The organism is Methylomonas sp. BW4-1 (genome assembly GCF_052474385.1).
Window position 1 is genome coordinate 5,339,900 of record NZ_CP184125.1, and the last position, 56,906, is coordinate 5,396,805.

Sequence of the window (56,906 nt, forward strand, 5' to 3'; positions counted from 1 at the left end):
GAGCCAAAATGCCCGCTGATTAACTGCGGATCGTCGCTGCCGATGGCAATTCGGATCGAGCTGGCGGATGCAATTGTCTGGCAGGGATCGGCTATCGGCGCGGGCTCCTCGCTGTTTTGCAGAATGCGCAACGATTCACGGATACTATCGGCGTTGGCCACAATGCCGAAATTGTTCAAGGCTTGCTGGAACTGGGCTTTGCCGAGTTCGGCCAGGTTTTTGTCGTTTAATGCTGTGCCTATACAGGCACGCAGCACGGAGATAAACAGTTTGGGAGGGGTATCGGGCAGGGCGCAGAGCCGCCAGCCCGATGCGCAGTGCCAGTTCCCGGGTTAAGGTAGACTGGCTCATGGCGTCAAGCCACTAAAGGCAGAATGCAGTTGTCGATTGGGCAAACCTTGACGCATTGCGGTTCGTCGTAATCGCCATTGCATTCCGTGCAAGTTTTTTTGTTGATTTCAAAAACAATTGCCCCTTCCTTGATGGAGTCGGTAGGGCACACCGGCAGGCAATCGCCGCAGGAGATGCATTCTTCGGCAACAATATACAGAGACATGGCTTTATTCCTCCGATAATCGTTTAGCTTGCAAAGTTGTTGGGATTTTAGGCGGAGGTGACAGCGGATCAAAGTAATATTTGGATCCGTCACCCAAAACCACTTCACCGCCCCATTTATCGGCGCTGTCAAATTCTAAGGATTCGATGGTTTCTTCAAGGTCTTTTTTAGCGATGTAGAACAGCAATTTGCCGTCTTCGCGTTTCCTGAGCATGACGCTAGGCATTGGGATTCTCCAGACAAGTGTAGGTCGGGTTACGCCTGTGCTGTAACCCGACACGATATGATTGACTGGTGGGCGCCTGAATCGGTGCCCACCCTACGCTTAACGAATCAAGTCGTAGTTGTAGTCAGTGGTTCCCATACCTTTGGTTTCTTTGTCCAACTGCTCCAACAAGGCGTTAACGATGGTGGTCAACATGTACATGCCGCCTTCGTAGCCCAATGTGGTCATACGGTGCAAGTGGTGACGATCGAAGATGGGGAAGCCGATACGGATCAACGGTACTTCGAACTCTTCGCCTTTGTAGAAGGTGTCACGTTGGATAAATTTGCCGTAGGAGTTACCGATCATGAAGTCCGGTTTGTTGGTGAACATCAATGAACGGAAGTGCCACAAATCCTTGCCGATATGTACCGTCGCTTCCTGGCCGTAAGGCGAGGCTTTCAACACTTCTTCAACCGCTTTTTTGTAGCGTTTGTTGGCGTGGTTGACTAACACGTCTGTTACCTCGGCGCCCATTTCCAACAGGAATTTGGTCATACCCAGAGCAAAGTCGGCGTCGCCGTACAAGGCAAATTTTTTGCCGTGTAACCAAGCGTGCGAGTCGGTCATCATGTCCACATAACGGCCTCGTTCCACTTCCAGCGATTTTGGAATCGGTTTGCCGGTCAGTTCGGAGATTTTCATCAGGAACTGGTCGGTCCATTCCAAGCCCATCGGGATGTTCAATTTCGGCGCGTCGTGTTTCCAGCTAGTTTCAACGAATTTTTTGGTTTTTTCCAACTGCCAAGGTTGCAGCAACACGGTAGTGATCGCGTTAGGCGCATCTTTGACTTCGTCGATCGTGGTGCCGCCGGCATACATGTTGAAGTGGCCGTCAGCTGGGGTATCCAACACTTCGGTAGGATCGCTCAACAAAGTGTGGTCGACGCCCATCTCGTTCAACATCCGGTGAATGACGCGGAAGTTGCCCAAATAGGTTTCAAAGCCGGGGACTAAGTTGATTTTGTTGTTACTGCCAACTTCGTATTTACCTTCAGGCAACATACCTTTTTCAAGGGTGAAGTAGCGGGCAATGCCTTCGAACATGTTGTCCCAACCGGTGGTGTGGCTACCGACGAAGCTAGGCGTATGCGCAAATGGTACAGGGTAGTCTTGATCGACGTGGCCTTCTTTTTTAGCGTTGTTGATGAATGCGTTCAAGTCGTCGCCGATAACTTCCGCCATACAGGTGGTTGATACTGCAATCATGGTCGGTTTGTACAAGGCTTTGGCGTTTTCCAAACCAGCAAACATGTTTTTCTGACCGCCGAATACCGCCGCGTCTTCAGTCATCGAGTCGGACACGCAAGAGATAGGCTCTTTGAAATGACGGTTGAAGTAAGTCCGGAAGTAAGCCACGCAGCCTTGCGAACCGTGCACATAAGGCATGGTTTTTTCGAAGCCCAGTGCGCAAAGTACCGCGCCAAGAGGTTGGCAAGCTTTGGCAGGGTTAACCGTGATCGCTTCACGTTGGAAGTTCAGTTCTTGGTATTCCTTGGTAGTCGTCCATTGGAACACTTCATCAATGGTGTCTTGTGGATGACGTTCTTCGTACTGTTCGCGTTTGTTGGCCAAGCTTTCCTTGTACTCGTCATTTCTGAATAAAGGATAACTGGGTTCTATTTTATCGACATTTTGGCTCATGATAATCTCCTAACGCGCCACTAATCTGTGGTCCGGCGTTGATTGGATTTTGCCGGGAATGAAATCCCGACCGACATTTTGGCACCTGGTAGGGTGGGCAGTTTGCCCACCTTTCCGGGAGTTAAGATGGGCAATGCCCACCCTACGGATTACGCAACCGCTTTAACGGGTTCGCTCTCTGTAGCCTCGGTTTTCCAAGGCGCTTTGAAGCTTTTCCAGCAAGGGTTGTTGATGGTCATGTCCATATCGCGGGCGAAGATGGCGAAACCGTCGTAGCCGTGATAAGGGCCTGAGTAATCCCAGGAGTGCATTTGGCGGAAAGGCACGCCCATTTTTTGGAAAATGTATTTTTCCTTGATACCGGAGCCGACCAAGTCAGGTTGAACTTTTTTCACGAACTCTTCGAATTCGTAGCCGGTGACGTCGTCATACAACAAGGTCGCGTTGCCCATTTCTTTAATGGTGCGGTCGTAGTCGTCGTTGTGACCGAACTCGTAACCGGTACCGACCACTTCCATGCCCAAATCTTCATAGGCACCGATCACGTGGCGAGGACGCAGACCGCCGATGTACAACATTACCCGTTTGCCTTCCAGGCGAGGTTTGTATTTAGCGATAACGGCATCGTATTCGGCTTTGTAGCGTTCGATGACGCGCTCAGCACCTTCTTTGATAGTGTCATCGAAGTGAGCGGCGATTCTGCGCAAAGACTCGGCGATTTTGGTCGGGCCAAAGAAGTTGTACTCGATCCAAGGGATGTTGTACTTTTCTTCCATGTGGCGCGCGATGTAGTTCATCGAACGGTAGCAGTGAATCAGGTTCAGTTTCACTTTTGGGGTTTTTTCGATCTCGGCAATGGTACCGTCGCCAGACCATTGAGCGACCACGCGCAGACCCATTTCTTCCAACAAGGTACGTGAAGCCCAAGCATCACCACCAATGTTGTAGTCGCCGATCACGGCTACGTCGTAAGGGGTGGTTGGGAAGCTTTCATCGCCGTCGCGGTTTTCCAATACCCAGTCGCGAATCGCGTCGTTAGCGATATGGTGACCCAAAGATTGAGAGACACCACGGAAACCTTCGCAACGTACTGGCACGATGGTTTTGTTGTACTCTTTGTTTTTAACTTTAGAAACCGCTTCGATGTCGTCGCCGATCAAACCGATTGGGCACTCTGATTGAATGGAGATGCCTTTATTGAGCGGGAACAAGGTTTCGATTTCGTCGATACATTTGGCCAGTTTTTTATCACCGCCGAATACGATGTCTTTCTCGGTAAAATCCGAAGTAAAGTTCATGGTACCGAAGGTGTTGACGCCTGTAGTACCTACATAGTAGTTACGGCGACCGGCACGGGAATATTGACCACAGCCAACCGGGCCGTGTGAAATATGGATCATGTCCTTAATAGGACCCCAAACCACCCCTTTGGAACCCGCGTAGGCGCAACCACGAATGGTCATTACGCCGGGCAGGGATTTACGGTTGGAAGTGATACATTTGTTTGATTTTTCCAAGCTTTGATCGTTGATGGCCAAATGTTTGGCGCGATCAGCTTTAGCTTTTTCGGGATAGACTTCCAGCACTTCTTGAATAAGCGCTTCGGTCTCTTCTCTTGTCATGGCTGCCATGATGAAATCCTCCTGGTAGTCCTGGGTAATCCCCCACAGACTTGTTAGGAACTATGCGAAAGCAGGTTGGACAGGCTAACAGCCGGCCCAACCTACATACTGATTAAGCTTCGGCTGCTGCGGTTACACCGACAACGCTTTCGTCAACTTCTTCCATGACGCCGAATTCCATCAACAAGTCTTCCAACTCGTCCATAGTGATTGGAGTTGGGATCACCAAGTTGGTGTTGTTGATGATTTTTTGCGCCAAGTCGCGATACTCTTGTGCTTGTTTCGCGGTTGGTTCGTACTCGATTACTGTCATACGACGGATTTCGGCACGTTGGACAACGTTGTCACGTGGTACGAAGTGAATCATGTGTGTGCCCATTCTGGCAGCCAATTGCATGATCAGTTCGTCTTCGCGAGCGGTGTTACGGCTGTTGCAGATCAAACCGGCCAAACGCACGCCGCCTGAGTTAGCATATTTCACGATACCTTTAGCGATGTTGTTGGCAGCATACATAGCCATCATTTCGCCTGAGCATACGATGTAAATTTCTTGGGCTTTGTTTTCACGAATTGGCATCGCGAAACCACCGCACACCACGTCACCCAATACGTCGTAGAATACGAAGTCGAGGTCGTCGGTATAAGCACCTTCTTCTTCCAAGAAGTTGATCGCGGTGATAACACCACGGCCGGCGCAACCTACACCTGGCTCTGGACCGCCTGATTCAACGCATTTAACGTCGCGGTAACCCACTTTCAATACGTCTTCCAGTTCCAAATCTTCTACGCTACCGGCATCAGCTGCCATTTGCATGATAGAGTTTTGCGCTTTCGCATGCAGGATCAAACGAGTAGAATCGGCTTTAGGGTCGCAACCGACGATCATTACTTTTTTGCCAAGCTCTGCCAAGCCAGCAACCAGGTTTTGCGTGGTGGTAGATTTACCGATACCACCTTTACCGTAAATAGCACATTGACGTAATTTCGCCATGATCTTCTCCTCTTGAGTAGGTGTTGTTAATAACAACCTGATAATTGCAATGGCCGTGCCAAAGTTTTGATGCGTTTTAACTCATTGAAAATAAAGGATTAAAAATAATATTTCTAGCTTTTTCGATGGTCGGATTAGCAACATTCTTTGTAAGGCCTGTTATCTAACCAACATAAATCGCGGGGTTTTTATTTGGAGGCGGCGGCTAGGTGCGTATTCGCCGCGGATTTTGGCCCCGGTCCTTTAGCGATCACGCTGTGTCTTGATTTGGCTTGCCGATAACGGGAGTTTGCTGCTTTGCCCGGACGACTTCGGTGAATAATCGCCTACACTCTCTATAATTGATGCCAATCTTGGGCGCCGGGCATAAGTAGGCGTATATCCGGTTTTATCACGGGACCTGTAGGTGGCGGTTTGCAGCCAAATTTTTAGTTACTCATGCGGTATTTCTCGAATTTAATAATGATATTGTCTTTGTATGTTCTTTAAGAATTGGTGGCCTTTCCGCCGCAAGCTGAAAAATCAGGCGAAGAAGGATGATTCCTTCGATGTCAATCAGCGCATCTACACGCCGGTTAGCCAGTTGACCGTCGGCATGTATGTCATCGAACTGGACCGGCCTTGGTTGGAGAGCCCGTTCTTATTTCAAGGATTTGAACTGGAAACGGAAGCCGATATTCGCGCGGTAAAAGACGTTTGCCAATACGTCTATATCGACGCCACCCGCAAAAGAAAACGCCCGGTCCAAGCTAAAACCACTCAAGACAGTTTGCTCAGCGAGAGCAATATCGATTTTGGTGCGCCGCCACCGCCAAAGCTAAGTGTTTTCGAGAAAGAGTTTGCACGTGCCGAACATGTTCATAAAGAAGTGGGTCAGTTGGTATCCAACTTTATGGAGCGCATCGCCAATGGTGAAGGGATAGACACTCAAGCCGCCAAAGAAGCGGTCGCGCAATGCGTGAACAGTATTTTGCATTCACCGGATGCTTTTTTGTGGCTGAACCAGCTCAAGAACAAAGACAAATACACCGCACAACACAGCTTGAACGTTTGCGCCTTAGCCATTGTGTTGGGCCGCTACCTGAATTTTTCCGTAGCCAACCTCAACAATGTCGGCTTGTGCGGGATGATGCACGACATGGGCAAAATGTTGGTGCCTTTGGATATTCTGAATAAGCCCGGCAAGTTGGAACCTGAGGAGCTGGCGATTATGCGCTCGCATGCCGCTCTGGGTTACGAACTGCTCAAATCCAGCGATCAAATGTATCCAGGGGCGATAGACACGGCCTATTCTCACCACGAAACCTTGGACGGCAAAGGTTATCCCCGGCGTATCGGCGAAAGAGGGATTTCGCTCTTCACCAGAATCGTCACCATCGTGGATATGTACGATGCCATCACCAGCGACCGGGTGTATCAGAAAGGCCGGACGCATCTGGAAGCGACCAATATCCTGGCCAATATGGCCGGCTCTCAGCTGGATGAGCGTTTGGTGATCAAATTTATAGAATGTCTGGGGGTTTATCCGCCCGGCAGCATCGTCATGATGACCAACGGTTACATCGCCATTGTGGTGGAGGTGAATGAATTGCAGAAGCTGCGGCCGAAAGTCATCCTGTTGCTCGATGCCAAGAAACAGCGGATTCAGGAAAGAATCGTCAATCTAGCGGACATGCTGTTGGATGAACACGGCAAGGTGTTGACTATCAAAGGCATTGTCAAAGCCCAGGATTACAACATAGACATCAAAAAATATTACCAACAAGGCGTTTTGCAAAAGGGCTTTGCGAACGAAAAACGCTAGGGTACCCTACGAAACCGGACGTTTAGAGCAACTCTGCTAGAATAAGCAACCTGGCGATGGTCACGAAAGGGTTTGTGCGTGGGATTATCGTCCGTATGCTTTTGCTCAGCTTTGCCAAGCCAGGGCTGCAAATTTCTCGAGGCGTTTTGGAATCAAATGTACAGAAAAAACAGGGGAGGGCAAGGCTTTACGCTGATGGAGATGCTGTTGGCGGTCGCTATTATGGCGGTGTTGACGGCCATTGCGATACCTGCCTACAACGGTTATATCGATAAAAGTAAGAACGATCTGGCTATTAGCTATCTGCTAGCCATACAGACGGAAATCGAACGGTATTACACCCGCGAATTTCATTACCCGAATGCGCTTAGCGACATTACCTCGGCTCTGCCCAACAACGGCAAGGACCCCTGGGGTAGAGACTATGTCTATCTCAATATCATAGAGGGGGGGCCAGGGACCATGGGCTCAGTCCGAAAAGATCATGCGCTTAACCCCATCAACACCAAATACGATTTGTACAGCCTGGGTAAGAATGGCGTCACTAAAAAGCAGATCAGCCAGAAGGACAGTCTGGACGATATTATCCTGGCCCGAGATGGCGGTTTCGTCGGTTTGGCGGCGGATTTCTGAGAGAACCCCTTAGCAATGGAGCGCAAGCTGTCTTTTAGCCATAGCAAGGTTGCCCGCCGCATTCTGTTTTCTTTCGTGTTGGCCGCGTTGATCCCAATCGCTATATTGGGCGTCCTGTCATTCCAGCAAGTGAAGCAGCAGTTGCAAGCACAGACTGCCAAGGCATTGCAGAGAGGCTGTAAGGATTACGCCTACGGACTGGTCAGCCGTTTGTTGTTTGCCGAAAATTCTCTGCGGCTGGCGGCCTTGAAAATTCATAAATCCAACAAGGACGATAAACCTGTGGCGCTGGCCGGCGAACAATGGCTGCAAGGCCAGTTCACCGGGTTGGCGGTGCTACGTGCCGATGGTCAACCCGCCACGTTATCCCAAAACAACAAGGCAATACCGACACTGACGCCGGAAGAGCAAGCGCAGATTGAGATCGGGAAAACGTTGATTAAACCGGTGAGTGGTCAGCGGCTTGAAGACAATCGCTTGTGGATGGCTATCAATCTGGTCGAAAACTCACCGAAAGCCGGCATCCTGATGGCTGAATTGAAACCCGACTTGTTATGGAACTCCGAAACTATCGATCCCAACAATCTGTTGTGGGTGATGGCTGCCGACTCGCTACAGATATTGTTCGCGCTGGAGCAAGATTTCGATCCGTCTCCGGAACTTAGGGCGCAAGTCGCGCAAGCCAATAGCGGCCGCTTCTCGTGGCAAAGGGACGGCGAAGCCTATCTCGGAGCGTATTGGAAGCTGCCGGTCGCCACGCTATTTTTCGGTCCGGACCTGATTGTCGTGCAAAGCCTGCCTGAATCGTTGGCGTTTGCGGCAATTCGGCAATTTAGCGCGATTTACCCACCGGTGATTCTGCTGGCCGCGCTGATTGTCGTGTATTTAAGCAGTAGGTTGATTGCTAAATATCTGACTCCGCTCGAACGTTTAAAAATAGGCACTCAACGGGTTGCCGACGGCAATCTGGAATGTCGAGTAGATATTGATAGCCATGACGAATTTGAAGAGTTGGCGGATTCGTTCAACGAAATGACGCGCCGCCTGCGCAGCCAGTTCGATATTCTCGCCACCATGGCGGAAATCGACCGTCATATTCTCTCCGCCTTAAATGCCGAAGACATTATCGACACGGCGTTGAATCGCTTGCCCAGCATATTGTTTTGCGATTTGATTTCCATCGCCGCCGTCAATCCCGATACCGGTATCGCCGACGAGATTAGGGTTCGGCGCAGCGGGCACGATGCCGAAAAATTAGCCGAGCCGGTGATTCTGAACCAACAGGATGTGGCGGATTTGCTCGATATGCAAAACACCGCCATCGAGATTGACATCGCTGACCAGCGGATGTCCGAGTATTTGCAAGTGCTCGGCGTTTCCGGGGCGTGGCGCTATTTGATCGTACCCGTTCATGTGAATGGCGCATTAGCGTCGATTATTTGCTTGGGCTATCAGGCACCGAAACCGATTCCACCGGAATCGCGCAACGCCGCCATCAACTTCGGCGACCGCATCGCGGTCGCGCTGTCCAATGCCGCCTGGGAAGAGAAGCTATACCAGCACGCCCATTACGATTCCCTGACCGGCTTGCCCAATCGCTTGGTACTGCATGACAGGCTGGGGCAGGAAATTGCGCGGGCCCGGCGCGATGACGCGCAGCTGGCCGTGTTTTTTATGGACTTGGATCGCTTCAAAAACGTCAACGACTCCCTGGGACACGCGGCCGGCGACGAATTGCTGCGGCAAGCGGCGCGGATTTTTCTGAATTGCGTTAGAGCGACCGATCTGGTTGTCAGACTGGGCGGTGACGAGTTCGTCATCGTGATCGGTGAATTGCATACTCAGCATAACCCGGCGGCCTTCGTCAGCGCGGTTGCCGAGAAAGTTCTGGCTGCGCTGAAGCAACCCGTGACGGTGGCCGGATTGCCCATGACCGTGACGACCAGTATCGGGATTGCATTGTTTCCCGACGATGCCGACAACGTGCCGGATTTACTGAAGAACGCCGATGCCGCCATGTACCACGCCAAGAGCGAGGGGCGCGCCAATTTCCGGTTTTACTCGCCGGAGCTGAATGCGGCGGCATTGGAAAATATCAAGCTGGAGCAAGAACTGCGCGGTGCTATCGGCAGAAACGAACTGCTGGTGTTCTACCAACCCAAGGTGGATTGGGACGGGCACATCGTCGGCGCCGAAGCCTTGATTCGCTGGCGACACACCGAGCTGGGCATGATTTCGCCGGCTAAATTCATTCCCTTGGCCGAACAGACCAGTTTAATCGTGGAGATCAGCGATTGGGTGTTGGAGCAAACCTGTTTATGGGTAAACGCTTGCCATGCCCAAGGCCTGGGGCCCTTGCGGATTTCTGTCAATCTTTCAGCGGTTGATTTTAAACATCCGGATTTAGTCGAGAAAATCGCGGCGGTGTTGAGCAAAACCGGCACCGATCCCAAATTTATCGAATTGGAACTCACCGAATCGGTGGCTATCGGCAACATCAAGACCTGCATCGAACGCATGCACCATTTGAAAGCGCTGGGATTGACCCTGTCCATGGACGACTTCGGGACCGGTTTTTCCTCGCTGTCCTACCTAAAAGAATTGCCGTTGGATGTGCTGAAAATCGATCAATCGTTTGTCCGGCAGTTGGAAAACGACGACAGTAGCGCGGCTATCGTCCGCGCCATTCTGGCACTTGCCGACGGCTTGGGTATGGAAACCATCGCCGAGGGCGTCGAAACCGCAGCGCAACTAGAACTATTGAAACAACATCACTGCGGCCTATTTCAAGGCTATTTATTCAGCCGGCCGGTGCCTAGCGACGAATTTTTAAGCTTGTTGCAGGCCGATGCTGCCAAGCGTGGCGCAGAACTGCCGGCGATTAGTTCCAGTTAAACCAGCGGCGACCCCAGGCACTGACACCATCCAGATACAGATACACCACCGGCGTGGTGTACAAGGTCAGCAATTGACTGAAAATCAAACCGCCCACGATGGAAATCCCCAAGGGCTGGCGTAGTTCCGCGCCATAACCAGATCCCAAAGCTAATGGCAATGCGCCCAGCATCGCCGCCAGCGTGGTCATCATGATCGGCCGAAAGCGCAATAAACAGGCTTGGAAGATGGCGTCCTCGGCGCTCAGCCCTTTGTGGCGTTCGGCGTCCAAGGCAAAGTCGATCATCATGATCGCGTTCTTCTTCACTATGCCGATCAATAAAATTACTCCAATCAAGGCGATGATGCTGAACTCGGTATCGCAAGCCAGCAAGGCCAGCAAGGCGCCGACCCCGGCCGAGGGCAGGGTGGACAGTATCGTCAGCGGGTGAATATAGCTTTCGTAGAGCATGCCCAGCACGATGTAAATACTCAGCAGGGCCGCCGCGATTAACCAGGGTTGGTTGCGCAGCGACTCCTGAAAAGCCTTGGCCGAGCCCTGGAAACTGCCGCGTACAGCGGCCGGCGTGCCGAGGTCTCGCAGGGTTTGTTCAATGAATTGGGTGGCGGTGGACAGCGAGGTGCCGGGCAGCAAGTTAAAGGATATGGTGGCGGCGGCAAACTGGCCTTGATGGTTGACGGTCAGCGGCGCGTTGCTGGTCTGGAAGCTGGCCAGCGTGGCCAGCGGAATTTGGGTGCCGCTGCTGGCGCTGACGTAAAGCTGTTGCAAGGTGCGCGGGTTTTGCCAGTATTCCGGCGCCAGTTCCAGCACCACCCGGTATTGGTTCAGCGGTTTGTAAATCACCGACACCTGGCGTTGCCCAAAGGCATTGTTCAAGGCGGTATCGATGGCCGCCTGACTGACGCCCAAGCTGGCGGCTTTGTCTCTATCGACCATCAGCGATATTTGCCGGCCCTTGTCTTGTTGATTGGTGTTGACATCGGTCAGTTCCGGCCGCTTACGCAATGCCGCGACGATTTTGGGCGTCCATTCGCGCAGCAGGCTCAAGTCTTCGGATTGCAAGGCAAACTCGTACAGCGCCGCCGAGCCGCGGCCACCGATGCGCAAATCCTGCACCGGCTGCAAAAACAGGTTGGCGCCGGGTTCGTCGGCCAGTTTTTCCCGCATGCGCCGGCTGATTTCAGCCATCGGCGCGTCACGCTGTTCGGGCGGTTTGAGCACCGCAAACATCAGGCCAGAGTTGGTGTTTTGCATGCCGCCGGCAAAGCCCACCACATTGGTGACTGCCGGATCTTGCCGCAAAATATCGACAAAATCATGCAGCTTGCTTTGCATGGCCTGGAAGGAAATGCTTTGATCGGCTTGGATCGTGCCGCTGAGCCGGCCGTTGTCTTGCACCGGGAAAAACCCTTTCGGGACGATGATGTACAGGTACACGTTCAAACCGATGCAAGCCAAAAGCACTGTCAGCATCAATTTGGGATGGTGCAGGGCCCAGCTTAAACTGCGGCGATAGCCGTTTTGCAAGCGCTGGAACTGCGCTTCCAGCCAAGCCGACCCCTTGCCGGGGGTATGATTTTCCGCCGGTTCCAGCCAGCGGGCGCAGAGCATCGGCGTGACGGTTAACGATACCACCAGCGACACCAAAACCGCCGCCGACAAGGTCACCGCAAATTCCCGAAACAGCCTGCCAACGATGCCGCCCATCAAGAGTATTGGCGTGAAGACGGCGATTAGCGACAAACTCATCGCCAACACCGTAAAGCCCACCTCGCTGGCACCGCGCAGAGCCGCCTGGAACGGCGGCACGCCGTTTTCGATGTGCCGGCTGGTGTTTTCCAACACCACGATGGCGTCATCAACCACAAAGCCGGTGGCGATGGTCAATGCCATCAAGGATAAATTGTCCAAACTGTAATCGCACAAATACATCACCGCGCAGGCACCGATCAGCGATACCGGCACCGCGACGACCGGGATCAGCGTCGAGCGCAGCTGGCGCAGAAACAGCAATACCACCAGGATTACCAGCACCACCGCGATCAATAAGCTGCGTTCCACTTCATCGGCCGAGGCGCGGATGGTTTGCGAGCGGTCCGAGACTATCGATAATTCCATGGCCGCCGGCGTCAGCGCGCGCAATTGCGGCAGCATGGCTTTGACGTGTTCGACCGTGTCGATGATATTGGCGCCGGGTTGTTTATTGATGATCAATAACACCGCTGGCTGGCCGTTCTTCAGGCCGGTACTGCGCAAATCTTCCACCGAATCCACCGCCGTCCCCAGATCGGCGATGCGCACCGGCGCACCGTTGCGGTAAGCGACGATCAACGGCAGGTAATCGGCGGCGTGCTCGGCTTGGTCGTTGGCGTGAATTTGCCAATGCCGCTCGCCAGTTTCCAGCGCGCCTTTGGGGCGATTGGCGTTACTGGCGTTGATGGCTTGGGCGACCTGGTCCAGGCCGATGCCGTATTGCGCTAACGCGCCGGGATTCAGTTCCACCCGGACAGCCGGCAGGGAACTGCCGCCGACATTGACCTGGCCGATGCCTGGCAACTGGCTGATTTTCTGCGCTAATATCGTTGACGCGGCGTCGTACATTTGGCCGCGGCTGAGGCTGGTGGAGGTGAGCGCCAGAATCAGAATAGGCGAATCAGCCGGATTGACTTTGCGGTAGTTGGGCCGATTGGGCAGATTACTGGGCAGCAAACTGCTGGCGGCGTTGATCGCGGCTTGCACGTCGCGGGCCGCGCCGTCGATGTCGCGATTTAAATCAAACTGCAAGGTGATCCGAGTCGAACCCAGCGAACTGGCCGAAGTCATTTCGCTGATGCCGGCGATGCGGCCCAGCGCTCGTTCCAGCGGGGTGGCGACGGTGGCCGCCATGGTTTCCGGACTGGCGCCGGGCAGGTTGGCGGACACCGAAATGGTCGGGAAATCCACTTGCGGCAAGGGTGCGACCGGCAGTTGTAGAAAGGCGATGATGCCGGCCAATGCCACGCCCAGCGTCAGCAGCGTGGTAGCGACCGGGCGATGGATGAACAGCGCCGATATGTTCACGGCTGGCGGTCGCCGCTGTTGGCTGAAGGCGATTCGGTGGTGCCGCGCAACCGGCGAGCCAGTCGGTCCAGGCTCAAGTAAATCACCGGTGTGGTGTACAAGGTCAGTAATTGGCTGAGCAATAAACCGCCGACCATGCTGATGCCCAAGGGATGACGTAATTCCGAACCAACGCCGCTACCCAGCATCAAGGGCAGGGCGCCCAACAAAGCGGCCAGCGTGGTCATCAGAATCGGCCTAAAGCGCAGCAGGCAGGCCTGGAAAATCGCTTCGCGCGGCGGCAGGCCTTGCTTGCGCTCGGCTTCCAGTGCAAAGTCTATCATCATGATCGCGTTCTTTTTGACGATGCCGATCAGCAGCACGATGCCGATCACCGCGATGATGCCCAAATCGTTGCCGGACAACTGCAAGGCCAGCAGCGCGCCGACCCCGGCCGACGGTAGGGTGGACAGAATGGTGATGGGATGAATATAGCTCTCGTACAGCACGCCCAGCACGATATACACCGTGACGATGGCAGCCAGGATCAGCCACAGCGTGCCGCCGAGCGAGGCGTTAAACGCCAGCGCCGCGCCCTGATAATCGCTTTGCACCGCTAACGGCAAACCAATGTCCTGCTTGGCCTGTTCGATGGCTTGCATGGCGTCGCCCAAGGCGGCGCCCGCCGGCAGATTGAAGGAGATGGTGGCGGAGGGAAACTGATCCAGATGGTTGATAGCCAGCGCGGTTTGCCGTTCGGAAATACTAGCCAGGGCCGACAGCGGCACTTGGCTGCCATTGCTGGAAGGAATCCGCAGTTCTTGCAAGCCTTCCGGGCCGCTCTGCTGCTTGGGGTCTACTTCCAACACTACCCGGTACTGATTGGACTGGGTGAAAATGGTCGAGACCAGGCGCTGGCCGTAGGCATTGTATAAAGCGTTATCGATGTCGGCGGTGCTGATGCCCAGCCGGCTGGCGCTGGCGCGGTCGATTTCGATATAGGCTTGCAGGCCTCGGTCCTGAACGTCGCTGGCGGCATCGGCGATGCTGGGAATGCCGCGCATGCGCTCGACCAGGCGCTGGGTCCATCGATTCAGTTCAGCCAGATCGACGGTCTGCAAGGTAAATTGAAATTGAGTACGGCTGACCCGGTTTTCCAAGGTCATGTCCTGCACCGGTTGCAGATAGACCGAGATGCCCGGCACGTCGGCTAGGCGTGGCCGCAAGCGTTCGATCACTTTACTGGCGTTGTCGCGTTCGGCTTGCGGCTTCAGGTTTATCAGGAAGCGGCCGCTGTTCAGCGTCGGGTTGCTGCCGTCCACGCCGATAAACGACGACAGGCTGGCCACGGCCGGATCGGCCAGGATCTGTTGAGCCATGGCTTGCTGGCGTTCGGCCATCGCCGCGAAGGAAATGCTGGGCGGTGCCTCGGTAATGCCTTGAATCAGGCCGGTATCTTGGATTGGGAACAGGCCCTTGGGCATGGCCGCGTACAACAACACGGTCAACGCCAGCGTGGCGATAGCGACCAGTAGCGTCAGGCCTTGGCGCTTAAGCACCCATTCCAGGCTGCGGCCGTAAGCGGCGATGACTTTGTCGAGCAAGCTGGTGTGTTGTTCGTGGTCTGCTTCGTCGGCCCGTAACAGCCTTGCACACATCATCGGCGTCAAAGTCAGCGACACTACCGCCGAGATCAGAATCGCCACCGCCAAGGTGATGGCAAATTCGCGAAACAGACGGCCCACCACGTCGCCCATGAACAGCAGCGGAATCAACACCGCCACCAGCGAGATGGTCAAGGAGATGATGGTAAAACCGATTTGCTCCGAGCCTTTCAATGCCGCCTGCAAGGGCGACTCGCCGCGCTCGCGGTAACGGGAGATGTTTTCGATGACGACGATGGCGTCGTCCACCACAAAACCGCTGGCGATGGTCAGCGCCATCAAGGTCAGATTGTTGATACTAAAGCCGGCCAAGTGCATCACCGCAAAGGTGCCGACCAACGACAGCGGCACCGCGACTGCCGGGATTATGGTGGCCGGCAGATTGCGCAGAAACAGAAAAATCACCATCACCACCAGCGCCACGGCCAACAGTAACTCGAACTGCACATCGTGCACCGAGGCGCGGATGGTGACGGTGCGGTCGGTCAAAGGCAGCACTTCGACCGCGGCCGGCAAGGTCGCCCGCAGTTGCGGCAGCAACTTGTTGATGCGGTCCACCACCTCGATGACATTGGCGCCGGGTTGGCGTTGGATATTGACGATGACGGCGGCTTTGTCGTTGGCCCAGGCCGCCAGTTTGACGTTTTCGGCGGCGTCGACCGCGTCGGCCACTTCTGAAAGGCGTACCGGCGCGCCGTTGCGGTAAGACACCACTAAGTCGCGGTACTCAGCGGCCGAGCGTAGTTGGTCGTTATTGTCGATGATGGCCGAGCGTTGCGGGCCGTCGAACATGCCTTTGGGTTGGTTGACATTGGCGGCGGCGATGGCGTTGCGCAGGTCTTCCAGGCTCAGGCCATAGGCGGCCAGAGTTTGGTGGTTGGCTTGGATTCTGACTGCTGGCCTTTGGCCGCCGCTGATGCTGACCAGGCCGACGCCGGGCAATTGGGCGATTTTCTGCGCCAGGCGGGTATCCACCAAATCCTGGACTTTAGGCAAGGCCAGGCTGGATGACGTCACCGCCAAGGTCAAAATCGGCGTGTCCGCCGGGTTGACCTTGTTGTAAATCGGCGGCAGCGGCAGGTCTTTGGGAAGGAAGTTATTGGCGGCGTTGATGGCGGCTTGCACGGTTTGTTCGGCAATGTCCAGATCCAATGCCAGATCGAATTGCAGCGTCACCACGGACGCGCCTCCGGAGCTGGTCGAGGACATTTGCCGCAGGCCTGGCATTTGCCCGAACTGGCGTTCCAGCGGCGCGGTAATCGCCGAGGTCGTGACTTCCGGGCTGGCGCCGGGATAGAGCGTGGTGACTTGAATGGTCGGGTAATCGACTTGTGGCAATGCCGAGATCGGCAATAAGCGGTAAGTCAAAACCCCGGCCAGCAGCAGGGCCAGCATCAGCAAGGAGGTGGCGACCGGACGCAGGATAAAGTGTCGCGACGGGTTAAAGCCGGGAAGCGGGTTTTGCGCGGCGGCCATGTTTAGTTGGCGGTTTTGCCGGAGGCGGTGGGTTGGGTTTTATCGATTACCTTGACTTGGCTGCCTTCGCGCAGTTTGTCGGCGCCATCGATCACCAGTTTTTCGTTTACGCCCAGACCTTCCGGAATCGCGACCGTTTCGCCGTCAGCCGGTCCGGCTTTTATCCGCTTTACGCTGATGGTGTTGTCGTCCTTCACCACGTAGACGAATGCGCCATTGGCCCCGTGCTGAATGGCGGAGCTGGGGACTAAGGTGGCGGCATGCAAGGTGTCCAGACGCATTTTGATATTGACGAACTGGTTGGCGAACAGCGTGCGGTCTTCGTTAGCAAATTGGGCTTTTAATTTCAGCGTGCCGGTGCTGGCGTCGATCTGGTTGTCCACCGCCAGCAGCTTGCCGCTGGCCAGTTTTTGCCGGCCGGCCCGGTCGTAGGCGTCAATGGCCAGCGTCTCGCCGGAACGCCAGCGCCGCATCACCTCGGGTATCACATCTTCCGGCAGCGTGAACACCACCGAGATCGGCTGAATTTGGGTGATGACGGCCAGGCCATTGACGTCGCTGGCGCGGACCATGTTGCCTTGATCCACCAGCCGCAAACCGATGCGGCCCGTTACCGGCGCGGTGATGCGGGAATAACTGAGTTGCAGCTTGGCATTGTCGAGCTGGGCACGGTCGATTTCGACCGTACCTCGATATTGCTTGACCAGCGCGGCCTGGGTGGCGGTTTGCTGGGCGGCGATGGAGTCCTGTTCCAGCAAGGTTTGGTAGCGAGCTTGGTCGATTTCGGCGTTTTTCAGCAGCGCTTCGTCGCGCAGCAACTGGCCTTCGGCTTGTTGCACGGCCACTTGATAAGGGCGGGGGTCGATTTCGGCGAGCAGTTCGCCTTGTTTAACCGCTTGACCCTCGGTAAACGCTACCCGGATCAGTTCGCCATCGACGCGCGAGCGCACTGTCACGGTGTGCAGTGGGGTGACGGTGCCCAAGCCGTTTAGGTAAATCGGCAAATCACCTTGCCAGCTTGAGGCGACTGCGACGCTGACGGGGATGTTTTCGTTGGGATTGGCGTGCGCATCCTGGTTTTCCCGCGGATGCTGGCCGGCATGGTGCAAATAATAGCCGCCCGCCGCGACCGTTAATAGCAGAATGGTCGCCCAGTGCCAGCGCGACCTCGGCTTTAATGCGGAAAAATCCTGATCCTGGTTCATAGCCATGCGAATAACAATAAGTGGGTGCCGGCGTCATGCCGGCCAGCCGAGTCTAGCGGCACAACTAAAAAAGGCATCTTGAAGATGCCTTTTTCGGATTGTCTGCCGCTGTCGTGACGATCAATCGTAATGGTAGTGTTTGCGCAAAGGCTTGACCACTTCCCAATGGCTGTCCAGGCCTTCATGAAACATCACCAGGTCGCCCGGTAAAATCCGCACCGGCTCGCCGCCCACTGGAGTGACGATGATTTCGCCTTCCAACACATAAGCGGTTTCGGTTTCGTCGAAATCGATGGTGAATTTGGAAATTTCTTTTTCCCAGATCGGCCAGCTCGATACGCCCAGCTCTTTTAAACGTTCTTCGCTGGGGTTATGTTCAACGGTAATTTGGCTCATGGGTTTCCTGTTTGAATGAAGTTGATCGAGCGGCGGATTTTAGCATTGTTGCCGAGCCGCAGCTATGAATCGGTGGTTTCGTCCGGTAATTGCTTCAGATCGTCCGCGCGGCGCAACCTGTTACGCCGTTCCGTCCCGACCGTGAGGTTGTCGGCATTGTTCTCCAACTTGGGCTCGCTTTGCTGGTAGATTTGAAATTCGGTGACGGAATTTATCGTGGTCAGCGTCGGCTCCTTGTTCAAATAATCGTTAAGCCAGACCACCAGTAATGCGATTGCCAGGCTGGCCGCGCCGGCGATGCCGGCGTCCCGGCCGTAATCGGGTTTCACCGGCTTATCGGGCAGCGAGGCCCAATCCACGACGTCCAGTTGCGGATTGCTTTGCCGTTGTTTGACGTCGATTTCCACCAGACGTTGTTTGGTTTGTTGCAATAATTCCTCCAACTTAACCAGTTCTTCCTGCATGGCTTTGTGTTTGGCGAATTTATTGGTGTATTCGGCGGCTTTTTGTTTATGCTCGGCCATTTGCTTTTGAATGGTCAATACGGTGCGGTGCGCTGCATCGTAGGCGTTTTCGGCCTCTTGCGTGGCATAGCTCGAGCCGGCTTGTTCTTTACTGGCAATTTTTTCATCCAGCTCGGCCAATTGGGTTTTTAAATTGCGTAAGCTGGGGTGAAATTCGATGTATTCGTCGGTGTATTGGCTTCTTTGCGCTTCCAGGCGTTCGCGCAGGCGCTCGGCTTGCTGGGTTAACGCCGCCAGACTTTGCGAATCGGCTTCCGGCACCACGGCTTTGCCTTCCGCGACGGCGGCATGAATGGCGTCCAGCTTGGCCTTGGCTTTCGCTTCTTCTTCCAAGGCGGCATTCAAGGAATTATTTAAACCTTGTAAGCGGGCGTGGGCCTCGTTATCGGTGCTCTCCAGGGAGAGGATGTCATGCTGCAAGCGGAACGATTCAATGTCCTGGCGTTTGTCGCGCACTTGTTGTTCGAGGCGAGTCAATTCCGATTTAATCGAGGTACTGGCTTTATCGGTGATTTCGGCGATGTACTCCGCGCGAATTTGTTGGTAGGTTTTGATCCAGGTATTTAAGGCCATTTGCAGGAATTGCGGATGACTGCCTTCAGCCGCCAATTGCACTAGATTGGTGTCCGCAACCGGTTTTACCTGGAACAGCTCTTTTAACTGGTTGATATTGGGATGCTCGATACCATCCTGCTGTTTTAGCGTCTCGGCGGTTTTTTCCAATACCGGTTGCCCCAGCAAGACCTGCTTTTGAATGTTGACATGCTCCAGATCCGCCTCCGCATGCGTTTGATCAATATCGGTTGCCGCAGTCGTCAATACCAAGGCTTGGCTTTCAAAAACCGCCGGCTGGAGAAAGACATAGGTTTCGGTAATCAGCAGCAAGGGCAGAAGTACCAGCAAAAATAAGGTCCGGCGCCGTAAACGGCGTGGCCAAGGCGTTGGATGGGAACGGTAAAAGTCGTCTCCGACGATCTGGAAATCATGGCGATAAGGAAACATCACGATTTTCTCCCTGGCGCTAAGTCCGCAGGTTATAGTTTTTGTTGTAATCCGCTTTGCGGAAAATTTTCTCAGCGATCCCTGCCGAGAAAATTTTTAACGCCCGGACCGAGTCAGTGCACGTCGGCTTCGGTCAAGGGCGATTAAACGACTGTCTGGTTTTGTTGTTGTCGCTACTGACTGCTAACTTCAGTGGGAATTTTGATTGCTCAAGACTTAATTGATAGCCCATTTTTAGGCTTTAGAGCTCAAGATCCGCGCTGGCTGGTCTGCTCTGGTGCCTAAACAGTCAATATCGGCGAGCTGCCAGTTTAAACCAATACAAAAATCAAGCAATTCTTAATTTGCCAACGGCTATAAAGGCTGGGCTTCAGTTTGAGGTTATGTCGGGTCAATAATCGAAGGCGCCAAAGGCGGTGACTTGAACCGAAAGCGATTAGCAAATCGGTTGTAGGCGTGTCACTCAAATCCGAGATATTAGGCCACGATAAAATCTGCTTCGCCTATACTAAAAAGCCTATTGGATTTGTGATCCGCCGCCGGTTTGCGGGCTTTTTGTTCGGACAAGATCGGGTGAACTAGGTATGCTGGCTAACTGACGTCCGAGGCTAGTCGGACACAATTTTCCTTGATGCCGTTTTGGCGGCTATTTTTCAAATTTTTGGATTTCTACAAATCCCCGATTGGATTGGTATGGCAGATAAAGAGGATGGAATACTCAGAATTCATGTATATGAGCTGAGAGTGGGTATGTGCGTAAGCCGTCTGGAAGCGCCGACGGCGGATTCACCTTTTTTATTGGATAGAATTGTGATTGAAAGTCATGCGGATATTCAAGCCATCCAGGCGATTTGTGATTATGTCTATATCGATGTCAAATACCAAAAGTCCTTCTCCGGGGCGATTCCCACCAGAAATACCGAAGCGCGTAAACATCTGAGCTTTGCGCGATCTTTTAACCAAACCGCCAATACCTTTCAACGCACCGGTAATTTAATTAAAACGGTGATGGACGATATTCGTTTCGGGAATCAATTTAGTGTCAGTGCGGTTAAACAAGCTGTTTCCGAGTGTGTCGATAAAGTATTGGAAAACCCCGATACGATGCTGTTGCTGACCCAAATTAAAGATCAGGATCAATATACTGCGCAACATAGTATGAATGTTTGCATATTGTCTATTCTGTTGGGGCGTGAGTTGAATTTTTCGATGGAAGACCTGAATAAAGTGGGTTTTTGCGGCTTAATGCACGATGTCGGTAAAATGAAAGTGCCGCTGGAAATCCTTAATAAACCGGGCTCTTTAGAAGACTATGAAATGGACATCATGCGTAAGCACACGCTCTACGGACGCAACGTGTTAATGTCGGCTCGTAATGTCTATCCCGGCGCTGTTGACGTTGCCTACGATCATCACGAGCATTTGGCCGGTACCGGTTATCCCAGAGGTTTGAACAAAACCACGCTATCGATATTTACCAAGCTGGTAGCGGTGGTCGATACCTACGATGCCATCACTAGCGACCGGGTGTATCAGCGTGGTAAGCCGCATCTTATGGCGTTGGGAATTTTGGTAAAAGGGATGGGACAGCAATTTGAAGCTAATTATGTGACGCAATTTATCAATTGCATCGGATTTTATCCGCAAGGTAATTTAGTGGAATTAAGTAGTGGTGAAATCGGCTTAATAGTCGAGCAAAATAAGGCCGATAGGCTTAAGCCAAAAATATTGCTGATTCAAGATGGCAATAAAAACCTTATTGAAGAGAAGATACTCGATTTGTCCTTGAATATTGCCGATGCAAGCGGTAAACGCTATGGTGTCAAACAGGTGATAAGGCCGCAGGATTGTGGTGTCGATTTAGCCAAGTATTATCAAGACGGCAAGTTTACAAAAGAATATGCGGTAGTTGGCTAAGGGTTTAGTTTTGTAAATTATCTTCCTTGGATATTGTTTTTTAACATGGTTAAAAAAATTAATATTAACCAGCTCAGAAAAGGCATGTTTGTTTGCGGCACCGATCGGAAGTGGCTAGATACCCCTTTTTTCAGAACTAAATTTCTGATTTCATCTGATAAACAAATTAATACCTTAAAAGAGTATTGCCAAACCGTTTCTATCGATACCGGCAAAGGTATCGACGTGGATAAGCCCGCTGAAACCGACATAATCGATTTCGCCAGCCCTGCGGCTGCGGAGATGCGTAGCTGCGCCGAGGAAAGCGATTCTGCTTACCCAGTGAATTGCATCGTCGAATTGCAGACCGATGAATTGGCGGTGGTGGTCCAGGAAAACTCACAATCGCCCCTGCGCCCGCTCGTGAAGGTGATCACCAATCCGCAGAAACAATTGCTGTTTCAAGAGCACTTGCTTGATCTAGCTGATGAACAGCAAAATCAGACCAAGATAATCAGGGTGTTGGCTAGTGACGAACCGATTGTCGAGTTACTGAAAATGTTTGTCGAACTGGAAAAAACTTAGCCGGCCAATCACTCAGGCGCGTTGTTGGGTTTTGCCGAATAGCTCGTTACTCAGGGCTATGACAGCACGCGGGTCGATTTCGGCAATCGAAAAATCGTTTTTATCCAGTTTGAACGGATTGACCGGTGAAGGCGACTTCAAGGCTTTATTGATGGTAGTTTGATAAATTCGACTGACCGGCGTTGGCCCGAACAAGGTAATCGACGGCCGGTTTAAACCCCAGGCCATATGCGTCGGTCCGGTATCGTTACCGATCACTAAATCGGCTCTGGCCAGCGCCGCTTTCAAATCATTGAGGCTTAATTGCGGTAATACCCGCGCCAGGCTGCGTTCTGCCAGCCATTGCGCCATCCAGTGCTCCTTCTCGTTGCCCCAACTGATCAGAAAATTAGCTTCCAGGCCGAAGATGACCTGTAGAAATTTTTCTAAAGGGTAGTTACGGCTGGGCCAAGTCGAGCCGATGACCAGAATGATGTTGGGTTGATCGGCTAGAAAATATTCATCCAAGGCGGTTTGCGGCGGCTGAAAAAACAAAAACGGCTGCTTTGCCTGAATTTGCTCAGTTGTTACATGCAGACCCAGCGGCTGGGTCAGTAAGGCGACATTGCGATCAATGGTATTGGCGTCGTAAGGGTAGGCGACATGCCGGCTATAGAACAAAGCCGCCCATTTTTCCCGGATCGAGTCTTGATCGAAACCCACACAATTGGCCGACAGCAAGCGCGCGACTACTGCGGACTTAATCAAACCTTGCGCATCCAGCACTAAGTCATAACCCTGCTCGGCATAAGTACGTATTTTGTTTATCTCGGCAAAGACACGCCATTTGTCGGTTTTCAGGGCTTTTAAATTCACACCCAAAATATTATCCAGGTGTGGATTGTCGGCCAGTACGCCGACGAAGCGTTCTTCAACTATCCAGTCGATTTGCGCCAGCGGCAAGGCGGCTTTGATGAATTGCAAGGCCGCCATCGCATGCACGATGTCGCCCAAAGCCGACAATTTGACGATGGCAATTTTCATCGCTCAGAAGTCCAGCGCCGCCATTACCTGCTCCGGCCTAATTTCCGTTAAGCAGCGAGTATGGCCCAACGGACACTCACGCTTAAAGCACGGCGAACAATCCAGGTTTAAATCCAGAATCTTCGCCTCGGGATGTAGCGGCGGGGTAAAGCCGGGGTCGGAAGAGCCATAAACCGCGATCAGTTTTTTATCCAGTGCTGCAGCGACGTGCATCAGGCCGGAATCGTTGCTGACGACCGCGTCAGCCAAGGACAACAAGTCCACCGCATCCGCCAGCGAGGTAATGCCGGCGAAGTTACGGTAAATGCCGCCAGATAGGTCATTGATTTGCTCGGCAACGGCTTTGTCTTTGTCGGAACCGAATAACCAGACTTGCCAGCCTTGTTCTTCCATTTGCCTTGCTATGGCGGCGTAATGCTCGCTCGGCCAGCGCTTGGCCGGACCGTATTCCGCGCCGGGACACAGAGCCAGGATCTTGCTGACAATAGGGCGCAACTCTTCCGAGCCCTCAAGCAGAGCGCTGGGGTGGGGGATTTCGATTAAATCCGCGCCGGTGATCTCGAATTTTTTGCAGACGCTTAATTGTTGCTCGATTGTGATCGTCAGCTTCGGAACCGGGTAATTTGGTGGCTGCGGCGCCTCTTTCGGTAAACCCAGCGCCACGAAACGTTGCACGGTCATGGTCAGTACAGTCTTATCCAACGTACGCACATCGTTCAATAGGCCGCGGCGCAGTTCGCCGAGAAAACCGGTGCGTTTGGGGATATGCGCAAAGAACGGAATAACGGCCGACTTCCAGGAATTGGGCAGTACAATCGCCTGATCGTAATGCTGGTTTTGTAGTTCCCGGCCTATGCGGATTCGCCCCCGCAAATCAAACTGCCCGTGGCCCAACGGCATCGTCAGGCCTTTATGCACTTCCGGCATGCGCTCCAATAGAGGCAAGGACCACGCCGGGGCCAGCACGTCGATCAGGCAGTTGGGATGTTGTTGCTTGAGGGTGATGAACAGGCTTTGCGCCATCACCATGTCGCCGACCCAGGACGGGCCGACGACCAGGATTTTATAAGCTTGCTCCGCCACTTAGGAAACGAGCGTCAGCCATTCCTTATGGTCGGCGCGGCGGCCTTGCACGTAGTCGAAATACAAGGCTTGCAGCTTTTCGGTGACGGGGCCGCGGCTGCCGGAACCGATGTCGCGGTTGTCGTATTGGCGGATTGGCGTGACTTCGGCGGCGGAACCGGTGAAGAAGGCTTCGTCGGCAACGTACACTTCGTCGCGGGTGATACGTTTTTCGATCACTTCGTAGCCTTGTTCGCGGGCGATGGTGATCAAGGTATCGCGGGTGATGCCTTCTAAGGCTGAGGTGGTTTCCGGCGTGTAAATTTTGCCATTACGGACGATGAACAAGTTTTCGCCGCTGCCTTCCGCGCAGAAACCTTCGTGGTCCAGCAACAAGGCTTCGTCATAGCCGGTGGACAAGGCTTCTTGCAAGGCCAGGATGGAATTGATGTAGTTGCCGTTGGCCTTGGCTTTGCACATCGTGCTGTTGACGTGGTTGCGGGTGTACGAAGAGGTCCGGATGCGGATGCCTTTTTCCATGTTTTCCGCTCCCAGATAAGCGCCCCAAGTCCAGGCCGCGACCATGACGTGTACTTTCAGGTTATCGGCGCGCAAACCCATGCCTTCGGAACCGAAGAACACCATGCTACGGATGTAGGCGCTGTCCAGGTTGTTTTTGGCGACGGCGTCGCGATGCGCCTGGTTGATCTCTTCCTTGGAAAACGGCATTTTCATGTTCATGATATGCGCGGAGCGGAACAGACGGTCGGTATGCTCGGCCAGTTTGAAAATCGCGGTGCCGGCATCGGTTTTGTAAGCGCGCAAACCTTCGAATACGCCGCAGCCGTAATGCAGCGTATGAGTCAAGACATGGACTTTTGCATCGCGCCAATCAACCCATTTTCCGTCTAGCCAAATCAACCCGTCTCTATCATCCATCGTTGCCATTATCTGAACCTGTTTTGTTTAGTGATTATTGCTGCGCCGCGTCGGCTTAAAAGTGACGGAAATTGTACTATAAAGCGCTCTCCGGCAATACCGGCTGCGCAGAAGTCCTGATTTTGGCGTGAGACTGCGTTTGGCAGGCCCAATATGGATTGTGGACACCGGTGAAATAATTCACTGATTCCACGTGGCATAGGCTACCGACGGCAAGCGCTGTTTGCGATAACTTAAACTCAGCGTCAATTTTTAGAAGTTGCCTAAGGTTGGGAAAATCTTACTGCCATGATTTTTAAAGGCTTTTGTTAGTTGGCGTCACTTATGCTGGTCATTTAGTAGTCAAATCGGCAGATTCGGGAGAGCGTCATGGAAACAAGCAATGAAGTCAACGAAATCAGCACCCTGCGTATCGTGTTTATCGAAACGTTAAGCAGGCAGTTTATCGCCATTACCGGTTGCGGCATTTATGTATACCTCAATCCGCTGACGATTAACGAATTGTTCAACCGCTATTTAAGCAGCAGCGTGCCTATCAATGTATTTGCCAGGCAATGCGTCAGAAATATAGTGGCTTAATGTTGCGTAGCCGACCCGGACGACTAGCGTCGTCCAGGACGTCTTTTAGCCAAATAGCGTCGTTAGGCTTTGGCAAAGCGCCGGCGTGAGACGAAGAGTACCACCAACAACAGCAACGCCAGCGCCGCTTGTCCGGCAATCAAGCTTAGACAGGCTGCCGGATTTGCCGGATACGCAAAGGCAAAGCGCGGTTGGTCGTGGCTCAGTTCATCGCTCCAAGCGCTATCGCTCATGATCTTGGGGACGAAATAGTCGCGCCATTGATCTTCAAAGTGATTGACCGCCTGAATATATTCGGCATAGCGCGGCGCATCAATGCCGGCCAGCCTATCCGCCATTTGCACGGCCGCCAGCGCCGGCGACAGCCAAGACCACGCTTCCAAAAACTCGAATTGCGCTTGGCGGGCGCTGTCGAAGCGGTACATCACCGGTCTGATCTGTTGATCCAGAACCAAACCGGCCGGCAAACCGGCAGTTTCGCGCGGTAGCTCTTTACCGGTTTGCGGCAGCTGCAGGTCTGAATGATTGCTATACCACTGTGCCATTAGCGCTTGACGTTGTTGATTGTTTTGTTCCTGAAACTGGCGGACGGCGATAATGCTATCCAACCGCGAAGGCATCGGCGCGTGCCGGTCGGCCGCCCAGGCCAGCAAGGCCGGGCCGGCAAAGGTCAAAACCAACCAGACGCCCAGCATGCCGATGGCCGCCGCCCCAGAGGAAAAGGGCAGCAGCAGGAACAAGCCGGCGATGCCAAACCACACCAGTGTGTACAGACCTGTAAACGCCAGCCAATAAACCAGCGTTTCCAGGCTAAATGCCGGATCGAGGCATAGCGTCAACAGCGAACTGCTGAAAACCGCCAATACCACCACGCTATAGCGCACGCTCAACGCCGCACACACCAAGCGCCAGGGTGCCGACATTTGCGTGCAGACCAAACGCCAGACTCCGCTCTCCCGGTCTTCCTGCACCAGGCCGTAGCTCAAGGCAATTACCATCAGCGGAGTCAGTAGCGCGAACACAGTGGCAAAATCCAGCATGCCCAGTTCATGCAGCATCGGGTTGAACAACTGATCGCTGTTACGGCCGTCGGTGTGGCGGCTGCGGGTGGAGATTTTGATGCCGGTACTTAAAAAATCCAGTTGCCGCACGCTCAAGGCCAAACCGCTCAGGGCCGGCAGCCGCAAAGGCGGCGCGGCGGCGCTGGCGGCAAATGCATTGGCTTTGGGGGTGTGGTCCGCCGCTTTCGGGGCGTCATGCATCTCCGCTTGATTGGACATCGCGTTGACGGTCTGCGGCGCTGCGGTGCCGTGTTGACGGAATTCGCGCGCAGCCAAACCCGACCAAACGGCGCTAGCCAGCATCACCAGCAGAAACAAACCTGTCACCCACAGATTTAAGCTGTTGCGTTTAAAACGCAGCCATTCGATAGCTATTAACTGCATCATGGCACCAGCCTCCGAGCGGAAAGGCTCAACAAGCCCACCGATAAACCCAACCACAGTAACAACACTAAAATATCCAGTTCGGCGGCCTGCAGGGCAAAACCGATGTCCGGGGCTTGATAGCTAAAATCCGCCACGCTACGCCAATCGGCCTCAGCGCCGGTGGCCTTGCGCTCCGTGCCGCGGCTACGCTCGCGGTCCCAGTCTTCGGTCAGGTTGATAAAGTACTGCCGATATTGTTCGGCGGCGTCTTCAAAATGCCGTTGATGGCTCAAATCCATACCGGCCAAGGTCATGGATAAAGACCGTAGCGCTAGGCTCGGGCCCAGCCAGGACCCCAGATGGCTCAAGTGTTGTTGCTTAATAAAATTGTCGCGCAAGGCGTCGAAATGCAGGGCATGGACCTTAACGGAATAAGCATCGTTGTGCTGACGATTTAAGGACACGAAACCGACCGGCAAATCTTCCTTGCGGGACACCCCGTACTGCGTCAACACTTGTGCTTCGAAGGCTTTGGCGCGTTGCTCGTGGTCGCCGTCGTGGTCCAGGCCGTGGTCAATGTCGTCCTTGATCTCACGCCAAAACTCGCTGGCGCTGGGGTTGGGTGCCAACATTTCCGCAGTCACTGCGCCGAGGCGCGGGGCGATAAACACGCTGACCAACCAAAAGCCCAGCAGGCAAAACAAGGTGGTGCGGCTGGTGTTAAAAGACGCGGACGCGGCGATGGCGACTGCCGCGAAGATGCCGTAGTACAAATTTAACAGCAGCAGCAACACCAGCAGGCGCAGCACGTCGTCCAGGGTAAACGCGAAGTTGCCCAGCAGTATCACGGCTGCTACCAACAGCGCCGGTGCCAAGACCAGAGCAAACGCGCTCAACAAGCCCAGCAATTTGCCGAACAACAGCTCGCCGGCGTTCACCCCCAAGCTGTGCAACATCCGCAAAGTGCCGGATTCACGCTCCTGGCTGACGGAGTTAAAGGTCAAGGCCACGATCAATAGCGGTAACAGCGCAGTCAGCACAAAACTGGTCGTGGCTTGACCGAAACGGCCGGCCAACACTTGATCCGCCGCCGGGCTGAAGCGGGTGAGGTTGCGCTTATGCGGCTCCAGCCATAAAGACTGGCCGATATACGGCCGCAACCCCGGATCCAGCGCCGCCACCGGCGTGTCCGGCTTAAACACGTAGATGCCGTAATGCGCGGCGGAGTGCGGGTTTTTCACGCTCTGAGTATTCCATTGTTCCTTGGCGGTGGTGCCGACGCGGTGCTTTTCCGCGCGCAATTGCTGTAATTCGTAGGCTGACGCCAGGAAAAAACCAACAAATAATAGCAATAGGGCAACTCCCAGAGTCAGCAAGCGGCCGTCGCGCAGTGTGGCGAGAAATTCCTTGCGGATGATGGTCTTGATCATGCCAGCCCCCGGGCATGCGCCAGATATTTTTGCTCCAGTTCGTCGTGTTGCACGGTGTGGGCGTCAAATTCTTCTACCAGCCGGCCGCTTTTCATGATGCCGATGCGGTCGGCGACTTGCTTGGCGTTGAACAAATCATGGGTGGCCATCAGCACCGCCATGCCTTGATCGGCTGCGGCGCGGATGCGTTGGGCAAAGTCGTTGGCGGCGCTCGGGTCCAGGCCGGAGGTCGGTTCGTCCAGCAACATGGCCTTGGCCTGTTTCGCCGAGGCGATGGCCAAGCCCACTTTTTGCCGCATGCCCTTGGAATAAGCCGCCACCCGTTTGCCGTGAGCATCCGCTTGCAGACCGCTGTCCGATAACAAAAGGCGGGCTTTCTCGTCATGCAAGCGGATATTCGCCAGCGCGCAGAAATAAGTCAGGTTTTCCAAGCCGCTCATCACCTCGTACAGCGCCACGTTTTCCGGTAAATAGGCCAGTTTCGTTCGCACCAGGTCGGGATTGGCGTGTGGCGATTCGCCTTCGATCAGCACCTGTCCGCTACTGGGCTGGTTGAAGGTCAAAAACGTACTGATGGTCGTGGACTTACCGGCACCATTGCCACCCAGCAGCGCGTAAACGCAACCCTTGGGGATGTGTAAATTTAAATTCTCGACCGCACGGTGTTGTCGGTAGTCAACAACCAGGTTGCGGGCGGCCAATACGGGGGACTCAGCGTTCATAAAAGATATTGGGTTTAAGGTGAATGATCTGCGACGGTCAGCCGGATGGCCTGCCGCCGCGCCCGGCATGTTCAGTATTTTAACGATAGACTGAGGTAATGGGTGCGTTGTGCCAATGGGATATTTTCCTGGATATACTGATCCAGGGTATTTTTGATAGCCAATTGTGCGCTATTTGATTTGTTTATGAATCGATAGTAAATGATCGTTATCGACCCAAGGCGGAAGTTCGTGTATTTACCTTGAATGTCGGTTTAAAATTTAAATCAGCCATTCAAATAATAAAAGTTGTAGGGTGGATAAGCGAAGCGCCATCCACCATAGGAACACAAATAGGTGGATGGCGCTTCGCTTATCCACCCTACGGCCCTGCTTTTCGTGGCGTGACGGCCAATATCGAAGTCATTTGCCTAACTTCCAGCGCCATCCTGCATGAGCTGGGCTTGATGCTGGCAGCCCCATCGCCGGATTTTCGTTACTCACACTACATGGTTTTTTGCAGCCTGCTTAGTTTGCTGTTGCTGGCGCGTCCCTGGTTGGCAAAAGCCAAATAATAATTTGGCTTTTGCAGTTTGAGTATGCCAACCCAAACCGTCTCTGTTCCAAATTTACAGTCAGCCGCCAATTTCTTTGAGATTATGCCAGTAGAGAATGACAGTTTCTGGAAGTGATGAATTGTCACAATCGACCGTTGCGGTCTGTCGACCGAAGTGATTCAATCACAGAGACTTGACCGCTACCCGTCGTTGATGGCTGTCGTCGATGATATACATAGAAGGAAAATAAATGCAGATCAATAAATTATCGTGTCGAAGATCATTTTTAGGTAGCTTTACAGTTAACTATCTAAATCCTTGTAGGGCACGTGGAAACAAAATAATCATGGTTGGAAAATTAATGTTTGTTTTGGTGAGCTTGTTTTCTTTACCGCTTGAAGTTCGTGCAACAGTGGTCGATTCTGAACAGGTTTGTAAAAATCTCAATGGGACATGGGAGCCTACATCTGGTCAAAGTTGGTATTACTATTGTTATGTTTTGTGGTTGCCGGAGGTTTGTGAAGGCAAAAATGGGTTCTGGGACCCACATAAAGAACGATGTCGATTAGACCCTTCTGAAAAAAGCCAGAAAGCTGAGTGTAAAGCACAAGGTGGAAATTGGGGTAAAGATCAGGCGTCTTTTGATCACTGTTTCTTTGAGAAAGATAGGATTCAATGTTTAGCTGAAAAGGGTGAATGGAGGCCAATGGGTAAAGCTCATGTTAGTGGGTGCGTTCGCACCAGCCGTGATGCTGGAAAACCATGTAAAAAATACTCTGAATGTGAATTCGGGTGTCTCGCTGTACGGTCAAAATCCCCCGCATCGGAAAACGACATTGTTTCAGGGCAGTGTGCGAAAACTAACAATAAATTTGGATGTAAAGACTATTTTGAAGAAGGCCGTATTATAGGATCCTGTAAAGATTGAAAGGCTGGCTCTTTCTCAGTCCAACAAGTCGGTAAAACGGACGCGCTCCCCCGTTGGTGGTTTGGAAAGTTTTGATTTTATCATGGGATTGGCGGCTTCGCCTAGGTTTGCGTAAGCGGTGCGGCCTTTACTTAACGTCGAATGGCAGTTCATTGAACCCTCGCCGACACTTAGCGCAAAGCTTCGGATGTCAGCTAGTGGCCGAATTTGCTCAGTCAGCACTGAATGTCTGCAAAATATTCCAATAGAGCTGGTGCACTCAGAATTCTTTCAGCAATGCTGCCAAAGGGATTGCGGTGTGTGCCACAAAGAATCAAAAATCGCTTCAATATCAATCGAGCATGAGTCATAAATTGCGGCTCAGACACGAACTCGGACTTACTTTCAATCGAGATTTGGGGTCTGACTGGGTAAAGGGCGGGGGTGTTTTAGTGAAGCCGTTGCCGCCGATGGCTGAATCGGTCGGCGGCTGGCGGAGAGGGCGGCGTTAAGCTCGCGAAGAGAATTCGCCGGTTTCGGTGTTGACCTTGATCATCTCGCCGGATTCTATATATTCGGGGACTTGTACTTCCAGGCCGGTACTGAGCTTGGCAGTTTTGGTACGTTTGGTGGCGCTGGAGCCTTTCATGGATGGCGGGGTTTCGACGATTTGCAGCGTAATGGTGGTTGGTAACTGGATACCTAGCGCGGCGTCGTCCATCAACAGCATGATGATACCTTCCAGACCGTCGGTCAGATATAGCGTTTGGCCTTCCAGGTCGTCAGCCGCCAGCGCGTATTGATCGTAAGTTTCGCTGTTCATGAAATAGTAGGTGTCGCCGTCCTGGTAGGAAAACTGCACGTTGCAACGTGAACAATCGGCGGCTTTCAGCATGTCGTCACTTTTGAAGGTTTCGTCCAGTTTTTGCCGGGTTTTCATGTGAGTGAAACGGACTTTGTATAGCGTGGTCGCGCCGCGCGAGGTAGGGTTGCGCACGTCGATGTGTTTGACCACATACGGTTCGCCGTTGATTTCGATGGCGGTTCCCTGTTTCAGTTCGTTGGCTTTCGGCACGGCTTAATCCTCGTTAAATGTTTGATTTGAAATAAATTGCCACTGGCCGTTTACTAGGCCGGACAGCGGTTGATAATCGATTTTGTAGCGCATTTTACGACAGTCTTTGATCCAGTAGCCCAGATAAACATATTCCAGTCCCATTTGCTTGGCGGTTTCGATTTGCCACAATACCGCGTAAACGCCAGGGCTATGGTCGGCAAAATCCGGGTCGAAAAAGGTATACACCGCCGATAGCCCGTCGCTTACCACATCGACCACCGCGACCGCCGCCAATTGGCCGCCGATTAAAAACTCCACAAACATCGTGTCGCACCAACTGCTACCGAGGAATTTGATGTAGTCATCGGGCGTGGTTTCGGTGTCTTCACCAGGTTTGTCGTGACGGGCACTTAGATAACGCTGATAAAGCAGGAAATGGCGCGGGTCGAACTCGGCGTTTTTGACGACTACCCGGGTTTGCGCATTGCGCTTAATACAGCGCTTTTGTTTGCGGTCAGCTTGGAATAAGGCCACCGGCAGTCGCGTCGGCACGCAAGCCTGGCAGGCTTCGCAATAGGGTTTATAAACATGATCGCCGCTGCGCCGAAAGCCCTGAGCAATCAGTTGCGAATAGAGCGTGGTGTCGATATTCACCGACGGATGTACGAAGCCGGAACGCGCGACGCGGTCGTCCAGATAACTGCAGGTGTGGCCACTGTCCAGCCAAATTGGGATGGAGTTCATGCTTGCCAAGCGTCGGGCGTCGGTGTTTGATCGCAGAGCCGGTCCAGCAGTTCTATAAAGCGGCTGCGAGGGATTTCCGCCGCGCCAAGGCTGAGTAAGTGTTCGCTGCTGACCTGGCAGTCGATGAGTTGATAGCCCCAGGCGCTGAGCTGCTGCACCAGATGCACAAACACCACTTTGGAGGCATCGGTTTTACGATGAAACATCGATTCGCCGAAAAACACCTGGCCAATGGCAATGCCGTACAGGCCGCCTACCAACTGGCCGTCCTGCCAGGCTTCGCAGCTGTGTGCGATACCCAGGTGGTGTAGTGTGGTATAGGCTTGGCGGATGTCGTCGGTAATCCAGGTGCCACCTTCGTCGCGACGCGGCGCCGCACACGCATCGATTACTTGACGAAAGGCGCTGTCGTAACGAATTTCAAACAATTGTTTGCGCAGGGTTTTCGCCAGGCTGCGAGAAATATTCAGCTGTTCCGGAAACAAGACCAAACGCGGGTCGGGTGACCACCACAGAATGGGTTCGCCGGGATTGAACCAGGGAAATACCCCGTGCCGGTAGGCGTTGACGATGCGCTGCGGCGACAGGCAACCGCCAAAGGCCAGTAAGCCGTTGGGTTGTTTCAAGGCCTTATGCAGTGGCGGAAAGGCTTGGTGCGGATGATCCGGGTCGAGCAGGGTGAGTTGCATAGGAGGCGCGTGGGTCCGGGTTGGCGCTGGTTTGTGAATGACTTAGCTTACCAAGGTTTGTGGGCAGAGCGGCCGGCTAGGCTAGTTAGCGGCGCCTGGAGACAAAATTTCGTACGTCCAACTCACGACGCATCCATTTTGTAACCAAAGCCGCGCACGGTTTTCAGCAATTTCAGCTCGTAATCGTCGTCGATCTTCCGCCGCAGCTGGCGAATATAAACATCCACCACATTGGTCAGCGGATCGGCGCTATAGCCCCAGACTTGTTCCAGAATGCGTGTGCGGCTCAATACTTTACCCGGCATGCGCATAAAGCATTCCAGCAAGGCAAACTCCTTGGGGGTTAACTCGATGACGTTATCGCCGCGTCTTACCTCGTGGGTTTCGCCATTAAGTACCAGGTCTTCGATACGCAATTCCTTGTCGTCCTGTTTTACTTCGCCGCCACGCCGCCTGAGCAAAACTTCGATACGGGCCAGCAATTCTTCAAACGCGAACGGCTTGGTCATATAGTCGTCGGCACCGGAGCGCAGGCCGGCTACTTTGTCTTGCACGGTATCGCGCGCGGTCAGCATCAAAATCGGGGTGTCGATGCCGTTGCTGCGCAAGCGTTCGCAAATCTGCCGGCCGTTCATGTCCGGCAGGCCCAAGTCCAGAATGATCACCTGAAAGCTGCCTTCGGTACCCAAGGCAATGGCCTCTTGCCCGCTACGGGCCACCTCCACGGCATAGCCCTCGGCTTTTAAGCCGCGTTGCACGAAATCGATGATACGCTCGTCGTCTTCAACCATCAGTACCCGCATATAGCCTATTCCCGTCAGAGTATTGGTTGTCATGTATTTATCATTCATATGAAAATCCGTCCTATGCTACCGTAAGCAGGGGTAGTGTAACCGTAAATGTCGATCCGGCGTTTTCGACGCTACGTACCGCGATTTGCCCGCCGTGGGCTTGCAGGATGGATTTGGCCATCGGCAAACCCAGGCCGGAGCCGTCGTCTCGGGAATGCTGGGCATTGCTGCTGCGGAAGTGGCGTTCGAAAATTCGATCCAGATCCTCGGAGGGTATGCCTATGCCCTGATCGGTCAGGCTGAAGCAGGCCTGTTTACCGTCGCGCCATAACGCCACAGCGATATGCCCGAGCGGTTTGGAATAGCGGCAGGCATTTTCGCCCAGAATGAACAACACCTGCCGTAGCCGCTGCTTGTCGCCGCGCACCAGTAACGGTCCGGAAGGCGCGTCCAGGCTGACGGAAATCGAATATTCTTGCGCCATCACTTGAAAATCCTCGACGCTGCTGGCTACCAAATCCGCCAAATCCACTTTATTCCATTCGAATTGCAGATTGGCCGTGTCGGCGCGGGCCAGAAACAGTAAATCGTTCACGTATTTACCCAACTGCATCGACAGCTCGACGATGCGTTGCAATGCGTCTTTGTATTCTTCGGCATCGCGGTCCTGGCCGCGCAACGTCACTTCCGCTTCGCCGCGTATCACCGTGATCGGCGTGCGCAGTTCGTGGCTGATGTCCGCCAAAAACTCACGGCGGGCATTATCCATGCGCTTTAATTCCTCGTTCAACAGATTAAGTTCAAAGGTCCGCTCGGTCACTCGCTCTTCCAACACAGCACGGCCTTCGCGTAGTTTATCTTGTTGAACTTCCAGTTCCTTGGCCATTTGATTGAAGTGGCTGGCCAGATAGGCAAATTCGTCGCGGCTGTCTAAGGCAATCCGGTAATCCAGGTTGCCGGAGGCGATTTCGTCCGTGCCTTTCATTAGCGCTTCGATAGGTTTTTTAAACGCGCGCAGCAACATGATGCCGGCTACCAAGCTGAATAACGCCGCGGTTAACGAGGCCAAAATCGCCGTCCAGCGCGACTTTTCCACCAACATTTCCAACTCGCGCTTGGCTTTTTGGGCTTTTTCCCGTTCGGCGTTGATGGCGGCGTCGATTAGGGGTTGGAATTTACCGTCGATTTCCTCTTCAGTGAACTTGGCTAAAGCCTGCACGGCGGTAGTCAGCTTACCTTGCAAGCGCAGCCGTTCCACTTCTTCGAAGCGATATTCGCTGGCTTCCAGGAAAGCGGTGAGATGGGCGACTTTCTCCAATTCCGCGGGCTTATTGGTCCATTCTTCGCTGGCGCTGTCAGTGTCCGGCGCTTTGACGGCGGTGTCGCGTAGCGTTTGCATGGCCTCGTAAAGACGGCGTTTGGAAGATTCCACGCCGGTTTCCGCATTGGGGTTGGCGGTGATCAGCCGGTCCATGCGTTGCTTGAAATGGCGATAAGCTTCCTGCGACAGCTGTTCGTAATCGTCGAAGGTTTCGTAGGCGGTTTGGCTGTGTTGAAAATAGCGCGCTACTTCGTCGGCGCCCCAATACAAGGCAATGCCCAAACTCAATACAAAGCAGAACGAAACAACAATGACTATCGCCAAGCGAAACCGAAACATTGGCCCTATTTGCCTTCGCTAGTCTCGTCCAGTTGCTTTTCCATCGACCGGATGGCTTCCAGTTTCTCGCGCAGCAGTCTTGATTCTTCTTTCTTGGAACCGGCGGCGTCTTTCGTTTCCAGCACGTTTTGCACGGTTTTGTGTTTGCGTTCCAATGATCCGAGTTTTCGTGATGCGCTGTTGATGCGCTTTAATGCCTCGGTGTGAATGGCAACCAGGTGGCGCATCCGTTCGTCGCTCAGGCCTGCGGGCGGAATGCCGGCAATTTCATCGAGAATTTTGGGAATGTCGCCACAGGCATCTGACAATAGGCGGCCTACCATCAAATGCAGTAATACGCCAATCTCGGGTTCGTCTTTTTGGCGTTTCATTAAAGACCTGCATGTCTCGGTGCGGCTCGCCGTGGTCATGTTGGCCAGATTGTTGCCAAAATCCAGCAACTCGTCTATGTCCGAATGCACCACCGGCGCGCTGTAAACGGTTGGAAAATGTTCCTTGACGCTGGAATCCATCTCGGCGCAGCCGCTGATGGTCAACAATGATGCGACCAGTGCCAATACGCGCATGAATAGTGCCTGCATGTTGCTTAATTCTCCCCGGTTAACGGAATTTGAACCCTGATGCGGGCTCCTTGTTGGTCTTGACGGGCATCGATGACTTCCACTTTGCCTTGATGATTGGCGACGTATTCCTTGACGATGGCCAAGCCCAGGCCGGGGCCGTCGCCGGTATCGCCGGTCTTGCCGCGATAAAACGGCTCGAAGATATGATCGCGTTCGTCGATGGCGATACCGGGGCCTTCGTCTTCCACTTCCAGTTCCATCAAAGTACCGGCGTCGCGTAATATGACGCGAATTTCACCGCCTTCCGGCGAAAATTTCACGGCATTGGTCAGCAATTGTTCGATGATTGCCCGCAATTGTTCGGGAATGCCGGCAATTTCCACCGGCCTTGCCAACATTCGGATAGCGATGGCTTTACTGCTTAAAACCGGTTGAAAATCGTTAACGACGGTTTCCAGCAAATCTTTGATGTTTACGCTTTCCTTGCGATTGATGTCGGGCAGGGAATTGATCCGACTGTAGCGCAGTAATTCCTCGGATACGGCGCTTAACTTTTCGATATTGGCGCATAAATGCAAAACAGTGGCTTGCCGCTTGCTGTTGGGGTCGTAGTCGGTTTCGCTGGCCAGCAATTCGGCATCCTGACGCAGGCTTGCCAAGGGCAGTTCTATCTCGCGGGCGACGTTTTGCATAAATTGTTGCTTGGACACTTCCAGTTCCAGTAAGCGAGTGCGCAGCCACTCCAAACGGTTGCCCAGGTAACGTAAATCCGACGGGCCGTTCACCAGAATCGGTTCTGCCAGCTCGCCCGCGCCCAAACGGCGGATCGAAAGATCAAGTTGCCGCATCGAACGCGACAATACGATCAAAAGAACGGCAATCACACCGAACGAAATCGCCAGTAATACTGCGCCTTTGACCAGTAGGCCATGCTCCAGCGATTCCGACAATTGGTGCAGTTCGTTGAATTCGTGATCCACGTGGTTTTCAAACTCGCGCGATAGAGTGGCGGCGGATTCGCGCAAGCCCTGGAAAGCCTCGTCTATCGGTAATTCCAGATTATTCTCGTCATCCGAGCCGATGATTTGCTGGTAAATCAGGTTTTCTTTTTCGGATAATTCATTGACCAACAGCGCGATTTTGTTATCGACGTGCAGTTTCAGCAAATCACCCAAAGCCTGTTTAAACGAGGCCCGCACGGTTTCGTAGGATTGCCGTTCGTAGGGTTGGCGCAGCGTCGGGTCAGACAGCAACACAAACAGTTTGGCCTTGCGCTCTATATCGGAGGCTTTTTGTAAAACCAGGCGGATGGTTTTGGTTTGTTCGAAGACATGCGTGTTGACGGTGCGGCCCAGCGCCGAGGTCTCGCGCATGCCGAAAGCAGCGTACATCACGGCCAGAAACAGCGGAATCACCGCAATGACAAAGCCCAGAATGATCAGGGACTTTAACGATAAAAAATTTTTAAATTTCATCCTTGTGCGAGAAGCAATAAATCACTCCATAGTATAGTTGAAACGGTATCCTAAAAATTGGCCCTAAATCCGTCACAAACGGCATTGCCCAGCGGCCATAAGGCTGGCGGCAGTAAATACCGGGAGGCGCAGGCCGGATGCCCTGAGCTTAGAAAAAGGTAGTTTTAGCGTTGGAGATGGTGGCGCAAATGTCGGTCGCCGACCCAAGCGTGCGATTATTTGCGTCAGGTCTTCACATATCATCGCTGCCGCGGGGATGACGCTACCCGGAAATGTAAGGACAGGGGTAGTAGAGTGGGAGGGTATTAAGGCAAAATTGCCCGGCAGATTATTCAGCCCATTCTTCGTCAGCCATCTCTGCAAAACGGCTCTGATCTTTACCGGATTTTTGTTTAAAAATACGTTCCAGCAACGGTGACATGGTCCCGGTAAGGTCTTGCTGTAACTCGGCAATGATTTCTTCAATGTCGGGGCCACCTTTAACGATGACGGGATGCGCGCCCAATTTGATCAACTCATTAGTCGCCGTGCCGCCGACGGAGCCGCAATAAACCATATCGCAGCCGGTTAACCAGGCCAGCTTAGGCTTTAATTTCTCTTCATTCCCGTCACGCTGTTCCTTACCAAACGACTTAGCCGCCAAAGGCGTCGCGGAACTGCCGTCTATGGCGTAGACATGAAATCCCAAGGATGACCCGAAATGCTGATTAACCATTTCCCCATCGGAACTTGCAAAAGCCACGATCAGCTTATTCGTATCGACTTCAAGTTCCGCGACACTGTTTACATCGGCAAGTTGATTCATATGACACTCCTTAATGAATATTTGGGCCAAAGGACGACTAAGGCTAGGTCTTAAAATTGATGGTTTTGGGTGTTGTTAATCCGTGCCTTACTTAAATCCGGCGCTTAAATACCGTTCGACCTGAGCCTGTCTGAGGGCCCAACAGCCTTGGGCTTGGACGAGCTCGGTACAAACCGCGCTACTTTCGTTGCCGGTATTCCGCAACCAGCTCTTTAATCTTCAGTCGCATAATGTCTTTTAACATTTGTATTTTTCGATCATGTTCCTGGTGTGCAATATCGTAAATTTGTTTCCTGAGAGTTTCGTTACTATCCTCGGGTAGGCTCAAAGCCCATTCAGAAAAAAAGGCATCGTAGCTGTCTATCGTTTTGATCAACTCAAACCTGAGTTTTTCCCTGTCTTGCCTCGGGATAGACTTTAGCGCTGCATCGATAACCGCATCAAGATCCGATTTTTGTTGTTGGTTGGGAACGGGAAACGGGATGATTTCAGACATAAACGCCGTGATAATGATGAACAACCGGACATAGCATTGATTTGTGCACGGCCTGCTTAATTCATATTTCGCGCCAATTCCTAAGCTATTGATTAATAAATGAAAAATGCTTTAGGTATCTGTTGTGTTTGTAACAAACAAGACCCTGTTGAACCGCAGATGTTTGAATGACAGCAGTTGCGCTTAATCAACTGCCGCAATCCGACTTGAAATGTTAGCGCTATAGCAGGTGTAAATTGGCGGAAGTTGCTCGGTCAGGATTAAGCGGGTAAAACCGACCCATCGACGACATTCAAAGCTTTGAGATCAATGGCAGCAGCAAAACAGTAAGCTGTCGGTCAATGCAAAGTTAGGTTGCGCACAGGTTCTGCTTCTAGTGGCAATATCCTAAATCACACTAACCGCCAACGATACGCTCCGCATTTACGGTGCTGGCTGAAGTTTGAAATCCTGCAAAGACTGGAGTTCGTTTCTGATTAGCCCTTCGGCTTAAATCTAGTCAGTACATTCATTAATTCAAACATTTTAGTTGTCGGATCATCCGTGTTCAATTGACTTTGTTGTTTGAATAGTGATTCAGACCTGTCGATTGCGTATTCTATATTTTTGCCATTGTTCAAGAGATCAAATCGATCTTTATTAATACGCTTATTAGTGTGACTATAATCAGTTATATGCTTTTTGAGCCGTTTTATTGTGTTATTTTCGGATCCTAGCGGAGAGTCCACTTTCTCAAAGTGTAATAACATCCAATATTCAAAGCACGGAACAGAGGTTATTTTTATTAATTCACCGCCACGAACAGATTTGGTTCGTTGGCAAGCTTTGGTGAATGCATCTGGATCATCCTTATCGAATAGGCAATATATGTATTCGTACGGTTTAAACGGCGTTTTGCGTTTCTGAGCAACTGCAACGGCATAATCAACAACGCTAATGGGCGATGACCCGTACGTAACCTCACCGATTTTGGGTGGAGCTTTTTGAATCTCTGAAAACGTTTTAAGGCATACATGCTGAGTGGCATCAATCAAATGAATTTTGTTTTCAATGCCCCAAGTGTTTCGTAAATGGCGAATATAATCGCCTTCGGTTTCACCTTCGCAAACCGCTAAAATGACAGCCGCCTGTTTAACTTGTTGTCTTTTTAGATCGTCTGCTTTTTTCTTATTTCTTTGAAAAAGCTTATCGCTCATTGCCAATTAAACTCACCGATGAAAGGGACGGCACCATACTTTCCTTCTAAATAACCTTTTGCCAGCGATTCATTAGATCGTGGGCAAAAATCGCTCAACGGGTAAAGTTGAGTCGCGAGTTCGCTATCTTTTTCAACAAACCACACTTGGTCGCGGCGGAAAATATCATTTTTTAATACCGAAATATCGTGAGTCGTGAAAATTAACTGGGCATTATTAGGATTGGTTTCTGGGTTATTGAATAAATCGATAATCATCTTTACGATAAATGGGTGTAAGCTATTGTTTAACTCGTCAATATAAACAATACGCCCATTTTCTAAAATATCAATAATAGGAAATGCCCAGCCAAATAGCTTTTGGGTGCCTTCAGATTCTTCAGTTAAACTAAGTGGGGCACGTTGGTCTTTGACATGCGTTAAATTTACTTTGAATTTACTAAAATTACCCTTTTCAAAGGCGACTCTAAGTCTATCAGGGATACTACCGTTTTCTTGTTCAAACTTTTTTAAATCGTCCAAATCCAATTTTTTTTCTTCGACATCAAGGTCGATAATAGATAAGTCAGCAGTATTGAGGTAGCGTAGAACTTTCTTCTTAAGCTCACTATCTTGGATTTTGTTAGCTGTATAACCAATATATCCTTCTGAAAGAAAGACAATTTTATTTCTAAGCCAATTAAATACGGGTTTTAATGTTTCTGAATTATCTTGCACCGCTACGGATAATAACAAAGAGTTATTGCGTGTCCGGCGTTTCCAAGCCTCTCTATCCGCTTTTTTGGCTAGATTTCTGTGTACAATCCATTGCTCTTTATCTTCCCCATCGCGTTCAATCCAGGTTTGTACTGAGTTTTTTGGAGTAACATAAAGCCATTCATTCAATACTGCTTCCTGGTTTACGGCAAAGCCGTACTGATACCGTGCGCCTTTATCGATAAATACAACTTCAAACGTGGATGGTTCTAGGTAGGAGGTATTGTCTAATTTGAACGGGATCGTGTCGGTTTCCTCGCCTTCATTCATCTTGCTATTGTTAAGAATAAATTTCTCCATGAAGTTCAAGGCATCCAGTAACGATGTTTTTCCTGCCGCATTGGCTCCATAAATCGCCACGGTACGAAGTAATTCGCTTGGCTGGCCGCCGGTAGAAAACAGATTATCAGTATGTTCCTTATAAGCTTTAACTGGAGTAAGCCTTAACGTTTGTTGCTCCCTAATCGACTTAAAGTTAGCAACGCTGAATTCAACTAGCATGATTTGTGTTTAGCCGTGACAGAAATAATGAAAAATTGCATGTTTTGTGCAAAAAATAGGCTTAATCTATTGAAGTATAGACGTAATCGGACTAAAACGCACTAAAATAACAACCCTCACCAATACTTACCGAAGTCATTACATTCCCAGCAAGGCCTTGCAATCAGGCTTTTAGATATGTTGACAGACGAGTGTATATTCCAATGCTGCCATTCGTAACGCTAACCCAGCGGTCCGCAATTGGCCGAAATTTGCCCATCAACCTACTCCAGAACGCCTACCGGAAAATCAAGCTTTGGGGTAGGTTTTAAGACAATTCAAAAAGTCCCGGAACTACATCAGGCTTCAAAGCCAATCTCGAAGGAAGAGAAACCGGACTCGTCGCCATATATCAACGACAGGCCGGACGGGTCAGGAGTTTTGATTTGTTTGGCCGAGTAGGCGTCCAGGATTGGCGTGATGTGGCGTACCGATCTGGGTGTGGTGTAAACCAGGAAGGCCGTGTCGTCGTCGGACCAGCCGCCGAACATCGCCATGCCCTCGGGGCCGTTTCGCGCCACGTAGGCGGCTCGGAAAGCGCCTAACAGCACGTAGATTTCACCGGATTCGTATTCCTGGCGGGAGAGGGTGATGCGGTGCCAACTCATGGTTTTTGCCATTTCATGCCTTCCGTCACTAAATCAACTTAATTGACCCTAAATCGTCTTGCTGCTTGATTTTGCTCAGCCCCAAGAATCTTAACATCGGAAGGCAATACAGACCATACAGGTGCCCACCGGGATGGATAATCCCGGTGCCAAGAAAATTACGAAATGTAATTAAACAACGACAGATTTTGCACCTTGGTAAAGGCTTGCTGCGCGGCTTGCAGCGATATTTGTTGCAGATTGAATTTGCTCAAAGCTTCGGCATAGTCCAGGTCGCCGATGTCCGAGGCGGTGGATTTGTTGTCCAGAATGTAGTCGGCGTTTAAATTTTCCTGATCGTCCAAGGCGTTTAAACGGGCGCCGGCCGAGGCGCGTATCGTATCGAAGCGCACCAGGGCGGTATCGATGTCGTTCAGCGAGTTCTTGTTGGGCGTGTTGGCTTTTAAATCGGCGGATATTTGCGCGACTGCTTGAAACACGTTGCTGATGCTGCCTGCTGTCAGCGGCGCGACTTGAATACTGCCGAATACCGACTCGCCGGGGTCGCCGTCGGTCACTTGCCGGCTGGGGCCAATCGCGATACTACGTTGGTTGGCGTCACCCTGATAGGCGTAAGCCGGGGTGTCGGTAAATGCGGCCTGGTCGGTTTTGTATCCGGAATAAATATACTCGCCGTTGGCATTTTTGGTGTTGGCGATGCTGAGCAATTGCTTGTTCAGCTCGTCGATTTCCATCGCGATTTGTTTGCGGTTGGTGGCGGTGTTACTGTCGTTCAAGCCTTGTACGGTCAATTCCCTGATTCTATGCAACACGCTGCCGGCATTATCCAGACCGGATTCTTCCAGGTCCAGCCTTTGCCGCGCCGCGCCGATGTTGACTTGGTATTGCTCATTTTCCTTAATGTTGTGATTCAGGTCGATCATACTGGTGGCGGCGACCGCATTTTCGGCCGGGCTCAGGTATTTTTTGCCGGACGATAGTTTTAGCTGAGTCTCGCTGAGTTTGGATTGCTGATCCAACATCGCGTTAAGGCCGAGCTGATGATTCCATGAAGTTGAAATGCGCATAATAATCTCCTAGCGAAATGCCCCGATCAGCGTGTCGAATAGTGAGTTAGCCACCGACACGGCTTTGGCTGCTGCCTGATACGAATTTTGAAAATTGATGAGATTGGCCGCTTCTTCATCCAAGTTGACGCCGGATACGTTTTCCTTGGCGCTGGTGGCTTGTTTTAGCAGGGTTTCCTGCGCGGTGCGACCCACCGAAGCGGCATGCGTTTGCGAACCCACATCCGAGATCATTTGCCCATACACTTGGGTAAAGCTGGCTTTACCGCCGAACATTTTTGCTTGGGTTTCCAAGTTAGCCAATTTCAGTGCATTGCTGTTGTCGCCGGGCAGGCCGGTGGCGCTGGCGGCAGCAATTTGTCTGGGATTGGTGATGGCCGCGTTCACTTTGATTTTGGTGGCGGCATTAAAGTTGGGGCTGATCTGGAAGGAATCGCCGCTGGTCAACGAGCCGCCGCTAAAACTGATACTAAAACCGTTAGTGGCGGCGGTGGTCGCCAGAGTAGCGGCGCTTAAGCCTGTGGTAGTGGTATTGTCGCTTAAATTGGTCAGGCTGAAAGTGGCCGCCGGCACCGTTGCGGTCACATCAAGCCGGTAAGCGGCGCCCAAGCCGGATGCTGATGTTGGGGCAACAAATGCGCTGGAAACCACCAAGGTGCTGTCGCTGACAGTGGCTTTCACTTGCGGAGTCGGCGAATTCAAATCAAAAAACGCCACATTGGTATTGCCGTTGATGTCGTAGCCGGCTTTATGAATATTGTTAAATTCCGTAGCCAAACCTGTTGCCAGCAAACCCAGCTGTTGTTGCGCAGGGTCCAGTACTTGATCTCTAAAGCGCAAATTGCCGGAGATTTCGCCGCCGGATAACTGTTTTGAAATATCCTGGCCATTCAACATGATCAACTTTTGATTGACGTCGTTACTGTCGCCTACTACCGATAGCGTGGACGCCGCACTGCCCAACACCAGTGGTTGGCCCTTGCCGATAAACACGTTGTAAGAGCCGTCGGCTTGGGCGACATAGGAAACATCGGCTTTTTCGGCAATTTTAGTCAGCAATAGGTCGCGCTGATCCATTAACTCGTTGGGCATTTGCTTGCCGGACGAGCGGCCGATGTCCGACACGATTTTCACATTCAATTCGGCCAGGGTTTTGGCAAAGCCGTTTAGCTCTTGCACCGAACTGGTGATGTTATCGTTGACACGCTTACGCAAGTCGCCGAAGCGGGCGCTCATGGTGTTAAATTGCTGGGTCAGCGATTCAGCTTCGGTCAGCATTACCTGGCGGGCGGCCACCGAGCTGGGATCGTTGGCAACGCTGTCTATCGCATCGAAAAAACTCTTCATGGCCGGCGCCAGACCGGTGGTTTCGTCGGCGGTGATATTGTCGATTTGCGAGGACAAGGTGTAAAAACTGTCTATATCGTGAAACGTCGCGGTGCTGGAGCGGACCTGATTGCTGATGAACTGGTCGTAGCTGCGGGTGATATTAGCAACCTCGACGCCGTTGCCCATATAGCCGTTGCCGGTAAATTGCTCGGGACGTGTAGCCAGTTCGACGCGCTGCCGGCTGTAGCCTTCGGTGTTGGCGTTGCTGATGTTGTTGCTGGTGGTTTCCAGCGAGCGTTGGAACGCCGTCAGCCCCGACAATGCGTTTCCGAGAATGCCAATGGCCATGGTCGCCTCCTATCCCGCGCTTTTTAGAGCTGCTACCTGGGCCGCGGTTTGGCTGTGGTAGATGGTCATGACTTTTTCGGCATACCGCGGATCGGTGGCATAACCGGCTTGTTGCAGCTCGTGTAAATAGTGTCCGGCGTTGCCGGCTTTTTTCAAAGCTTCGCTGTAACGCGGATTGGTTTTGATAAAGTTCACGTAATCGTCGAAGCTCTCTTTATAGGAATCGTAAGCCCGGAAGCCGGCCATTTCTTTTTTGGCGACCCCCCCGGCATATTCCAGCGTCATGGTTTTGGCTTGTTTGCCTTGCCAGGACCTGTCGGCCTTGATATTGAACAAGTTAAAGCTGTTGTCGCCCTGGGGATTTTTCACCATGCCTTGGCCCCAGCCGGTTTCCAATGCCGCTTGAGCCAGCAAGACATTGGGATCCACTCCCAGGCTGCGCGCCGCTTGTTCGGCATGCGGACGCAATTGGTTAACGAACTCGTCTCTGGAGGTTAGCGGCCGATCACTATCGCTGCGCACTTTGTCGTCCAGGGTTTGCCATTGGTCGGCTAGCGCATTTTGACTACGTTCCAAACGGGCCAAACTGCGTTCCAGGCTGCTTAAGCCGGAGGCATCCAGCGGCAGGGATTCTTCGCTTTCCTCGCCGGCACGCAGCGATTGGTGTTTGTCGGGGTTGTTGCTGGCGCCGGTGCCGGCCGCGCGATTCAAGAAATCGCCAGTGGACAGTTGTTTGTCTTGTTCTTCGTCTTTATTTTGTTTGGGCGACAGTTGTTGAGCAATCAAATCCGCAAAACCGATACCGGGTTTGCCGGCCAGGTGCACGGACATTTGTTGGTCGTACATGTCTTGGTAAAACTGGGTTTGTTGGCTATCCAAAATACCTTCGGACAATTTAGCCTGACGCATGTTTTTCATCATCATGCCTAAAAACACCGACTCGAATTGTTTGGCGACTTCCTTGATCGCCTCGGGCGATTGCTCGCGGGCGCCTTGTTTAAGTTTCGCCAGGCCGTTGAAGTCGGTATAAACCGAAGCGCTGTCTACGTTTAACATGGGAATCTCCAAAAAATCATGCAATTGGCGGCTGTATTACGCTGTTTAAATCACGATCAGCTCGGCTCTGAGCGCGCCGGCGGATTTCAATGCTTCCAAAATCGCCACCAAGTCGCTGGGGCCGGCGCCGACGCCATTTACCGCTTGAACGATCTCGTCCAGCGATACGCCGGGGTTGAAGACAAACATGTGGTTCTTGTCTTCTTTGACCGATACGTTGGATTGCGGTGTGACTACGGTACTGCCGCCGGATAAGGGGTTGGGCTGGCTGACTTGTTGGTTTTCGCTGATCGTCACCGTCAGGCTGCCATGAGACACCGCGGCCGGTTGTACTCTGACCTTGCTGTTGATAATCACGGTGCCGGTGCGGGAATTGACAATCACTTTGGCCGGCGCATCGTCGGGGGCCAGTTCCAGGTTTTCGATAACGGAGGCAAAGCCGACCCGTTGATTGGGATTAACCGGCGCTCTGACGCTGACCGAAGTGGCGTCGACGGCTTGCGCGGTGTCGGCACCTAGGGCCTTATTGATGGAATCGGCCATGCGCTGCGCGGTGGTGAAGTCCGCGGAATTCAAGTTAAACACCAGGTCAGCGCTTTGATCGAATGAACTGGGCACGATGCGTTCCACCGTGGCGCCGTTGGGCACCCGGCCCACCAGCGGATTGTTGACGGTAATTTTCGAACCGTCCTGACCGCCGGCGCTAAGGCCGCCTACCACTAAATTCCCTTGTGCCACCGCATACACATTACCGTCGGCACCGCGTAAGGGGCTCATCAACAGTGAGCCGCCGCGCAAACTTTTGGCGTCGCCTATCGAGGACACCGTGACGTCAATTTTTTGACCGGGTTTGGCGAAAGCGGGCAGGTCGGCGTGAATGCTGACCAATGCGACGTTTTTGGCTTTGGGATCGGTATCCGGCGGCAAAGTCAGACCCAGCTTGCCCATCATGCTGCGCAGGCTTTGGCCGGTAAATTTGGTTTTGTCGCCGGTTTTATCCAGCCCCGTCACCAGGCCGTAGCCCACCAATTGGTTGGTGCGCACGCCGGCGATGGCGGCGATGTCTTTGATGCGTTCCGCTTGCGCGGTATTTGCCAAGAGCAGCAAGGCGATTGAAAAGAGTATTTTGTTCATCAGATTTCTCCGTCAGCCTCGCCTAGAAGGGAAACAAGGGGCTGGAAAGAATTCGCGAAATCCAGCCGGGCTTGCTGCTGTCGGCCAAGGCGCCGTCGCCGGTGTACATAATTGTGGCGTCGGCCACTTTGCTGGAGGCCAGGGTGTTGGCGACGTTGATGTCGATAGGCCTTACGATGCCGGACAGGCGGATATATTCGCTGCCGTCGTTCAGCGTCACACGTTTTTCGCCGCGCACGCGCAGATTGCCGTTGGGCAATACATCGACTACGGTCACGCTCATGCTGCCGGTCAACCGGTTACTTTGCCGGGAGTCGCCTTTGCCTTCGCTGCTGCGGTCGGTACTGTATTCGAGCGATGAGGCCAGGTCATGTCCAAGCAAAGCCTCGCTGGCGACGCCGAATAGAGTTGGGGCGGAGCCTTTGATATTGATGTCAGAGTTTTTACTGGCCTTGGAATTGGCTTGCTTGGTGGCGTTGGTGTTCTCGTCGAAGGTTACCGTCAAAATATCGCCGACCCGGCGCGCGGCATGATCTTCGAATAAACGCATGTCGTAGCCGGCCTGGTAAATCGCGCCGTTGCTTTGTTGGGGCGGCCGCAAATCGGCGGGTTGCACTGGAGCGAAGTCGGGGTCGCGTTTTGGCAAGGTATCGCAGCCTGCCAGTAAGGCGATTGCCGCTAGCAGCAAAATTTTGCCGCCTGCTTGCCGTGTGATGAATGTATTCATGAGCTTTGTCCTGAATTAAAGTTGCTGCGTGACAAAGGACAACATCTGGTCGGTGGTGGAAATGGCTTTGGAGTTCATCTCATAAGCACGCTGGGTTTCTATCATGTTGACCAGCTCTTCCACGACGTTGACGTTTGAGGTTTCCAAGGAACCTTGAATCATGGTGCCGAGTTCGTTCTCGCCGGGCGCGCCGATAATCGGCGCACCGCTGGCGACAGTTTCCCGGAACAGGTTATCGCCAATCGGCTCCAGGCCGGCGGTATTGATGAAGTCGGCAATTTGAATTTGGCCTACTTGATTGGCCGCCGCGGCGCCGGGTTGGGTTACCGATACCGTGCCGTCCTGGCCGATGGTGACGCTCAGCGCGTCTTGCGGAATGGTGATGGCCGGTTCCAGCGGCATGCCGTTGGAAGTGACCACTTGGCCGGTGGAATCCATTTTGAACGAGCCGTCACGGGTGTAGTTGATGTCGCCGTTGGGCATTAAAATCTGCATAAACCCGCGTCCGCTGACCGCTATATCCAGCGAGTTGCCGGTTTGTAGAATATTGCCTTGGGTGTGCAGTTTTTCGGTCGCCACCGTGCGCACCCCGGTGCCTAGCTGTAAGCCGGTGGGTAATTGGGTGTTTTGGGTAGACTGTGCGCCGGCTTGACGGACGTTTTGATACATCAAGTCGGCGAAAATCGGTCTGGCTTTCTTGAAGCCGGTGGTGTTGACGTTGGCCAGGTTATTGGAAATAACCGCCATGCGGGTTTGTTGGGCATCCAAACCGGATTTTGCGACCCATAATGCTCGTTCTGTCATGACAATCTCCTAATCTGACAATTTTTTGTCTTATCAGGAGTAATGCAGAAACTATGCCACTTGCATCAGCTTGGCGCTGGCGCCGGATGTGTCGTCGATGTTTTTCATGACTTTGGATTGCAATTCGAAGTTTCGAGACAGCTCTATCATTTCCACCATCGCCGCCAAAGCATTGACGTTACTGGATTCCAGCGAGCCTTGAACCAGCGTGACAGTGGCGTCGGCCGGGATGGCACCGGCTTGCTTGGCGTGCATCAAGCCGTCTTCGCGTTTTTCCAGATTGGCCGGATCAGGGTTGACCAGCTTGATCCGTTCAACAATCACGCTATTGGTGGCATTGACGCCTTGCGGGACGATGGAGATGGTGCCGTCGGTACCGATTTCCAGTTTTTGGGCGGGCGGAACGGTGATCGCTTCGCCGCCTTCGCCAAGCACCGAGAGTCCTGCGCCGTTTTGCAGTAAGCCTTCCGGGGTGAGGCGCAGATCACCGGCGCGGGTATAGGCCTCCTGGCCCTCTGCATTACGCACCGCGATCCAGCCTTGGCCGTTGATGGCGACATCCAGGTCGCGGCCGGTGGTATGGATGCTGCCGCTGGCCATGTTGGTGCCGGGGCGTTCGGTCATCGAATACACCCGTGAGGGATAGCCGGGACCGAAAGCCGGCATCGCGCGAAATTGCTCGAAATCAGCCTTGAAGCCGGTGGTTTGGGCGTTGGCCAGATTATTGGCGTTGGCGCCTTGCGCCAGCAAGGTCTGCTTGGCGCCGTTCATCGCAATGTATAGGCTACGGTCCATGGTTATTCCCCATTAATTACCGAATCTGCAGTATGGTTTGCATAATGCTGTTTTCAGTGGTGATGGTTTGCGCATTGGCCTGGTAATGCTGTTGGGCTACGATCAGGTTGACCAGTTGCGCGGATAACTCGACATTCGAGCTTTCCAACGCGCCGGCCTGAATCAAGCCGAAGTTATTCGCGCCGGCCTCACCGGGAATCGGTTCCCCGGAGTTGGCGCTTTGTCCCCAGGCGGTGTCGCCGATTTTGGCCAAGCCGTTGGTATTGGCGAAGCGGGTTAATGCCACTTTACCCATGGTCTGTGAGCCGCCGTTACTGAAGCGGGCAAATATCACCCCTTCGTCGTCAATATCAATGCCCGTCAAGCGTCCGGCCGGTAAGCCGTTTTGCGTCATGGTATTCACGCTGAACTTTTCCTGAACCTGGGTGGAGCCGAAGAAGTCCATGGTGCCTACCTTCACAGGGGCCGCGCCGGTCGCCGGCAGTATGGTGTAATCACTCAAGGCGAAGCGTCCGGACACCGGGGATTGTAATTTGCCGGAGGAATCAAAAGTCATCACGGCCGGCGTCGGCAAAGTGGTGGTCGTGGCCGGGGCGGCGACCGCCGTGCCATAGGTGCCGGCATTGATGGAGGTTCGGGCGGTTGGGGTGGCTGGCTCGGCCATAAAATGATACACACTCCAATTCGTGGTGGAGGCTGTCGAGGCGCCTTTCACATAATAGGTGGAGAGAATATGCGGCGAACCCAGCGAATCGTAAACAGTCACCGAGGTTTGCGAGTTGTAGGAGTTATTGTTGGTTGGGTCGAACGGAGTTACGCTGGGAACGGTTTCGTTGGCGTTGAGATTTACCGCCAGAGAGACAGTGTCGGTGGCGCTGGGTAAGCCGGTGAGGGTATTGATCTGCACCGGTTGCGTCACCCCGGTGCTGAAGCCGTCGGAGACTGCAGTGCCGTTGGGTTTATAAACCATCAGTGATTTGCCTTGGTTGTTAACCAGATAGCCGTCCTTGTCCAGTTTGAATTCGCCGGACCGGGTATAAGTGATGTCATTGGTTTCTGTTGGGCTTTTGGCCATGGTAAAGAAGCCTTCGCCGCTGATCGCCAAATCCAGATTGTTGTCGGTGAACGACAAGCTGCCTTGGTTGAATTGTTGGGCGACGTTGGCAACTCTGACGCCGGCGCCGGCCGTGGTGTTGCTGACGCCGCCCAGGCTGGAGGCGTAAACGTCGGCAAATTCCGAGCGCGACTTTTTAAAGCCTACGGTGTTGGCGTTGGCAATGTTGTTGCCGGTCACCGCCAGATTGTTGGATGCGGCGTTTAAGCCGCTTAATGCTGTTGTAAAAGCCATGATGCCTTCTCCTTCACAAGATTTGTTTAATTTGACTGAATTTTACGGTGCCGACGCCGTCCAGATTGACTTGCAGGCCGTTGCTGCCGCTGCCCATCGTCACGCTTTTCACTAGCGATTTAATATTGGTGGCTAATACCGTATTGACGCCGTCAATTTTGGCTTCCGCTTGAATTTTGTAGACGCCGGGGTCGGCAAATTGTTTATTGCTGTCTTTGCCGTCCCATTCGAAGGTGGTAGTGCCCGCCGACTGTGCGCCCATATCGATTTCTCTGATGGTGGCGCCGGTTTGCGGGTCTATGATTTTCACGCTGACATTCGGCGAGCTGCTGGGCATTTCGAAATCGCCCGAGACGCCGCCGCCGGCACCCAGCAAAGCTTCCTTGGAGGGTGCCGAAACATGGCGGCCAACCAAGCCGGCTGCTTGCAGGGCTTGGTCTGAGCTGAGCGAGCTGGCAAACTCTTTGAACGAAGCCTGTAGATCTTGAATACCCGATACGGTGCTGAATTGCGCCATCTGGCCAAGAAATTCGCCGTTGTCCATGGGCTTCATCGGGTCTTGATGCGTCATTTGCGTGGTCAGCAGTTTCAGAAACTGGTCTTGCCCCAAGCTTTGTTTTTTTACGCCGCTTGATGTGTCGGAGCTGGTAGTGGCCAAGCCGAGACTTTTAAAGGTGTCTATTGCGCTGGTCATAAATGCCTCACTGTCCCATTTTCAGGGTTTGCAAAATCAGGTTTTTAGCCGTATTCAACACCTCTACATTGTTTTCGTAGGAGCGGGAAGCGGACATCATATTGGCCATTTCTTCCACGGTATTGACGTTGGATTTATAGATGTAGCCGGTCGCGTCCGCCAACGGATGATTGGGGGCATATTCCATCACCGGCGGCGCTTGGTTTTCGACGACGCCCAGCACGTTGACGCCGCTGGCGGTGCTGTTCTTGTTCATTGCATTTTTCAGTTCGGCGGCAAACACCGGTTGACGGGATTTGTAGACTTGGTCAATGCTGCTGCTGACGCTGTTGGCGTTGGAAATATTGCTGGCGACCAGATTGAGTCTGAGGTTTTGCGCGTTCATACCGCTGCCGGCGACGTCGAAGATGCGAAATGCAGACATGGTTATTCTCCTTTAATGGCCGACATCAGGCCGGAAAACTTGTTGTTGATAAACCGTAAGCTGGCTTCGTACTGCACAGCGTTTTCTGCGTATTTGGCTTGTTCGATGTGCGATTCGACGGTATTGCCGTCCAGCGAGGCTTGTTGCGGATTGCGATAGAGCAGATCGGCGCCGAGTACATTATTCTGGCTAGACAGATGGCCTTGCTGGCTGCGTTTCAGCTCTGATCCTGCCCCGGCCAGGGTTTGTTGAAACACCGACTTGAAGTCCAGGTCGCGAGCTTTGTAATCGGGCGTATCGGCGTTGGCCAGGTTTGACGCCAGAATTTCGCTGCGCTTTTCGCGCAACGCTAATGCTTGCGGATGAATGCCTAAGGCACTGTCGAAGTTAATAGCCATAATTGCCACCTTTGGGTTTTTTAAACCTTAAAGCAGTATATGTGCCATAAAATAAATGTGCTGTTATTTCATTTGTGTAGCGGATTTGAGGGATGGCGAGAGTGTCAAAAAACAGTGTTTCGGGCGGGGCGGCAAAATGCTGCCGCTGTGTTAAGTCGTCAATAAACTGACGAGCGACTTAACCGATTTTTTTGAAGTAGCTGGTTAAGCCGGAACGAACCAATTCAAAGCTGTTTAAGCCTGTTGGCATCGCTTCGGTACTGCTGAGGAACAGATAGCCGCCGGGTTCCAGGCTGTCAGCCATGCGGGAGAGGATGTCGCGTTTAACTTGATCGGAGAAATAGATCAGGACATTGCGACAGAAGATCAGATCAAAACGGCCCAAGGCAGTGAACGATTTGAGCAGGTTGAATTGTTGAAAACGCACGAGTTGGCTGACTTCCGGGCTAAGTAAGTAGCCGTCGTAATTTTTGTGGAAATACCGGGCTTTTGCCGTGCTATCCAGGCCGCGAGATAGTGCGGCTTCTGAATAAACCGCTCGCTTGGCTTCTTCGAGGATAGCTTCCGAGATGTCAGTGCCGATAATTTGCACGGAGCGGGATTTGCTGGAGGCTCTGATGGCTTCCAGGGCGCAGATGCCTATCGAGTAGGGTTCCTGACCGGATGAGCACGCGGCGGACCAAACTCTTACGTTGCCGTTTTTGCTGTTTAACAAGCCGGGTAAGACCTTGTCTTTGAGTTCGACGAATTGCCGTTCGTCGCGAAACCAGAAAGTTTCGTTGGTGGTCATCGCGTCGATGACGGCGCTTTTGATTTTTTGCGAGGAAAATGACGCGGATTGTAGGCTGTTGGCTAGTTCAGCGAAACTTGCGAATTCAAATTTGCCCATCAAGGGCAATAATCGGCTTTTTACCAGGTATTGTTTGCTGTCGCCCAACTCGATGCCGCAGCTCTGGCTGAGGAATTGTTGTATGGTTTGGTACTCCGCGGCGGAAATGTCGATAATTTTACCCGCCGGACTACCCGGTTCAGCCTGGTTCAACATGTCTAAGCTTTGCGGCTGGACGGCATCTCGAATATCGGTCAGGAATGGGCTGCATGATAAAGCTTGAGCTGATGCTGGATGGAATTCATCAACGAGTCTGGGTCAAATTTGGCCAGAAATTCGTTAGCGCCGACTTTTTGGACCATTGATGTGTTAAACACGCCGCTTAATGAAGTATGCAAAATCAAATAGATTTTTTTCATGTTGGGGTCGGCTTTGATTTTGGTAGCTAGGGTATAGCCGTCCATGCGCGGCATTTCTACATCGGAAATGATCATCGAGTATTTGTCCTGAATATCGATGCCGTCGGCCACCAGCGCGTTTAAATGATCCCAGGCTTCTTGGCCGTCTTTTAGCAGCGTACATTCGATGCCGATTTGCTGGCAGACCCGTTTAACTTGGTTCCTGGCCACCGATGAATCGTCCACTACCAAGATATGATCGTTTTTGCTGGTTACTTCCATGTCAATGATTTCTGCAGAAGCTTCTTCGCGGCCGCCGATGACTTCTTTCATCACTTTTTCGACGTCAATCACCTCTATCAGCTCACCGTCGATTTCAGTCACTGCAGTTAGATAGCTTTCTTTGCCGGTGCCGGTAGGTGGGGCTTTTACTTGTTCCCAACCGATATTAATGATCCGGTCTACCGAGCCGACCAGAAAGCCTTGAATGGAACGGTTGTATTCGGTGACGATGACGTAGCAGCCGGCGTCGCGGACCAAGGGTCTCATGCCGATAGCCATCGACAAATCGAGTACGGGAATGGTTTTACCGCGCAGGTGAGCAACGCCGCAAATCACCGAATGTGAATTGGGAATTTGCGTTAAGGGCGGGCATTGAATCACTTCCTGAACTTTGAAAACATTAATCCCAAAGCGTTGTTTACTAACAAGTTTAAACAACAAGAGTTCGAATCTGTTGTGCCCCGCCAGTTTGGTGCGCTGATCGACTCCGTCTAAGACTCCGGCCATAAAACCCCCTGAAATATACTGCTTGCAATTATAGACACTTTGCTTTTTTTTACTTTATAAAATTACTGGTATGTTTCGTGCTGTATTCTTGCAAAAGTCAAAAAAATGGCGACTGCAATGAAGATCAAAAATTTGAGAGTGATTTGGCTGTTGGTCTGCGAAACAGCGTTAGCGGGGCCGATGCAGTCGGTGCCGTTAATCCAGGATGCGGTTAACCAATACATCAGCACCAATCTTGCTCCAGGCGGCAAGTACGAAATAGGCGGAGCGCAAATTGATCCGCGTTTGCAATTGCCGCAGTGCGAACAACCATTACAAGTATTTACCCAATCCGGCGAAATAAAGCCGGGCAGGAATACGGTTGGGGTGCGATGCCAAGGCGAAAGAGGCTGGACGATTTACAGCATGGTATCGGTAAGGTCGTTTAAAGACGTACTGGTCCTGAATCGTTCGTTACAACGCAATGATGTGATTCGTGCCGAGTATTTGACTGCGGAAACTCGCGATATTGGCTTGTTGCAACAGGGTTATCTGACTGAGTTGGATGATGTCGTTGATAAGCAGGCGGTACGTAATATTCCCGCCGGCAGTGTGTTGAGTAAGCTGCACGTTACCGAGTTGACGTTGGTCAAGCGCGGCGAGCGGGTGAATATTCAATCGGGCAAGGCCGGAGTGCTGATTAGCGCGGTTGGCACGGCGATGGCGGATGGCGCAAAAGGTCAGAAAATCAATGTAAAAAACTTGTCTTCGCAACGGGTAATCCAGGCCACCGTGGTGGATTCCGGTCAGGTATCGGTTTATTTTTGATAAAGCGTTAAAGGAATTTATGATGATGCCGCTAAATGCTACAGATAAAACTAATTTAGGAATACCGTCATGGCTATCGACCCTATCACCAGCAAATCTGTTAGCACACCGCTACCGGCAAAACCAGCGGTTAAGGACTCGGCCGAACCTAAAGAGAAGCCCGTCAGCGGCGCCTCCACGGACACAGTCAACATCACAGCGACCGCTCTGGACATTAAATCGGCAACTGCTGCAAGCGCTACCGCCCCCGTGGTGAACGAAGACCGTGTGGCGGCCATAAAAGCCGCTGTGCAGGACGGCAGCTATCAAGTCAACGCCGAGCGCGTTGCCGAGAAAATGTTGCAATTTGAAGGTCAACTAACCAATAGCACATGACGTCATGATAGAGAAAACTTATCAAATCACCGAAAAACTACTAAATAACGGTTTAAAAGCAACGCAAAGTTTGCACGAGCTGCTGAACGCCGAAGCCGCAAACCTGAAACAAAAAACCGATGCGGATGCCATATCGGCAATCGCTACCCACAAAAAAGATCTGGTTGCCCAGCTTGAGCAATTCACCAAGCAACTTGGGCAGGTACTCGCCACCGAGCAACTGGTGGTGAGTAACGATGGCATGAAAGCCTATCTGGTCAAAGCTAAATCCGCCGGTATCAATATTTCCGAGTCCTGGAATTATTGGAATCACATCGTTAGGCTCTCCCAAACCTGTCGTACAATTAACGAACAAAACGGTGCCAGCATTGCGTTATTGAGTCGACATACGCAAAGATCACTGCAAATCTTAAGAGGCAAGTCGCCGTTAGCCGCTACCTATGGGCCTGATGGAGTAACCCGCAACGAGCTGTTTTCGCATACATTAATTTCGGTGTAGACTGAGCGACGAATAACCAGATAGGTCGCTCATATGCTGCGAAAACTCAAGCATTTATTTTCAAAACCGTTGCCGACGGAGCCCGCTCACGATGACGATGACGAGCTATTGAGTTTTGAGAACCCCAACTTTATTACCGATTCCGACAAGATTGCCAAATTATTGGGGGAAATTGAAAATAGTTCGCCGCTATGTACCGTTCAGGTTGAGGGCGAGGACTTTAGTTCTTCAATATTGGCAGTCAAACTGGATAAGAAGGTCATTATCCTCGACGAGCTGATGCCTAAACACGGCAACGATTTTCTGTTGCTTAATCGCTCGCTGAAACTCTCTACCTTTCATAAGGGTATCCATTTATCGTTTAATCTGGCGGGAATCGAAGTCGGTCATTCCCGGGGAATCAATTACTACAAAGCCCCGTTCCCTGATCGCGTGTTTTATCCTCAGCGGCGGCGCACCCCGCGTCTGGAAATTAGCAGTATCGATATTCCATTTTCCGGCGTTGTGCAGCGCACGGGTATTTCGGTAGGAGGTAGTCTGTTCGATTTATCCAGAGGCGGAGCGGGGATTACCGTTCCTGTTAATAGGGCGCGGGTTCAGCGCGGCGATACCGTCAAAAACTGCCAAATCACCTTTGAAGATTATGTTATGGATTTTGATCTGTCCGTACGCTTTGTAAAGCCGGTATCGGCGGCATCAGCCAAAGTGCAAATCGGCGGATTATTCGAAAATCTGTCTGCAAAAAGCCAATCCAAGTTGTCCTATTTCATCACTTCACTTGAGCGCGTGGAGATTAGAAAACAGAAAGCCTAGTCTTCTGGCCTGTGGTAAAATCACGCTCTAAGGTCCCGGTAGCTCAGCAGGATAGAGCGGTCCCCTCCTA

54 protein-coding genes and 1 tRNA gene (2 of these 55 running past the window's edge) are annotated in these 56,906 nt (G+C 52.5%); 13 read left to right on the forward strand and 42 right to left on the reverse strand.

Features of this window, described 5'->3' with window-relative positions; translation table 11 throughout:
* The 6 genes from nifX to nifH all read right to left on the reverse strand — a co-directional run.
* Positions 1-257 carry the beginning of a nitrogen fixation protein NifX gene (gene nifX, locus ACH5Y9_RS24930; protein ID WP_445367971.1) on the reverse strand. The gene continues 343 nt to the left of window position 1, outside the view, so the window shows 257 of its 600 coding nt (coding positions 1-257); its start codon is at positions 255-257; its stop codon lies beyond the left edge, outside the window.
* Between the two features lie 98 nt (positions 258-355).
* A complete protein-coding gene (locus ACH5Y9_RS24935) occupies positions 356-556 on the reverse strand; it encodes a 4Fe-4S binding protein (protein WP_020483289.1) in 201 nt (66 codons plus the stop codon).
* A 4-nt stretch (positions 557-560) separates the two neighbouring features.
* A complete protein-coding gene (nifT, locus tag ACH5Y9_RS24940; protein WP_020483288.1) occupies positions 561-782 on the reverse strand; it encodes a putative nitrogen fixation protein NifT in 222 nt (73 codons plus the stop codon).
* A 99-nt stretch (positions 783-881) separates the two neighbouring features.
* Positions 882-2,465: a nitrogenase molybdenum-iron protein subunit beta gene (gene nifK, locus ACH5Y9_RS24945; protein WP_445367972.1), complete on the reverse strand. Its 1,584-nt coding sequence runs from the start codon at positions 2,463-2,465 to the stop codon at positions 882-884.
* 149 nt (positions 2,466-2,614) lie between these two features.
* Positions 2,615-4,096, reverse strand: a complete 1,482-nt coding sequence (nifD, locus tag ACH5Y9_RS24950) for a nitrogenase molybdenum-iron protein alpha chain (protein ID WP_033159061.1) — start codon at positions 4,094-4,096, stop codon at positions 2,615-2,617.
* Between the two features lie 103 nt (positions 4,097-4,199).
* A complete protein-coding gene (gene nifH, locus ACH5Y9_RS24955; protein ID WP_033159060.1) occupies positions 4,200-5,078 on the reverse strand; it encodes a nitrogenase iron protein in 879 nt (292 codons plus the stop codon).
* Positions 5,079-5,556: 478 nt separating this feature from the next.
* On the opposite strand from nifH, the gene ACH5Y9_RS24960 reads away from it, so the two are divergent.
* From ACH5Y9_RS24960 to ACH5Y9_RS24970, 3 genes are all read left to right on the forward strand, one after another.
* Complete coding sequence (locus tag ACH5Y9_RS24960) at positions 5,557-6,882, forward strand: HD-GYP domain-containing protein (RefSeq protein ID WP_445367973.1); 1,326 nt, start codon at positions 5,557-5,559, stop codon at positions 6,880-6,882.
* 156 nt (positions 6,883-7,038) lie between these two features.
* Positions 7,039-7,515 carry a type IV pilin protein gene (locus tag ACH5Y9_RS24965; protein WP_033159058.1) on the forward strand — a complete coding sequence of 159 codons (477 nt, stop codon included), beginning with the start codon at positions 7,039-7,041 and terminating at the stop codon, positions 7,513-7,515.
* A 15-nt stretch (positions 7,516-7,530) separates the two neighbouring features.
* Complete coding sequence (locus tag ACH5Y9_RS24970; protein WP_445367974.1) at positions 7,531-10,410, forward strand: EAL domain-containing protein; 2,880 nt, start codon at positions 7,531-7,533, stop codon at positions 10,408-10,410.
* Here the strand turns inward: ACH5Y9_RS24970 and ACH5Y9_RS24975 are convergent.
* The 5 genes from ACH5Y9_RS24975 to ACH5Y9_RS24995 all read right to left on the reverse strand — a co-directional run bounded on the left by ACH5Y9_RS24975 (position 10,397) and on the right by ACH5Y9_RS24995 (position 19,720).
* Positions 10,397-13,471 (reverse strand): multidrug efflux RND transporter permease subunit, encoded by a 3,075-nt coding sequence (locus ACH5Y9_RS24975; protein ID WP_445367975.1) that lies wholly within the window; start codon positions 13,469-13,471, stop codon positions 10,397-10,399. The genes ACH5Y9_RS24970 and ACH5Y9_RS24975 overlap by 14 nt on opposite strands.
* Positions 13,468-16,590 (reverse strand): MdtB/MuxB family multidrug efflux RND transporter permease subunit, encoded by a 3,123-nt coding sequence (locus ACH5Y9_RS24980; RefSeq protein ID WP_445367976.1) that lies wholly within the window; start codon positions 16,588-16,590, stop codon positions 13,468-13,470. The genes ACH5Y9_RS24975 and ACH5Y9_RS24980 overlap by 4 nt, the downstream gene beginning before the upstream one ends.
* 2 nt (positions 16,591-16,592) lie before the next feature.
* A complete protein-coding gene (locus tag ACH5Y9_RS24985) occupies positions 16,593-17,801 on the reverse strand; it encodes an MdtA/MuxA family multidrug efflux RND transporter periplasmic adaptor subunit (protein ID WP_445367977.1) in 1,209 nt (402 codons plus the stop codon).
* Between the two features lie 114 nt (positions 17,802-17,915).
* Positions 17,916-18,191 carry a cupin domain-containing protein gene (locus ACH5Y9_RS24990; protein ID WP_033159054.1) on the reverse strand — a complete coding sequence of 92 codons (276 nt, stop codon included), beginning with the start codon at positions 18,189-18,191 and terminating at the stop codon, positions 17,916-17,918.
* A 62-nt stretch (positions 18,192-18,253) separates the two neighbouring features.
* Entirely contained in the window at positions 18,254-19,720 is a 1,467-nt protein-coding gene (locus ACH5Y9_RS24995; protein WP_445367978.1) for a GumC family protein, read from the reverse strand.
* Between the two features lie 690 nt (positions 19,721-20,410).
* Here ACH5Y9_RS24995 and ACH5Y9_RS25000 point away from each other — a divergent pair.
* A complete protein-coding gene (locus ACH5Y9_RS25000) occupies positions 20,411-21,634 on the forward strand; it encodes an HD-GYP domain-containing protein (RefSeq protein ID WP_171697603.1) in 1,224 nt (407 codons plus the stop codon).
* Between the two features lie 45 nt (positions 21,635-21,679).
* Positions 21,680-22,198 (forward strand): DUF3391 domain-containing protein, encoded by a 519-nt coding sequence (locus ACH5Y9_RS25005; protein ID WP_445367979.1) that lies wholly within the window; start codon positions 21,680-21,682, stop codon positions 22,196-22,198.
* Positions 22,199-22,210: 12 nt separating this feature from the next.
* Here the strand turns inward: ACH5Y9_RS25005 and waaC are convergent, their stop codons facing one another.
* The 3 genes from waaC to ACH5Y9_RS25020 are packed head-to-tail and all read right to left on the reverse strand — an operon-like array spanning position 22,211 to position 25,231.
* Entirely contained in the window at positions 22,211-23,221 is a 1,011-nt protein-coding gene (waaC, locus tag ACH5Y9_RS25010; RefSeq protein ID WP_445367980.1) for a lipopolysaccharide heptosyltransferase I, read from the reverse strand.
* Positions 23,222-23,224: 3 nt separating this feature from the next.
* Positions 23,225-24,250 carry a lipopolysaccharide heptosyltransferase II gene (gene waaF, locus ACH5Y9_RS25015; protein ID WP_445369926.1) on the reverse strand — a complete coding sequence of 342 codons (1,026 nt, stop codon included), beginning with the start codon at positions 24,248-24,250 and terminating at the stop codon, positions 23,225-23,227.
* 54 nt (positions 24,251-24,304) lie between these two features.
* Complete coding sequence (locus ACH5Y9_RS25020) at positions 24,305-25,231, reverse strand: branched-chain amino acid transaminase (protein ID WP_415879082.1); 927 nt, start codon at positions 25,229-25,231, stop codon at positions 24,305-24,307.
* A 360-nt stretch (positions 25,232-25,591) separates the two neighbouring features.
* On the opposite strand from ACH5Y9_RS25020, the gene ACH5Y9_RS25025 reads away from it, so the two are divergent.
* The gene (locus tag ACH5Y9_RS25025; protein WP_033159049.1) at positions 25,592-25,801 is read left to right on the forward strand and encodes a hypothetical protein; all 210 of its coding nucleotides are present in this window, start codon (positions 25,592-25,594) and stop codon (positions 25,799-25,801) included.
* A gap of 62 nt (positions 25,802-25,863) precedes the next feature.
* Here the strand turns inward: ACH5Y9_RS25025 and ACH5Y9_RS25030 are convergent, their stop codons facing one another.
* From ACH5Y9_RS25030 to ACH5Y9_RS25040, 3 genes are read right to left on the reverse strand one after another with little or no spacing between them, the layout of a single operon-like run.
* Positions 25,864-27,249: a DUF3526 domain-containing protein gene (locus tag ACH5Y9_RS25030; protein WP_445367981.1), complete on the reverse strand. Its 1,386-nt coding sequence runs from the start codon at positions 27,247-27,249 to the stop codon at positions 25,864-25,866.
* Positions 27,246-28,658, reverse strand: a complete 1,413-nt coding sequence (locus ACH5Y9_RS25035) for an ABC transporter permease subunit (RefSeq protein WP_445367982.1) — start codon at positions 28,656-28,658, stop codon at positions 27,246-27,248. Before ACH5Y9_RS25035 ends, ACH5Y9_RS25030 begins: the two co-directional genes overlap by 4 nt.
* Positions 28,655-29,380, reverse strand: coding sequence for an ABC transporter ATP-binding protein (locus ACH5Y9_RS25040; RefSeq protein WP_445367983.1), 726 nt, complete (start codon positions 29,378-29,380; stop codon positions 28,655-28,657). Before ACH5Y9_RS25040 ends, ACH5Y9_RS25035 begins: the two co-directional genes overlap by 4 nt.
* A gap of 383 nt (positions 29,381-29,763) precedes the next feature.
* On the opposite strand from ACH5Y9_RS25040, the gene ACH5Y9_RS25045 reads away from it, so the two are divergent.
* Positions 29,764-29,934: a hypothetical protein gene (locus ACH5Y9_RS25045; RefSeq protein ID WP_445367984.1), complete on the forward strand. Its 171-nt coding sequence runs from the start codon at positions 29,764-29,766 to the stop codon at positions 29,932-29,934.
* 232 nt (positions 29,935-30,166) lie between these two features.
* The gene (locus ACH5Y9_RS25050; protein ID WP_445367985.1) at positions 30,167-30,844 is read left to right on the forward strand and encodes a hypothetical protein; all 678 of its coding nucleotides are present in this window, start codon (positions 30,167-30,169) and stop codon (positions 30,842-30,844) included.
* A gap of 487 nt (positions 30,845-31,331) precedes the next feature.
* On the opposite strand, the gene efpL is transcribed toward ACH5Y9_RS25050, so the two are convergent.
* The 25 genes from efpL to ACH5Y9_RS25175 all read right to left on the reverse strand — a co-directional run bounded on the left by efpL (position 31,332) and on the right by ACH5Y9_RS25175 (position 54,342).
* Positions 31,332-31,898, reverse strand: coding sequence for an elongation factor P-like protein EfpL (gene efpL, locus ACH5Y9_RS25055; protein WP_033159245.1), 567 nt, complete (start codon positions 31,896-31,898; stop codon positions 31,332-31,334).
* A gap of 3 nt (positions 31,899-31,901) precedes the next feature.
* On the reverse strand, positions 31,902-32,624 hold the full coding sequence (locus tag ACH5Y9_RS25060) for an arginyltransferase (protein WP_445367986.1): 723 nt from the start codon (positions 32,622-32,624) through the stop codon (positions 31,902-31,904).
* Positions 32,621-33,313 (reverse strand): leucyl/phenylalanyl-tRNA--protein transferase, encoded by a 693-nt coding sequence (aat, locus tag ACH5Y9_RS25065; RefSeq protein WP_445367987.1) that lies wholly within the window; start codon positions 33,311-33,313, stop codon positions 32,621-32,623. The genes ACH5Y9_RS25060 and aat overlap by 4 nt, the downstream gene beginning before the upstream one ends.
* A 122-nt stretch (positions 33,314-33,435) precedes the next feature.
* Positions 33,436-34,164 carry a response regulator transcription factor gene (locus ACH5Y9_RS25070; RefSeq protein WP_225892914.1) on the reverse strand — a complete coding sequence of 243 codons (729 nt, stop codon included), beginning with the start codon at positions 34,162-34,164 and terminating at the stop codon, positions 33,436-33,438.
* Between the two features lie 13 nt (positions 34,165-34,177).
* Positions 34,178-35,764 (reverse strand): ATP-binding protein, encoded by a 1,587-nt coding sequence (locus ACH5Y9_RS25075; protein ID WP_445367988.1) that lies wholly within the window; start codon positions 35,762-35,764, stop codon positions 34,178-34,180.
* 5 nt (positions 35,765-35,769) lie between these two features.
* Positions 35,770-36,345, reverse strand: coding sequence for a hypothetical protein (locus ACH5Y9_RS25080; RefSeq protein WP_319963255.1), 576 nt, complete (start codon positions 36,343-36,345; stop codon positions 35,770-35,772).
* 5 nt (positions 36,346-36,350) lie between these two features.
* Entirely contained in the window at positions 36,351-37,802 is a 1,452-nt protein-coding gene (locus ACH5Y9_RS25085; protein ID WP_445367989.1) for a sensor histidine kinase, read from the reverse strand.
* A 328-nt stretch (positions 37,803-38,130) separates the two neighbouring features.
* On the reverse strand, positions 38,131-38,607 hold the full coding sequence (locus ACH5Y9_RS25090; RefSeq protein ID WP_445367990.1) for a NifB/NifX family molybdenum-iron cluster-binding protein: 477 nt from the start codon (positions 38,605-38,607) through the stop codon (positions 38,131-38,133).
* A 178-nt stretch (positions 38,608-38,785) separates the two neighbouring features.
* Complete coding sequence (locus tag ACH5Y9_RS25095; RefSeq protein WP_445367991.1) at positions 38,786-39,103, reverse strand: hypothetical protein; 318 nt, start codon at positions 39,101-39,103, stop codon at positions 38,786-38,788.
* Between the two features lie 476 nt (positions 39,104-39,579).
* The gene (locus ACH5Y9_RS25100) at positions 39,580-40,299 is read right to left on the reverse strand and encodes an RloB family protein (RefSeq protein WP_445367992.1); all 720 of its coding nucleotides are present in this window, start codon (positions 40,297-40,299) and stop codon (positions 39,580-39,582) included.
* Entirely contained in the window at positions 40,296-41,555 is a 1,260-nt protein-coding gene (locus ACH5Y9_RS25105; protein WP_445367993.1) for an AAA family ATPase, read from the reverse strand. The genes ACH5Y9_RS25100 and ACH5Y9_RS25105 overlap by 4 nt, the downstream gene beginning before the upstream one ends.
* Positions 41,556-41,893: 338 nt before the next feature.
* Positions 41,894-42,202 carry a hypothetical protein gene (locus ACH5Y9_RS25110; protein WP_020483249.1) on the reverse strand — a complete coding sequence of 103 codons (309 nt, stop codon included), beginning with the start codon at positions 42,200-42,202 and terminating at the stop codon, positions 41,894-41,896.
* Positions 42,203-42,360: 158 nt separating this feature from the next.
* A complete protein-coding gene (gene flgL / locus ACH5Y9_RS25115; RefSeq protein WP_445367994.1) occupies positions 42,361-43,269 on the reverse strand; it encodes a flagellar hook-associated protein FlgL in 909 nt (302 codons plus the stop codon).
* 9 nt (positions 43,270-43,278) lie between these two features.
* Complete coding sequence (gene flgK, locus ACH5Y9_RS25120; RefSeq protein WP_445367995.1) at positions 43,279-44,946, reverse strand: flagellar hook-associated protein FlgK; 1,668 nt, start codon at positions 44,944-44,946, stop codon at positions 43,279-43,281.
* 9 nt (positions 44,947-44,955) lie between these two features.
* A complete protein-coding gene (gene flgJ, locus ACH5Y9_RS25125) occupies positions 44,956-46,002 on the reverse strand; it encodes a flagellar assembly peptidoglycan hydrolase FlgJ (RefSeq protein ID WP_445367996.1) in 1,047 nt (348 codons plus the stop codon).
* A gap of 45 nt (positions 46,003-46,047) precedes the next feature.
* On the reverse strand, positions 46,048-47,136 hold the full coding sequence (locus tag ACH5Y9_RS25130; RefSeq protein WP_445367997.1) for a flagellar basal body P-ring protein FlgI: 1,089 nt from the start codon (positions 47,134-47,136) through the stop codon (positions 46,048-46,050).
* Positions 47,137-47,158: 22 nt separating this feature from the next.
* Positions 47,159-47,863: a flagellar basal body L-ring protein FlgH gene (flgH, locus tag ACH5Y9_RS25135; protein WP_445367998.1), complete on the reverse strand. Its 705-nt coding sequence runs from the start codon at positions 47,861-47,863 to the stop codon at positions 47,159-47,161.
* 15 nt (positions 47,864-47,878) lie between these two features.
* Positions 47,879-48,667, reverse strand: coding sequence for a flagellar basal-body rod protein FlgG (gene flgG, locus ACH5Y9_RS25140; protein WP_033159262.1), 789 nt, complete (start codon positions 48,665-48,667; stop codon positions 47,879-47,881).
* Between the two features lie 51 nt (positions 48,668-48,718).
* On the reverse strand, positions 48,719-49,462 hold the full coding sequence (gene flgF, locus ACH5Y9_RS25145; RefSeq protein WP_445367999.1) for a flagellar basal-body rod protein FlgF: 744 nt from the start codon (positions 49,460-49,462) through the stop codon (positions 48,719-48,721).
* Positions 49,463-49,478: 16 nt separating this feature from the next.
* Positions 49,479-50,810 carry a flagellar hook protein FlgE gene (gene flgE, locus ACH5Y9_RS25150; RefSeq protein ID WP_445368000.1) on the reverse strand — a complete coding sequence of 444 codons (1,332 nt, stop codon included), beginning with the start codon at positions 50,808-50,810 and terminating at the stop codon, positions 49,479-49,481.
* Positions 50,811-50,823: 13 nt separating this feature from the next.
* The gene (locus tag ACH5Y9_RS25155) at positions 50,824-51,504 is read right to left on the reverse strand and encodes a flagellar hook assembly protein FlgD (protein WP_445368001.1); all 681 of its coding nucleotides are present in this window, start codon (positions 51,502-51,504) and stop codon (positions 50,824-50,826) included.
* Between the two features lie 7 nt (positions 51,505-51,511).
* Positions 51,512-51,928, reverse strand: a complete 417-nt coding sequence (gene flgC / locus ACH5Y9_RS25160) for a flagellar basal body rod protein FlgC (RefSeq protein ID WP_445368002.1) — start codon at positions 51,926-51,928, stop codon at positions 51,512-51,514.
* Positions 51,929-51,930: 2 nt separating this feature from the next.
* Complete coding sequence (gene flgB / locus ACH5Y9_RS25165; RefSeq protein ID WP_033159267.1) at positions 51,931-52,326, reverse strand: flagellar basal body rod protein FlgB; 396 nt, start codon at positions 52,324-52,326, stop codon at positions 51,931-51,933.
* Positions 52,327-52,504: 178 nt separating this feature from the next.
* Positions 52,505-53,371 carry a CheR family methyltransferase gene (locus ACH5Y9_RS25170; RefSeq protein WP_445368003.1) on the reverse strand — a complete coding sequence of 289 codons (867 nt, stop codon included), beginning with the start codon at positions 53,369-53,371 and terminating at the stop codon, positions 52,505-52,507.
* A gap of 38 nt (positions 53,372-53,409) precedes the next feature.
* The gene (locus ACH5Y9_RS25175) at positions 53,410-54,342 is read right to left on the reverse strand and encodes a chemotaxis protein CheV (RefSeq protein ID WP_020483236.1); all 933 of its coding nucleotides are present in this window, start codon (positions 54,340-54,342) and stop codon (positions 53,410-53,412) included.
* Between the two features lie 117 nt (positions 54,343-54,459).
* Between ACH5Y9_RS25175 and flgA the strand changes: the two genes are divergently transcribed.
* The 5 genes from flgA to ACH5Y9_RS25200 form a co-directional block, all read left to right on the forward strand.
* Positions 54,460-55,149, forward strand: coding sequence for a flagellar basal body P-ring formation chaperone FlgA (flgA, locus tag ACH5Y9_RS25180; protein ID WP_319963114.1), 690 nt, complete (start codon positions 54,460-54,462; stop codon positions 55,147-55,149).
* Between the two features lie 69 nt (positions 55,150-55,218).
* On the forward strand, positions 55,219-55,524 hold the full coding sequence (flgM, locus tag ACH5Y9_RS25185; protein ID WP_319963115.1) for a flagellar biosynthesis anti-sigma factor FlgM: 306 nt from the start codon (positions 55,219-55,221) through the stop codon (positions 55,522-55,524).
* 4 nt (positions 55,525-55,528) lie between these two features.
* On the forward strand, positions 55,529-56,023 hold the full coding sequence (locus ACH5Y9_RS25190) for a flagella synthesis protein FlgN (RefSeq protein ID WP_033159270.1): 495 nt from the start codon (positions 55,529-55,531) through the stop codon (positions 56,021-56,023).
* Between the two features lie 33 nt (positions 56,024-56,056).
* A complete protein-coding gene (locus tag ACH5Y9_RS25195; protein ID WP_319963117.1) occupies positions 56,057-56,836 on the forward strand; it encodes a flagellar brake protein in 780 nt (259 codons plus the stop codon).
* 32 nt (positions 56,837-56,868) lie between these two features.
* Positions 56,869-56,906: transfer RNA gene (locus tag ACH5Y9_RS25200), tRNA-Arg, on the forward strand (it continues 39 nt past the right edge of the window).

What these genes read in the sequence shown, in the direction of transcription:
- ACH5Y9_RS25080 (WP_319963255.1), bottom strand. Translation starts at nt 36,345, where the DNA reads ATGCAGGCACTATTCATGCGCGTATTGGCACTGGTCGCATCATTGTTG.
- ACH5Y9_RS25085 (WP_445367989.1), bottom strand. Translation starts at nt 37,802, where the DNA reads ATGAAATTTAAAAATTTTTTATCGTTAAAGTCCCTGATCATTCTGGGC.
- waaC (WP_445367980.1), bottom strand. Translation starts at nt 23,221, where the DNA reads ATGAAAATTGCCATCGTCAAATTGTCGGCTTTGGGCGACATCGTGCAT.
- flgA (WP_319963114.1), top strand. Translation starts at nt 54,460, where the DNA reads ATGAAGATCAAAAATTTGAGAGTGATTTGGCTGTTGGTCTGCGAAACA.
- nifH (WP_033159060.1), bottom strand. Translation starts at nt 5,078, where the DNA reads ATGGCGAAATTACGTCAATGTGCTATTTACGGTAAAGGTGGTATCGGT.
- ACH5Y9_RS25190 (WP_033159270.1), top strand. Translation starts at nt 55,529, where the DNA reads ATGATAGAGAAAACTTATCAAATCACCGAAAAACTACTAAATAACGGT.
- aat (WP_445367987.1), bottom strand. Translation starts at nt 33,313, where the DNA reads ATGCAACTCACCCTGCTCGACCCGGATCATCCGCACCAAGCCTTTCCG.
- ACH5Y9_RS25020 (WP_415879082.1), bottom strand. Translation starts at nt 25,231, where the DNA reads ATGGCAACGATGGATGATAGAGACGGGTTGATTTGGCTAGACGGAAAA.
- flgM (WP_319963115.1), top strand. Translation starts at nt 55,219, where the DNA reads ATGGCTATCGACCCTATCACCAGCAAATCTGTTAGCACACCGCTACCG.
- ACH5Y9_RS25040 (WP_445367983.1), bottom strand. Translation starts at nt 29,380, where the DNA reads ATGAACGCTGAGTCCCCCGTATTGGCCGCCCGCAACCTGGTTGTTGAC.
- ACH5Y9_RS24980 (WP_445367976.1), bottom strand. Translation starts at nt 16,590, where the DNA reads ATGGCCGCCGCGCAAAACCCGCTTCCCGGCTTTAACCCGTCGCGACAC.
- flgB (WP_033159267.1), bottom strand. Translation starts at nt 52,326, where the DNA reads ATGGCTATTAACTTCGACAGTGCCTTAGGCATTCATCCGCAAGCATTA.
- flgG (WP_033159262.1), bottom strand. Translation starts at nt 48,667, where the DNA reads ATGACAGAACGAGCATTATGGGTCGCAAAATCCGGTTTGGATGCCCAA.
- ACH5Y9_RS24985 (WP_445367977.1), bottom strand. Translation starts at nt 17,801, where the DNA reads ATGGCTATGAACCAGGATCAGGATTTTTCCGCATTAAAGCCGAGGTCG.
- ACH5Y9_RS25035 (WP_445367982.1), bottom strand. Translation starts at nt 28,658, where the DNA reads ATGATCAAGACCATCATCCGCAAGGAATTTCTCGCCACACTGCGCGAC.
- nifD (WP_033159061.1), bottom strand. Translation starts at nt 4,096, where the DNA reads ATGGCAGCCATGACAAGAGAAGAGACCGAAGCGCTTATTCAAGAAGTG.
- ACH5Y9_RS25110 (WP_020483249.1), bottom strand. Translation starts at nt 42,202, where the DNA reads ATGAGTTGGCACCGCATCACCCTCTCCCGCCAGGAATACGAATCCGGT.
- ACH5Y9_RS25005 (WP_445367979.1), top strand. Translation starts at nt 21,680, where the DNA reads ATGGTTAAAAAAATTAATATTAACCAGCTCAGAAAAGGCATGTTTGTT.
- ACH5Y9_RS25030 (WP_445367981.1), bottom strand. Translation starts at nt 27,249, where the DNA reads ATGATGCAGTTAATAGCTATCGAATGGCTGCGTTTTAAACGCAACAGC.
- ACH5Y9_RS25000 (WP_171697603.1), top strand. Translation starts at nt 20,411, where the DNA reads ATGGCAGATAAAGAGGATGGAATACTCAGAATTCATGTATATGAGCTG.
- ACH5Y9_RS25130 (WP_445367997.1), bottom strand. Translation starts at nt 47,136, where the DNA reads ATGAACAAAATACTCTTTTCAATCGCCTTGCTGCTCTTGGCAAATACC.
- ACH5Y9_RS25100 (WP_445367992.1), bottom strand. Translation starts at nt 40,299, where the DNA reads ATGAGCGATAAGCTTTTTCAAAGAAATAAGAAAAAAGCAGACGATCTA.
- nifK (WP_445367972.1), bottom strand. Translation starts at nt 2,465, where the DNA reads ATGAGCCAAAATGTCGATAAAATAGAACCCAGTTATCCTTTATTCAGA.
- ACH5Y9_RS25195 (WP_319963117.1), top strand. Translation starts at nt 56,057, where the DNA reads ATGCTGCGAAAACTCAAGCATTTATTTTCAAAACCGTTGCCGACGGAG.
- ACH5Y9_RS24990 (WP_033159054.1), bottom strand. Translation starts at nt 18,191, where the DNA reads ATGAGCCAAATTACCGTTGAACATAACCCCAGCGAAGAACGTTTAAAA.
- ACH5Y9_RS24965 (WP_033159058.1), top strand. Translation starts at nt 7,039, where the DNA reads ATGTACAGAAAAAACAGGGGAGGGCAAGGCTTTACGCTGATGGAGATG.
- ACH5Y9_RS25070 (WP_225892914.1), bottom strand. Translation starts at nt 34,164, where the DNA reads ATGAATGATAAATACATGACAACCAATACTCTGACGGGAATAGGCTAT.
- flgC (WP_445368002.1), bottom strand. Translation starts at nt 51,928, where the DNA reads ATGTCTGCATTTCGCATCTTCGACGTCGCCGGCAGCGGTATGAACGCG.
- ACH5Y9_RS24960 (WP_445367973.1), top strand. Translation starts at nt 5,557, where the DNA reads ATGTTCTTTAAGAATTGGTGGCCTTTCCGCCGCAAGCTGAAAAATCAG.
- ACH5Y9_RS25075 (WP_445367988.1), bottom strand. Translation starts at nt 35,764, where the DNA reads ATGTTTCGGTTTCGCTTGGCGATAGTCATTGTTGTTTCGTTCTGCTTT.
- ACH5Y9_RS25025 (WP_033159049.1), top strand. Translation starts at nt 25,592, where the DNA reads ATGGAAACAAGCAATGAAGTCAACGAAATCAGCACCCTGCGTATCGTG.
- ACH5Y9_RS25060 (WP_445367986.1), bottom strand. Translation starts at nt 32,624, where the DNA reads ATGAACTCCATCCCAATTTGGCTGGACAGTGGCCACACCTGCAGTTAT.
- ACH5Y9_RS25105 (WP_445367993.1), bottom strand. Translation starts at nt 41,555, where the DNA reads ATGCTAGTTGAATTCAGCGTTGCTAACTTTAAGTCGATTAGGGAGCAA.
- ACH5Y9_RS25095 (WP_445367991.1), bottom strand. Translation starts at nt 39,103, where the DNA reads ATGTCTGAAATCATCCCGTTTCCCGTTCCCAACCAACAACAAAAATCG.
- flgF (WP_445367999.1), bottom strand. Translation starts at nt 49,462, where the DNA reads ATGGACCGTAGCCTATACATTGCGATGAACGGCGCCAAGCAGACCTTG.
- ACH5Y9_RS25090 (WP_445367990.1), bottom strand. Translation starts at nt 38,607, where the DNA reads ATGAATCAACTTGCCGATGTAAACAGTGTCGCGGAACTTGAAGTCGAT.
- flgH (WP_445367998.1), bottom strand. Translation starts at nt 47,863, where the DNA reads ATGAATACATTCATCACACGGCAAGCAGGCGGCAAAATTTTGCTGCTA.
- flgK (WP_445367995.1), bottom strand. Translation starts at nt 44,946, where the DNA reads ATGGCCATTGGCATTCTCGGAAACGCATTGTCGGGGCTGACGGCGTTC.
- ACH5Y9_RS25155 (WP_445368001.1), bottom strand. Translation starts at nt 51,504, where the DNA reads ATGACCAGCGCAATAGACACCTTTAAAAGTCTCGGCTTGGCCACTACC.
- ACH5Y9_RS25170 (WP_445368003.1), bottom strand. Translation starts at nt 53,371, where the DNA reads ATGTTGAACCAGGCTGAACCGGGTAGTCCGGCGGGTAAAATTATCGAC.
- waaF (WP_445369926.1), bottom strand. Translation starts at nt 24,250, where the DNA reads ATGGTGATGGCGCAAAGCCTGTTCATCACCCTCAAGCAACAACATCCC.
- nifT (WP_020483288.1), bottom strand. Translation starts at nt 782, where the DNA reads ATGCCTAGCGTCATGCTCAGGAAACGCGAAGACGGCAAATTGCTGTTC.
- ACH5Y9_RS24970 (WP_445367974.1), top strand. Translation starts at nt 7,531, where the DNA reads ATGGAGCGCAAGCTGTCTTTTAGCCATAGCAAGGTTGCCCGCCGCATT.
- flgE (WP_445368000.1), bottom strand. Translation starts at nt 50,810, where the DNA reads ATGGCTTTTACAACAGCATTAAGCGGCTTAAACGCCGCATCCAACAAT.
- ACH5Y9_RS24935 (WP_020483289.1), bottom strand. Translation starts at nt 556, where the DNA reads ATGTCTCTGTATATTGTTGCCGAAGAATGCATCTCCTGCGGCGATTGC.
- ACH5Y9_RS25175 (WP_020483236.1), bottom strand. Translation starts at nt 54,342, where the DNA reads ATGGCCGGAGTCTTAGACGGAGTCGATCAGCGCACCAAACTGGCGGGG.
- flgL (WP_445367994.1), bottom strand. Translation starts at nt 43,269, where the DNA reads ATGCGCATTTCAACTTCATGGAATCATCAGCTCGGCCTTAACGCGATG.
- ACH5Y9_RS25050 (WP_445367985.1), top strand. Translation starts at nt 30,167, where the DNA reads ATGCAGATCAATAAATTATCGTGTCGAAGATCATTTTTAGGTAGCTTT.
- flgJ (WP_445367996.1), bottom strand. Translation starts at nt 46,002, where the DNA reads ATGTTAAACGTAGACAGCGCTTCGGTTTATACCGACTTCAACGGCCTG.